Below are 57671 nucleotides of genomic sequence, written 5' to 3'. Positions count from 1 at the left end.
AGACGCCCGCCGTATTGGAGACCGGGAACGCGCGCGCGCGGACTTCGCGCACCGCGCCATCGCCCCGCACCAGCCGGAACTCGGCATCCATACGGCCGTCCGCCATCATCGCGCCGAAGGCCACTTCCATGCGCTCGCGGTCCTCGGCCTGCACGCAGTCCAGCCAGGTGCGCGGGTTGTGCTTCAGTTCCTCCATCGGACGGCCCCACAACCGCGCGAACGACGGGCTCATGTACAGGAACTGGCTCTCCGCCGGATCGAGGATCCACAGCGCATCGGAAAGGTTCTCGGCCAGCTGGCGGAACAATTCCTCGTTCTCGCGCAAGGCTTGCGAGGACTGCCGGAAAGCTTCCTCGGCCTTGCGCATGCGCAGCAGGGCCTTGATGCTCGACACCAATTCCTCCGCTTCCACCGGCTCGATCAGGTAACTGTCGGCGCCGCCATCGAGCGCCTGCACGCGGTGGCGCGACTCGGTTAGCGCGGCGGAGGTCTGCAGCACCAGCGTACTGGCGGTTTCGGGATCGTTCTTGATCAGCCTGCACACTTCCAGCCCGTTGATGTCCGGCAGATTCACATCCAGCAGCACCAGGTCCGGGGCGTGCTGGCGGATCAGCGACAGCGCGGCCTGCCCGCTCGCAGCCTCCAGCACGGAGAAGCCCGCGCGTTGCAGGATGCGGCCCTTGACGTAGCGAGGCCCGTCGCTGTCGTCGACATTGAGGATCAGGGGCCGCCTGGCGGCTTCTGGAGAGGGCAGAATATTCATGGCAAGCAAGCTCAGCGATATTGGGTATCGAACGAGGCGGCCGGACGCGTGCGCGCGGGGTCATGGGCGGGGATCATCGGCGCATCCACGGGCGACGCGCCGGTGATATTGATGATGGCAGGTTCGCCTGCAACAGCTTGTAAGAACTACAAGGAAGTCCGGGCTCTCATCGGTAGATTCTGCATGCAGTGTTCGCGCCACGATTTTCCCCTTGCTGAGCGCAATGCCTGTCGTTCCTTTGCTGGCCAATGTTGGCGGGCGAGCCGCGCAACCAAGCCAGTCCGCTACGGCTCATGTGGCGGGCGGGATTGCAAAAATCGAGCAAAAGCCGTGCCCGCGTGTAGACACCAGGACACCAGGGGGACGCCCGCAAGGCGGCGGCAAGGGACGGCGTCACCGGATGCCGTGCCACCCGTGAGGCCGGCGCCGCGCAGCCATAAGCGGCCGGATTGCCAAGTGCAGCAGGCGCGACCATACTGGCCGTTCCGCAGTGTCAGAGCCAGAACGAGCCCAACGCCGATGCGCCAGGATCCTCCCCACCCGCCGAACTCCCCGCAGGAAAGACCGACCGCTGCGCATGACCATGACCATAAACACGGCGGCAGCACGCTGTCCGAGATGGACTTGCGCGTGCGCGCGCTGGAATCGCTGCTGGTGGAGAAGGGTTACGTCGACCCCGCCGCGCTGGACATCTTGATCGAGACCTACGAGCAGCAGATTGGCCCGCGCAATGGCGCGCGGGTGGTAGCCAAGGCCTGGAGCGACCCGGCCTACAAGGCCTGGCTGCTGGCGGACGCCACCGCGGCGATCGCCTCGCTGGGCTTCAGCGGGCGCCAGGGCGAGCACATGATCGTGCTGGAGAACACGCCGGCGACCCACAATATGGTGGTGTGCACCTTGTGCTCCTGCTATCCCTGGCCCGTGCTTGGACTGCCGCCGGTCTGGTACAAGTCGGCGCCGTACCGGGCCCGGGCGGTGATCGATCCGCGCGGCGTGCTGCGCGATTTCGGCTTCACGCTGCCGGATGCGGTGCAGCTGCAGGTGTGGGACTCCACAGCCGAACTGCGCTACCTGGTGCTGCCCATGCGTCCGGCGGGCACGGATGGCTGGAGCGAGGAAGCGCTGGCCGCGCTGGTCACGCGCGATTCGATGATTGGCACCGGGCTGCTACCCGACATGGTGGCGCCGGCAACGGCAAAGGAACCGGCATGAACGGCGCGCAAGACCTTGGCGGCATGCAGGGCTTCGGCCCGGTCCGCCCCGAACCCGGCGAACCGCCGTTCCACGCCGAATGGGAGCGCCGGGTACTGGCGCTGACACTGGCCATGGGCGCGGTCGGCAAGTGGAACATCGATACCTCGCGCGCGGCCCGCGAAAGCCTCCCGCCGGCGCAGTACCTGGGCAGCAGCTACTTCGAGATCTGGTTTGAAGGGCTCAAGGCCTTGCTGCTCAAGACGGGCCTGGCCGACGCCGGGGAGATCGCCAGCGGGCATTCCAGCGCGGCGCCGGTCCCCCTGGCGCGCATCCTGGAAGCGGAGCAGGTAGCGCCCGCCCTGGCACGCGGCTCGCCCAGTGCCCGGCCGGCCACGGCGGAGGCGCGCTTCCACCTTGGAGAGCGGGTCCGTACCCGTCAGATGCATCCCGCCGGCCATACCCGGCTGCCGCGCTATTGCCGTGGCCGGCAAGGCGAGATCGTGGCGGTGCATGGCGCCCATGTCTTCCCCGATGCCAGCGCGGCCGGCGCCGGGGACCAGCCGCAATGGTTGTATACGGTGCGCTTTACCGCCAGCGAACTGTGGGGCGCCGATACCACCGCGGCTTCGGTCAGCGTGGATTGCTGGGAGCCTTACCTGGATCCGGCGGAGGCTGCCCATGGCTGAGCCCATTGCCGCCCCGCCGGCGCCGCCGGCCACCTTGCAAGCCATGCGCGCCGCGTTGCCGGCCTTGCCGTGCGACAGCACCGGCCCGGTCTTCCGCGAGCCATGGGAAGCCCAGGCCTTCGCCATGACGCTGGCGCTGCATGAACGCGGCGCCTTCACCTGGACCGAATGGGCAGCCAGCCTCTCCCAGGTCATCCGTGATGCCCAGGCCAACGGGGACCCGGACACCGGCGAGCATTACTACCTGTTCTGGCTGACCGCGCTGGAACAGATCAGCGCCGCCAAGGGCCTGGTCGACCAGGCCGCGCTGCTGGACCGGCGCGACGCCTGGATCGCCGCAGCCCGGCGCACCCCGCACGGGCAGCCAATCGAGCTTGGCTGAGGCCGCTCGCGGCAGCCTGGCCTCGGCAGCGTTATGCTTGTTTCCTGCCCGGCGCGCAACGTGGAGCCGGCTTGCCGGCCGGGAGGTTCAAGGCGGACTTCCAGGCGGACAGGCATGGCTGCTTCGAGCACCGGATCAAGTGCCGAATCACGCGCCGCCTGCGGTCCGGCCCCGCTCGTGCTACCGTAGCGGGCTAGACGCTGCAAAGCGCCCCGATGCCGTGCCACCAAGGCCGGCGCCAAACTCCGACTGACATGACTGACACAGAGATCCAGCTGATCGGCTCCGCCCGCCTGCCGACCCGCTTTGGCGAATTTACCGCCCACGCCTTCAAGGGTGCCGTTTCGGGCACCGAACACCTGGCGCTGAGCGTCGGCGATATCACCGGCGAAGCCGTGTTGACCCGCCTGCATTCCGAATGCCTGACCGGCGACGTGTTCGGCTCGTGCCGCTGCGACTGCGGCGAGCAACTCGACCTGGCGATGAAGAAAATCGCCGAAGAAGGGCGCGGCATCCTGCTCTACCTGCGCGGACAGGAAGGGCGCGGGATCGGCCTGGGCCACAAGATCCGCGCCTATGCGCTGCAGGACGGCGGGCTCGACACGGTCGACGCCAATCTGGCGCTGGGCCAGGAAATCGATAGCCGCAACTACGCCTTCGCCGCCGACCTGCTGCATCAGTGGGGCGTCAAGTCGATCCGGCTGATGAGCAACAATCCCAAGAAGAAGCAGGCCCTGGAAGCCGCCGGCATCACGGTGGTGGAACAGATGCGCCACATCGTGCCGTCCAACGCCGAGAACCAAAAATACCTGGAGACCAAGCGCGAGCGCATGGGGCACCTGCTGGACTGATCGCGGCAGGCTGAGGCTGGACCAGCCCCGGTGCCAGGCCGACTGCGAAGAAGGGCCTGAGCAACTAAAAGCGCACAAAATCGGCAAGCTAACCGATTTATCCGGCTACACTTTCGTCTCAGCGCCACCATCCACAGCCATTAGCCGGTTCTCAACATGCTTGCCCAGATTCAACGCAGTTGCGGTGAAAGCGCGATGCGCCTGCGCCGGGTGCTTGCCAGGGAAGTTCATCTAGACATCCGCCAGCCGGCGCAGGTCAAGCGCATCCGTCTGCTGGGCTGGCTCGCCTTCATCGGGTTTCCGACCTTCTACGTGGTCTGGAAATTCGTCTTCCCCCAGCCGTATGAAAGCCTGACCCTGCGGCTGGTGGCGATGGTGATGTGCCTGCCACTGATCGTAAGCCGCGACTTGAGGGATAAGAAGTGGCTACCAGTACATTTTTGGCTGACGTTGACGTACGCGTTGTCGTTCTTCTTCGTCTACATGTATTTGATGAATCACGGCAACCTGGTCTGGTCCCAGTCGCTCGTGATTGCCGTCATCATCCTGTTCAACTTCAGCGGCTGGCTGGGCGGCGCCACCTCGCTGGTGCTGGGTACGGCGGCGGCCTGGCTGGTCTATAACTACGTCACCCCTCCCCCCGCGGCGCTGCTGGCGGTGAACTGGCCGATGGAACTGCCGATCATCGGCTTCACCATCTGCACCATCGCCGTGCTCAAGATAGACCAGCGCATCCTGATCCAGGAAAAACTCGACGGCATGGCGATTGCGCTAGGCACCGTTGCCCACGAACTGCGCACGCCAATCCGCAGCATCGGCTCGACCGCGCTAGGCATGGGCCGTTACCTGCCAGGCCTGATCCGCTTTTACGAGGAAAATGAGACGCCGGAGAACTCGCTGAACCTGCCGCGTGCGCATTTCGGCTTGCTCAAGGATGCCTTGCCACGCATCCAGATGGAAGTCGACCGCATGAACCACGGCATCGACGTGCTGCTGGTCAACGCGCGGGTCAAGGCGCAACAAGGGCCCAGCGAGCATTTCCCGCTGGGCCAGGCGATCGAAGAGGCGCTGGCGCGCTATCCCTTCGAACCTGGCCAGCGCGACCTTGTGCATGCCGACCTGACGACGGATTTCCCTATCCACGCCGACCAGAAGCTGATGGTGATGGTGCTGTTCAACCTGCTCAAGAATGCCCTGCATGCATTGGCGCGGGCAGGGCACGGCGAGATCCGGCTGAGCCTGGAGCTAGGCACCCGGCGCAACCGCCTGATCTTCCGCGACACCGGCACAGGCGTGCCGGAGCGCGAACTGTCGTCCATCTTCAAGCGCTTCCATACCTATCCACGCAACGAGGGCACGGGCATCGGCCTGGCGTTCTGCAGGGAGACGCTTGAAGCCTGGGATGGCCGTATCCACTGCAGCTCGGTCGAGCACGAATATACGGAGTTCGTCCTCGAATTCCCGCCAGCCACGCCGCGCCGCGAAGGCGAAGGCGCGGCTGGCTGAAGGCCGCGGCCTCTCGCCGGCGCTCAGGCCGTGCCGTGCAGCGCTTCCAGCGTCTCGTGCAGCACGGACTGCCTGGCCATCGGCGGCCGTGCCACGGCCGCGCGCGGCTTGCGCTGGGAGGAACGCCAGCCCGCCAGGTTCACCTCATCGCGGATTTCCGCGCACACCTGGATCAGCCGCTCGATTTCCACGGCGGTCAGGCAGGCGTGCATGGTCAGACGCATCAGGGCGCGGTCGCGCGCCGTGGCCGGCGCGCAGAACACGGCGCCAAAGATGCCGCGCGATTGCAGGGCATTGCGCAGCACCAGGGTTTGCTCCTCGGTGCCGGATTCCAGCGCAATGATCTGCTCGGAACCTGCCGAGACGTTGTAGCCCAGCCCGGACAAGGCATTGCGCACCTGCGTCGAGACCACGTGCAACTGTGTGCGGCGTTCATCCGCCTCGGCAATGAAATCCGCGGCGGCGTCGAACCAGGCCAGTTCATGTTGCAGCAGGCCCGAGCTGAAAATGGCCGGGCGCGATTCCGCGGCGAAATAACCCTTGAACGACGACGGGCATGTGACCAGCCCGGCACGGCCGCCGAAGGCCTTGGCCAGGCTGGCGGTCTGGAAGTGAACCCGGCGCGAGAGGCCGAGCTGCGCTACCAGCCCGGCGCCGGCCGGGCCATGGGTGCCCAGCGAGTGCGATTCGTCGACCACGATCACGCTGCCCGTGCGCTCGGCCACCTCCACGAAATCTGCCAGCGGGCAAAGGCTGCCATTGGTGCTGTAAACCGAATCCACCACGATGATGCCCGGGCCATCCTTGCGGATCTGGCGCTCGGCGTGCTCGGCATCGTTGTGCATGAACGGCACGGCACGCGCACGTGCCGCGTGGGCGCCTTCCCATAGCGACATATGGGCCAGCATGTCGAGATAGACCGGCGTGCGTTCATTGGCGATGCTTTGCAGCAGCCCTACATTGGCCGCCCAGCCTGACTGGCACAGGATGCTGTCCTCCGCGCCGCTGAATGCCGCCAGCTTGCGCTCGAGCCGGCTGGTGGGATTGTCGCCGTACTGGAAGACCGCCGACATCAGCAGTTCGCTCTCCGGCCCGCGCATCGCGGCCGTCTGGGCCCTGACCAGCTTCTCTTCGCCAAGCAGGCAAAGGTAGTCATTGCTGGAAAAATGGACGGCATCCGGTCCGGGTTGCCGGCCGTGCAGCAAATGGCTGCCGCCCCAGCGCTTTTGTACCCGCTCGACCTCGTGGCCCGCGACCCGCTGGGTGACGAATTCAGGCCAGGCGGCCACCGAGGCAGCGTGGGAGGTACGGTTAGTTTGCAGGCAACCCGAGTCCATATTGATCATTACATTCCCCTAGGAGGTACTCCGACAAAAAAGTCGGCCGGATGGCCGAAGACTGGTCGTGGCAACGCAGGCGCTGCCCGCGCCCTTTGTTTGCAATGTATGTTCCGGGGCGGGCAAGGTGCCTGTTACGTCTTTCGAAATTCGAGTTTCGTGCTGCGCCGACAAGCTATTCTGCCGTGTGTCGGGGAGTTCGCCTCGTTCACTCGCGCACGACTGGCGTGGCAAAACCACGCTTGCGGTCACGCGAGGGCCGAGGCGGCTGTATCCGCGGGGTGGGAGGGACAAAGATTCAGCGGAAGATATTTCTCCAGGGCGGGTCCCGGCGCCCGGCGGAACAGCGCCGGGAAGCCAGTCGTGCTGCCGTGGCTGGCGCCACTCAGTAGATAAAGCGCTTAATAAGCCACTTCACTGCAGGGCTTGGCGGGGACCGATGCATGGCCAAGGTACAGCGTGGCCGATCGCAACGACCTTGCCATCTTGGAGGAAACCGGCAAGGGTGAGGATGTGGCCAGGAGAAAGCACGCGGGTGCGCTGCAGGAACAGGAACAGAGCTTCGATATCCGCGCACCGGTGGAGCGCCAGTACCAAGGCGTACCGCGCAACCGCGACCTGATCAGCGACGTGCGCAACCGTTATCGCACGACCTGAGGCCTGGCGCCCGGCCAGGTCGGCCGGCACGGTGCTCACCCTGGATTGGCATCCCCCCCGAAAGCCTTCTAAGATCAAAGTCCACCCCATCCAGGACCAGACGATGAGCAAGCCCGCCGCCCCGGCTCCGCCGGCATCACCAGCGCCCAAAGTTGCACCTGAGCCCGCCAGCAAGGACGACCATGTGGAAGACGAGTTGGACGAAGCGCTCAGGGAAACCTTTCCCGCGAGCGACCCGATTTCGGTGGACCATGGGAGCCCGGCCCGGCCTCGCAAATAACCGGCGCGCCGCGCCGCCCGGGCCGGGTGTGCCTAGACCAGTTGCCGCAACTGCGCGACGACCTTCATCAGTTGCCCGTGCGCGACGATCACGCCGGACTCGTCCTGCAGGGCTTGCTGGTAGCGATCGCGAAACGCCGGGTCGCTGTTGGGGCCGAACAGCTTCTCGGTGGCCGCGGCGACCGCGCGGCAGGTTTCATCGTGGTGCTCGGGCGCATCCAGCTCTTCGTCGATCTCGATAATCAGGCGTGACAGCGGATCGAGCCAGCGAAAATAGGTCTCCTCGGTCACAACCTGCACGAACAGTCCAGCCGGGATCGGGCCATGCAAGCGCTCGTACTCCGTGCGATTCAGTGCGATCACTTCCTTGTGCACTTTCAACAGAGCGGCACGCAACGCACGCAGTCCACTGCGGCGATCTTCCTGCTTGGCGAGGAACTGTTCGTGTGGCATATCCCTTCTCCTATTCCCATTTCTATTCGCGTTCCTGTTCTTCACGGCCTGGAGCGCGGGGGCCGCCTTGCGGCCCGCTAGTCAGTATAGGCAGGTGTGCAAGGCTGGCGGCAGCCCTGCACACTCGGGGGCATCCCTGATGGATTGTTTGCGAAATCACTGAAACCGGGCGGCTTCCGCCATGGGTTGCGGGTGATGGCCTGCCTTCCGGAAAGCCTTGTTTTCGTACATGGAGGCATCGGCCTCGGCAAGCAGCGCGGCGATGCCATCGTGGCGTGCCGGCTCGAACTGGATGGCCCCCACGCTGAACTCGATGGCATAGCCACGGGCGGCGTGCCGGTTGAACGCCGCCATCTCAGCCTCCAGGCGTGCCAGCGTGGCGCCGCACACGATGGCATCGGCGCCGGTGAGCAATGCCACGAACTCATCGCCGCCCAGCCGGCCAACCACGTCCGAGTCGCGCAGGGCGTGGCGCAGTTGCGCCGCGAATGCGGACAGGGCACGGTCGCCCTCCGCGTGACCGAAGCGGTCATTGATGGCCTTGAATCCATCCAGGTCGAAGAACAGCAGCGTGGCAGCCTTTTCCAGCCGCCTGCAAACGCTGAGCGCGTGTTGCGCCAGCGCGCAGAATCCACGGCGGTTGGACAGCAGCGTGAGTTCGTCCATATTGGCAAGCTGGAGCGCGGCAAGCTCCTGTTCGGCCATCCGTGCCAGGTCGCGCAGCAAGGCGCGGTCCTCTTCGCCGAACTCTCGCGGCTGCACGTCGATCAGGCACAGTGTGCCCAGCTTGCTGCCGTTGGCGACCGACAGCGGGCAACCCGCATAGAAGCGAATGCCCGGTTGGCCGGTCACCATCGGGTTATCGTGAAAACGTTCGTCCAGCAGCGCGTCCGGCACCATCAGGATGCCGTCGTCGAGGATCGCGTGCCCGCAAAAGGAGATTTCCCGCGGCGATTCGGTCTCGGACAAGCCGGCACACGATTTGAACCACTGCCGGTTGGCGTCGACCAGGCTGACCAGCGCAATGGGAACGCCGAAGAGGCGCCGGGCCAGGCGAGTCAGGCGGTCGAAGCGCTCCTCCGGGGCCGTGTCGAGGATACTCAGGCAGCGGAGCGTTTCCAGGCGAAGCGGTTCGTCGGCAGGTATGGCGGGATACTTCATAAGGGTTCAGCGTCTGGCAAGGGAAAAGGTGCGACAGCGTGAGTCCTTCCGCCGGTGACGGCAATCCGAACGGTGCCCTGGGCCCCGATGCAAGGGACAAGAGGCGTACCGGAGGTTGGAAGCCGCATTCCGGCACGCACGCCGCTTGGATGGATAACGGCATGCTCGGCGCGGATTGTAATGAATCGCCGGGTTCGTCCGGATCCGCATCCAAATTCAGGCGGGCATCAGACGGGCATCAGCACCGCAACCGAGCCTGCTGGTCGCGCAGCGCGCGATAGCGCCTGCGGTAATCCTCCTGCTCGGGCAGACGCGCGTTGCGCCGGACGCTGTAGTCGTAGTCCAGCTGGCGAATCTGGTTGCCCAGCCAATGGCATTGGTTGAGCTCGGTCCGCACCGACTCAGCCTGCTCGCGTGCGATGCGTGCCTGATATTCGTTTTCCTCCGCCTGGCGCTTTTGCAGGAACTGCTGGTTGGCTGCTTCCGTAGCCGGCTCTGGGCTGATGCGTGAGAGGTTGCCGCCCAGCACGGTGCCTTGCCAGCCCGGCGGGCAGGCTATATCGGTATAAAGCGTCTTGTTGCCGCTTACGCATTTGCCGGCATGGGCGGTACCCATGAAAAGGCCCAACGCTAGCAGGACAAACCATTGCCGCATGGCATTCCCCCGTAGATGCCGCTGTAAACCGCGGCCGTCTTGAACGCATCGAAAGGCCGGCGGGTGATCAAACGCGCTTGGTCCGCCGAGGACATTCAGGGATCTGGCGATGTGCGCGATCCGGCCCATATTCTTATGCGGCTGGCCCGGCTTGTCCAGCAGCGGCATTGCCTCCGCATGGAGCGGGCCGGCGGCAATTCAGCGCGGCGCGTCCTTGTCGCCTTCATCCTGGGTTTGGCCCGCTTCCTGGCCGGGTTCCGGCACGCCGATCAGGTCCGCCGCCATCGAGCGCCGCGCGTCGGCCGCCCGGAAATACCGCACCAGCGTAGCCACGCTGGTATGCCCGGTCATGGCCATGGTCTCTGCCAGCGGCACCTGGCGTGCAGCCGCCTCGGTGACAAAGCCTGAGCGTAGCGAGTGCGCCGAGAAGTCGCCCTTCAGGCCTGCCGCCTCGCAACGCTGCCTGACGATTTTGCGCACGGCGGCGTCCGATAGTGCCTCGCCAACATGGCCCCCCCGGCGAACACGCCGGAAGATGGCGCCCTCGCCAAGCGCCGCCGCCTGCAGCCACGCCTCCAGCGCCGCGCCCGCGGCGCCAATGACCGGCTTGTCGTTGTCCGGCAGATCCGCGCCGGTCTGGTTGGTCTTCGACCAGCCCAGTTGATAGACGAACTCCCCGGGTGCGATGCGTGTGAGGTTGGCCAGCGTAGCGCCCGCCACCTCCGAACGCCGCCGGCCGCCGCTTGACCAGGCAAACAGCAGCAGGGCACGGTCGCGCAGGCCGATCAGCGAATCGTCGCAGGTTGCCAGCAGGCGGGACAGGGGTTCGCGCGTGAGCGCCGCCTTGCGCGCCGGGCGTTCGCCACGCTTCGCGTAAGCGCGCCGCGTGCGCGACATCAGTTCACGCACGGCAGGGTCCGCGCAAGGGTTATCCGCATTCTCCAGCCGGTGCGCCTTGGCGATGACCGCCAGCCGGTGCATCAGCGTAGCCAGCGCGGGCGGGCCGGTGCGCGCCTTGAGCCCGCGCGCCACCAGCGCGGCATCGATCGCCGGCGGCAACGCACTCGCCGGCCCCTGCGGCGTGGACCGGGTGGCGTGGTCTACCACGAACTGGATAACGACCGCCGGCAGCAAGGGAAGGGCGATCGGCTGGCCGTAGCGCAGAGCGAACCAGCCCGCCCAATACCGTAGGGCGGAACGATAACTGGCCACGGTGTTGGCGGATTCTCCCTCGCGGTACAGCGCCTCGGCGGCCTGGCGGCCAAGCGGATCGAGTTCGGACGGGTGAAGCGGCGCAGGAAAATCGGCATGAACGGGCGTCAGGCTGGAGGATTCGGGGCGTTTGGGCTGGCTTTCGGCGGGACTGCCCGGAAGCGGCCGCGATTTGCGAGTAATCATAATAAATATGATGTATGCTGTATTAAATTATACACAAAGAACGGATAAGGCGCGATAACTATTCCTTATCGAGCCTTATCCAAGTGGCGCGACCAAGAGGCGCCGAAAAACTTGCCCAACCATGCAAATTGCCAACATGCCCGCCGCAACGCGCTCCCGCTCCATCACCCAGCAAGACGTCTGGCAGGCCGCCGATGCCTTGCTGCTGGCTGGCCAGCGGCCCACCATCGAACGCATCCGGCTGCATCTGGGACGAGGGTCGCCCAATACCGTCAGTCCACACCTGGATGCATGGTTCGCCGGGCTAGGCGCGCGATTGCAGGATCCGCAAGCCTTTGCAGCCCCGGCCGGCCTGCCGGAACCGGTCAACCAGGCCGCCCGCTATCTGTGGGACGCCGCGCAGGCGGAGGCCAGGGCGGCAGTGGCGGCAAGCTACGCATCGCGGGAAGCCGCCCTGGCGCAAGCACGGGAAGCACTCGAAGCGGAGCAGGCAGCGTTGGCCCAGGAACGCGCCATCCTGCAAGCCAGGCTGGAAGCCGCGGACAACGCGCTGGCGGAACTCGGCCGCGCGCGCGACGAGGCCAGCGAACGCGCTGCCCACGCCGAAGCAAGGCTGCTGGCGCAGCAGGCCGACAACGAGACGCTGCGGGCCACGCTGGCGCGCTTACAGGAAGAAAAGGACGCGATGCTGCGCGACACCGCAGCCCAGCGCACCGCCTGGGACAAGGAACGCGAAACCATGGCAGAGCGTTCTGGCGCCAATGAACGGCGCATGGCGCTGGAACTGGACGCGGCGCGCGTTGCGGCAAGGGAAGGGCAGCGGTTGCTGGAGAGCCAGCGGAAGGCCGCGCAACAGAAGCTGATTGAAGCCGCCGACAGCGCGGGGCGGCAAGCCGAGGAAATCACACAACTCGGCAATGCGCTGGCCATGAGGGACGAGCGGGTCAGGCAGCAGGATGGGCTGCTGGCGGAATATCGGCAGTTGCTGGAGACCCGCGCCGAGGCGGAGGCGGATGGGGTGCGGTCCGCTAGCGCGCCCGGCCGGCAGAGTCCGGCCCGGGCAAGGCCGCTCAGGCCCGTTCGGCGGCCGCGCTTCAAGGTTTAGCGGAATATGCGCCCGATCAGGCGATCCGACGTGGCTGAAGAATCGGGAAAATACTTGAGCTTACAGCCTCAAGCATTTGATTTTATTACATAAAAAATGAATCATGAGCTGGCATCTTCCACGGATCGCGGGGCGGGTTGTTGGCGGCAAGCTCCGCACGGCCATCACAAGCCGGAAGGGCCGACAGATAGAATGTAAAACATCAAGTTATCGCTATAAAAAATTGATTTTATTCAGAAAATTTACAGAACAAGGGAAGCCGCCAGAACGCAAATAGCATGACGAAGCAAATCAAGATCAATCCGGCGATCTGGTCATCTTCGCCGCGACTGACGGCATGGACTCATCTCTCGCACCGCCCCCGCAGCAGCCGCCCCGGCAACGCCCCCGTCGCCACCTTGTTCTCAAAAATCGGCACGCCCGCCACCACCGTAGCGACATAGCCATCGGCTTCCTGCACCAGCCGCCGCCCGCCGGCCGGCAGGTCGAAAGCCATACGCGGCGCATGCAGGCGCAGGCGCGCGTAGTCGATAACGTTCACATCCGCCTTCATGCCGGGCAGCAGCGTGCCGCGATCGGTCATCCCGTAAAGCCGCGCGGTGTCGGCAGACTGGCGCTTGACCATGGCTTCGAGCGCGAGCCGCGGGCCCCGGCTGCGCTCGCGGGCCCAGTGGGTCAGCATGAAGGTTGGCATGCTGACATCGCAGATATAGCCGCAATGCGCGCCACCATCGGACAGGCTGTTGACGGTGGCCGGATGCTGAAGCATCTCGTGCAGGTGGGAGAGCGTGCCGTAGGAGTAGTTGAAGCTGGGGTAGTAGAGGATGGCCTTGCCGTCGTTGGCCAGCATCAGGTCATAGATGATGGCAAGCGGCTCCTGGCCGCGGCTGGCGGCGATGGCGGCGACGCTCTTCTCGGGCGCCGGTTCGTAGTCCGGCGATTCGCCCAGCGGAAAAATGCGCGGGTAGTTGGCGAACATGGATTCGATGCCGCGGTCCATGCGTGCGCGCGGCTCGGACAGGATGCGTGCACGCACCGCAGGGTCGCGCAAGCGGGCAATGCGCGCCTCGAAGGACAGGGCGGCGAGCTCGATAAAGGCCGGGCTGGCGATAAAGGGATGCAGGCTGCTTTGCCAGGAGAACAGCAGGCCCAACGGCCGGCCGCTGATGCCCCCATACAATGGCACCCCCTCGGCATGCGCGCGGTCGAGCGTGGTCATCAGGTCGCGCCACAGGTCCGGAGCCGGATCAGTCTGCTGCAGGTTGAACAGCACCGGCAGGCCAGTGTGGCGCGCCAGCCGTTCCAGCCAGGGCAGCTCGTTATCCATCGACACGTGATTGGCCGTCATCTGGAAGACCCCGTGCCCGGCCTCGCCCAGCACGCGGCCGAGCCGGGTGATTTCTTCTCCGGTGACGAAGGTGCCGGGCGGGTACTTGCGTTCGTCGTACTTATGCAGGAAGGTCCGCGAGGTGGAGAAACCCAACGCGCCAGCGTCCATGCCCTGGCGTACCAGTTCGCACATCTGGTCGAGATCGTCGGGCGTGGCTTCGTCGTGATCAATGCCGCGATCGCCCATCACGTAGGCGCGCAGCGCGGCATGCGGAATCTGGGCGCCGATATCCAGCGCCTTGGGGCGACGGTCCAGCGCATCGAGATATTCCGGGAAGGTCTCCCAGTCCCACTGGATGCCCTCGGACAGCACCGAACCGGGAATATCCTCGACGCCCTCCATGACCTTGATCAGCCAGGCGCGGTCGGCGGACCGCACCGGCGCGAAGCCGACCCCGCAGTTGCCCATCACGGCCGTGGTGACGCCGTGGCCGGTGGACGGAGAAAGGTAGGGATCCCAGGTGGCTTGCCCGTCGTAGTGCGTGTGGATGTCAATCCAGCCGGGCGTGACGAGAGCGCCTGCTGCGTCCAGCTCGCGCCGCGCGGAGCCCGCCTTGCCGCCAACCTGGCTGATCATGCCGCCGTCGATCGCGAGGTCGCCCTGAAAGCTCTCGCGGCCGGTGCCGTCGACGATGGTGCCGCTGCGGATGACTAAGTCATGCATGGAATCTGTTCCTTCTGTCTTGATGAGAGTGCAGTAAATTGCGGCCCCGGGGACGGGCGCGGATGGCCGGCTAATCGAGCTTCAAGCCGATCCGTTTGATCACCGCGCCCCAGCGGTCGTAGTCCTGCGCAACGATCTTCCTGAAGGCGTCCGGCCCGGCGCCGCTGAGATCGTTGCCCTGCGCGCGGATCATCTCGGCGATATCCGGCGCCTGCGCCGCGGCGCGGAACGTATCGGCGATCTTCTGCGCGACCGGCGCGGGCAGGTTGCCTGGGCCGAACAGGCCTTGCCAGCCGACGATGTCGAGTCCCTCCACGCCTTGCTCCGCCATGGTGGGCAGCTCGGGCAGCACCGCCAGGCGCTTGTCGGCGGCCACGCCAAGCAGCTTGACCTTGCCGGCGCGGGCGTTCTCCACGGCGGTGGCGGTGCCGTCGAAGTAGACCTGCACGTCGCCGGCCAGCACCGCGCGGGTGGCGTCGGCCGTGCCCTTGTATGGCACGTGGACCATCTGGATGCCAGCGCGCTGCTGCAGGATCTCGCCATTCAGATGCGAGGTGGAACCGAGGCTGTACGAGGCGAAGTTCAGTTCGCCGGGATGCTGCTTCGCGTAGGCGACCAGCTCACGCACATTGCCAAACGGCGCGTTGCGGTTGGCCACCAGCACGGTAGCGGATCGCACCAGCTGGACCACGGGGGTGAAGTCCTTGAACGGGTCGTACGGGAGCTTGCTGTACAGGTGCGGATTCTGCGTATGCGTGACGACGATGGTGTAGAGCAGGGTGTGCCCGTCCGCCGGGGCCCGCGCCACATCCTGCGCGCCGATGAAGGTGCCGGCACCGGGCTTGTTGTCGATGATGATATTGGCGCCCGACTGCTCCGAGGCACGCTTGGCGATCAGTCGCAGCAGGGCGTCGCCGCCGGAGCCCGCAGTAAATGGCACGACCACGCGCACGGGCTTGCCGGGCTGCGGCCAGTCAGTCGCTGCGGCCGCCCTTGCGATCGGGCTGCCCAGCATGCCCGCGGCGATGGCGAGCGCCGGGATTGACAGGCGCGACAGGGCGCGTCGCCTGGGATTGGGGCGGTTCATTTTGTCTCCTTCTCCATGTCTGGATGGCGCAGCCGTTGTGCTCTGGATGTTGGCGCGAGTGACGCCCTGGCCGGTCTGCGTGCTGAGTATAGGTATTGCGTTGCCGCCAAATCAAATGCATATTTATCGCCGTTTCGATAAATTAAATGCATATGCTTAGCCTGCGACGCCTGGAGCACTTTGCCGTGCTGGTGGAAGAACGGAGTTTTTCGCGGGCGGCGCGCCGGCTGAACCTGACGCAGCCAGCGCTGACGCGCAGCATCCAGACGCTGGAAGAAACCCTCGGCCTGCAGCTGGTGGACCGCGCCGCCAGCGGGTTGCTGCCCACCGAATCGGGCCGCATGGTACTGGCGCGCTCACAGCGCATGCTCGGCGACCTTCGCGCCCTGCAGCGCGAGGCCGAGCGCATGCGCGGCTTTGAAAGCGGCGTCATTGAATTTGGCGTGGGCTCGTTCCCCGCGGCGGCTTTCCTGGGCCCGGTGCTGACCCGCCTGGCGCGCGAGTATCCCGGGCTTTCGGTACGGGTAGAGACGGAGAGCTGGCGCCGCTTGCTGGAAAAGCTGCAGCGCGACGAACTCGACTTCGTGGTCGCGGTAACGCACAGCCTGCCGCCGCCGGCTGATTTCCAGGTGCGCGCGTTGCGGGCTCAGCGCATGGGCTTCTTCGTCAATCCTGGCCACCCCCTGGCCGCGCTGGCGGGCGATGAGATACGGGGCAGGATGGCCGGATACGGACTGGCGACGACCAAGCTGCCGCCCCGCGCCCGTGAGGAAGTGGCGGCGCTATTCAGGCTGGATGGACCCGAAGCGCTGCCAGTGCGGCTGGAGTGCGACAACGTCGAGGTGCTGTGCGAAGTGGCGATGTCTACCGATACCGTCCTGTTCGCGACGCACGAGGCCGTCCACGCGGAGTTGGCGGCAGGCAGCCTGCTGCCGCTGGCGCTGGACTATCTGTCTCCCGCGCCACTGCCCCTGACGCTGGTCTATCCGGGAGGCCGAAGCCTGTCCGGCGCGGCGGAACTGCTGATCGGCATGATCGAAGCGGCTGTGGGCGCGGGGGCGGCGAGATAAACAGGTGGCGGGCCCGCGGCCGGCCATCTTCATTTCACCCGCAGCAAGTGTTTCTGGATCTTCCCGCTCGTGGTCTTGGGCAGCGCATCCACAAAGTAATACCGGCGCGGCCGCTTATAGGCGGCCAGCCGGTCCCCGTGCACCAGGAAACCGTCGAGCACTTCCGCGCTGGCTTGCGCCCCCGCCTTGGCCACCACGTAGGCGCAGACCAACTGCCCCCAGGTGGCGTCGGCCTCGCCGATGACGGCGACTTCCAGCACGGCCGGATGCTCGATCAGCGCATCCTCCACCTCGCGCGGATACACATTCTCGGCCCCTGAGTTGATCATGTAGTCGATACGGTCGCGCACCCACAGGTAGCCGTCTTCATCCAGGCCGCCGAGGTCGCCGGTGTGGTACCAGCCGTGAGCAAGTGCGCGCGCGTTGGCGTCCGGACGGTTCAGGTAGCCGGCCATCATGCACGGCCCGCGCACCAGGATCTCGCCGACTTCGCCGGGCGCGCAACGCTCGGCCGGATCGGTAGGCGCGCCGTCTTCGCGCAAAGCCGCTACCACCAGATCATGGTTGAGCGAGGGCAGGCCGGCCGAGCCGGCGTGGCTGAGTTGCTCGTGCGGATACAGCACCGACATGCAGGGTCCCATCTCGGTGGTGCCATAGACCTGCACCAGCCCGGCGCCGACGGTACGGTCCCACTCGCGGATCAGGTGCGGCGCCATCGATGCGCCGCCATACTCGACCAGCCGCAGCGACGACAAATCGCGCGTGTGGGCCTCCGGGTGGTTGAGCATCATGCCGACCATCGTCGGCGCGGCGAAAAAGTGCGTGACTTTTTCCGCTTCCACCAGTTGCCAGGCTTCGCCCGCATCGAAGCGCCGCTGCAGCACCTGCGTGGCGCCCAGGTGCAGGCGCGGCAGGAAGCTGGTGTGCAGCTCCGCCGTGTGGTTGAGCGGGGCGATCGACAGGCCGACGTCCTCGCGGGAGAGCGTCATCGCCTGATGCATCATCGCGTTGTGTGCGAGCTTGCTGCGGTGGGTGTGCAGAACCCCCTTGGGCCGGCCGGTGGTGCCGCTGGTGTACATCAGGATGCAGGGATCGTTCTCCCCGACGGCAATCCCCGGCGCCTCATGCGGCTGGCCTGTGGCAAGCGTGTCCAGGTGATGCGTGGCGAAGGCCGGCGCGGGTTCGGGATCGGCATAGATCCAGCGCGTCGTGCCGGGCGCCAGCCCGGCCGCTTTTTCCACCACCTCCGCACCTTCCCGCTCGAACAGCAGGGCTTTGGCCTTGCCGTCTTCCAGGATGAACGCCAGTTCCTGCGCCGCCAGCCGGTAGTTGACCGGGTTGAAGATCGCGCCCACCCGGGCCGCCGCCAGCATGCTGAAAACGAAGGCCGGCGTGTTGTAGAGGAAGGCCGCGACCACATCGCCGCGGCCGACGCCGATCGACAGCAGGGCGTGGGCGTGGCGGTTCACCTCCGCGTCCAGTTCGGCATAGGTCCAGGTGCGGCGGCTGGCGCCCATGCCGGCAACCAGCGCGGTCTTGCGCGGCAGGTAGCGCGCGGGCCAGGAAAGGGTGTCGCCCAGCGTAAGGACGTGACTCAAGGCAATGCTCCGGCAGCGAGGATGAGGAGACGCCAGCGGCCACGCCGACCGGCGAAAACCGTCGAATATAAAGTCCGCGCCGCTTTTCTGGAAATAACGATTAGCACTGTGCATATATGAATCCGGCGGGGTGAGCGCCGTGCGTTGCCCGCCAGGCAGGAGCCAATTGACGCAAGACGTGCCGGCAGCGTCTGGCTATCGTGCCGGCGAGGGTCGATGCGACATGACAGGCCGACGCATCGGCGACACGCCAATCGCTAGCGGAAGGAAGAGGAAAGCACGTCCATGAACAAGCAAAATCGGCAGGGCACGGAAACCGTAAGGATCGGCGGCGCCTCGGGCTTCTGGGGCGACAGCGGGATCGGACCGGTGCAGTTGGTGGAGAAAGGCGAGGTCGATTACCTGGTGTTCGACTACCTAGCCGAACTCACCATGTCGCTGCTGGCCGCCGCGCGGCTGAAGAACCCGGAAGCCGGCTATGCGCTGGACTTCGTCACCGGCGCCTTGCGCGCTGTACTCAAGCCTGCCCTCGCGCAGGGCATCCGTATCGTCAGCAATGCCGGCGGCGTGAACCCGCGCGCGTGCGCGGCAGCGGTGCGCAAGCTGGCCGAGGAACTGGGCGTGCCGGTGCGGGTGGCCGTGGTCGATGGCGACGACCTCCTGCCGCAGCTGGATGCGCTGCGGGAGTCCGGCGTGCGGGATATGCAGACCGGCGCCGCCATGCCCGCGCGCATCCTGACCGCCAACGCCTACCTGGGCGCCGTGCCGATCCGGGCCGCGCTGGATGCCGGCGCCGATATCGTGATCACGGGGCGCTGCGTGGACAGCGCGGTGACGCTCGGCGTGCTGATGCATGAGTTCGGCTGGGAGCCGGGGGCGTACGACCTGATGGCGGCGGGCAGCCTGGCTGGACACATCATCGAGTGCGGCTGCCAGGCCACCGGCGGCCTGCACACCGACTGGGAGCAGGTGCCGGACTGGGCCAACATCGGTTATCCGGTGGTGACCTGCCGTTCCGACGGCACCTTCCTGGTCGGCAAGCCGCCCGGCACCGGAGGGTTGGTGAATCCCGCCACGGTCGGCGAGCAGATGCTGTACGAGATCGGCGATCCGGCCGCCTACCTGTTGCCCGACGTGATCTGCGACTTCACGGGCGTCACGCTGCGCCAGGCCGGCCCGGACCTGGTGGAGGTGCAAGGCGCCAGGGGCCGCGCGCCTACCGCCAGCTACAAGGTGTCGGCCACATATGCGGACGGCTACCGCTGTTCGGCGCAACTGACCATCGTCGGCTTCGACGCCGTGCGCAAGGCGCGGCGCAGCGGCGAGGCTTTCCTGGAGCGCAGCCGCGCCTTGCTGGCCCGGGCCGGGCTGCCGGACTTCACCGAGACCCGGCTGGACGTGCTGGGCACCGCCGCGTCCTTTGGCCCGCACGTGCCGCAGCCGCCGTTGTTCGAGGCCGTGATGTGGCTGGCGGTGGCCCACCCGGACAAGCGCGCGCTGGAACTGTTCGCCCGCGAGATCGCGCCGGCTGGCACGTCGTGGTCGCCCGGCACCACCGGGGTGGGCGGGCGGCCTTCCGTCAGCCTGGCCATCAAGCAGTTTCCCTTCCTGGTGCCAAAGACGATGGTCCGGCCCGCCGTCTGGCTGGACGAACAGCCGCTGCCGTTGCCGGCGGCGTTCGTCCCCGGAGACGAAGCCCAGGCCAGCCCGGCCTCCGGAAACGGGGCTGCCACCGCATCCTCCGCGTTCGCCCCGGCGGAGCCCGGCGGAGACTGGGTCGAAGTCCCGTTGATCAGGCTGGCCTATGGCCGCAGCGGCGACAAGGGCGATTTCTCCAACATCGGCATCATCGCGCGCGATGCCGCCTATCTGCCGCTGATCGCGGGGCAACTCAGCGAGGCCGCGGTGGCCGCGTTCCTCGCCCATAACGTGAAGGGCAGGGTGACGCGCTATTTCCTGCCCGGCATCGGCGCCTTCAACTTCCTCTGCGAGCAGGCGCTCGGCGGGGGCGGCATGGCCTCGCTGCGCAACGACCCGCTGGGCAAGGGGATGGGGCAGGTCTTGCTGGCGATGCCGGTGCGGGTCCCGCCCGGGCTGGCCAGGGCACTGGGAGCATGAGCCAGTCCGCGGGCCATGCGGGCATCGGGATAAACCCCATCGGAGCGCTGTTCGGCCGGCTTCGCTGGCATGATGCTGGAGGTGCGGGAAGCCGCGGTGCGGCTGCCGGAGCCCGCGCCTTCTTGCCGAACCAGGTGCCAGCCGTCAGTCAATCGCGGCGCCGCGAACAGTGAGACCAGATGCCGCCACTCTTGGAATGCAAGCGGGATACCCCGGCCCGGTCCTGCGACCGTCCGAGCGGAAGTTTCATGTGGATCGACCCCGACCGCGTGCTCTACGTCGGCCTGCTTGGCGCGCCGTCGGTGCGCTCCATCGGCGCCATCCTGCTGTATGTGGCGCTGGACGCGCCGTTTCGCCTGAGCGTTGCGCAGGGTGGGTGGGAGACGGCCGAAATTGCATTCGTGCCGCCCTATGTGCCGCACCGCATCGCGTCGGACAGCCGCACTCTCTGCGGCTTCCTGATCGAGCCCGAGACCGTCGATATGTCAGGCTTGCCCGCGCTGCTGCGCGGCCCCGGCGGCGCGCTGGCCGCGCCCCGCCTGGCCCAGCATGCGCGCGACCTGATCGCCCAGTTGCGCGGCATGCACCGGCCGGAACTGGATCCCCGCCTGCTGGATACGCTGTTGCTGGGGGAGCCGCTGCCGCCGCGCGCACTCGACCCCCGTATCGATGCGGCGGTGCGGCAAATCAAGAGCGATCCGGGGAGCCGCAGCGCGGCCACCGATCATGCGCGCGATGCCAACCTGTCGTTCTCGCGTTTCCTGCACCTGTTCAAGGAGGAAGTCGGTACGCCGTTCCGCACCTTCCGTACCTGGAAACGCGCCCGCAGCCTGCTGCACTACGTCACGCAGGAGGCCAACCTGGCGGAAGTCGCGCTGGATACGGGCTATCCGGATTCCACCCATTTCAGCCATTCCATCCGCCGTGTCTACGGCCTCAAGCCGCGGGACATCTTTGCCGGTTCGCGCAAGCTGGCGCTGCATGGGCTGCCGCCGCTGACAGCCTGCCGCCCGCTGTAGGCCGGCGGCGACCAGTTGGCGCAAGATCGCCGGGGCGCCTTGCGTCACAATGGCGGCCAACGACAATCAGCCCGTCAAGGGCAGCGGGATACCACCCCATGAAAGAGACCTGCCAGGACCTGCTGGCCGAATACAACGAGTTGCACGCGCTTGCCGCCTCGCTCAGCCCCGCGCAATGGCGCCAGCCCAGCGCCTTCCATGACTGGAGCGCGTGGGACGAGATTGCCCACCTGTGCTATTTCGACCAGACCGCGCTGCAGTCCGCCACCGATCCGGAAGCCTTCCTGCGTGACGCGCAGGCGCTCAACACGCTGATGGCGGCGGGCGGGCATATCAGCGCTGTGGCGCGGGAAGTCTACGGCCACCTCGACGGGCCGGCACTTCTGGCGTATTGGCAGCCCGTGTACGAGCGGCTGGTGCAGACCCTTGCCGCGCTCGATCCCAAAGCGCGCCTGCCCTGGTACGGGCCGCCCATGAGCGCACGCAGCTTTGCCACTGCGCGGCTGATGGAGACCTGGGCGCATGGCCAGGATGTCTGGGACACGGCGGGCCGGGCGCGCGCGCCCACGGCCCGCCTGAAGCATATCGCGCATATCGGCGCCACCACCTATGGGTGGACCTTCGTCAATCGCGGCGAGCCGGTGCCGGGGCCGGCGCCGTACGTGGAACTCAGCGCGCCCGATGGCGGGCAATGGACCTGGAACGAACCCCAGCCGGACAATTTCGTACGCGGCAGCGCGGAGGATTTCTGCCTGCTGGTCACTCAGCGCCGCCACCTGGACGACACCCGGCTGCGGTACAGCCCGGGCCCGGCGCAACGATGGCTGGCGCAGGCACAGTGCTTCGCGGGGCCACCCGCCACCGGACCGGCCGCCGGCACGCGTGTATTGCGCACGGCGCCCGCGGAGTGAACGGGTTCGCACTACCGCAGTGCGTGGCGGCCGGCGAACCGCTCACGCTGGCACTGGCCGCCGGGATCGATTCGGCCCTGCGTGCCCTCAGCGTGGACCCGGCCGAAACCTGCCTGTCCGAACACGCCTTCGCCAACCTGTATCTGTTCCGGCAAGCCCACGCCTACCGGTACTTTGGCGGCCGCTATCCGCATATCAGCGGCCTGACCTATGACGGCGCGCGCCACGCGCTGCCGCTGTTCGATCTCGCCACGGCGCCGCGCCACGTCCTGCAGGCGCTGCTTTGCGAGCACCATTGTTTCTATCCGCTTTCCTCGGCCCAGATGGCGCGCCTCGATCCCGCCGTCTTCACCGGGAACGAAGCGCGTGCCGACGCCGACTATCTCTATCCGGCCGCCAACTTTGCGGGCTATCGCGGCACCACCCTGGCCAAGAAGCGCAACCTCATGAAGCAACTGCTGGCCGCGCATGCCGTCACCGCGCGGCCCTACCACGCCGGACTCGCCCGGAAAGCCCTCTCCGTGCACGAAGGATGGATGCACGCCAGGCACAAGGCCCAGGGCGAGGCCGATGACGCGCCGTGCGGCGAGGCCTTGCTGCACGCCGGTGCGCTGGGGCTGGAAGGCTTCTTGTACGAAGTGGCCGGGCAACCGGTGGGCTTCTTGCTGGCGCAGGAGATCCGCCCGGCGGTCTTCGCCATGCGCTTTGCCAAGGGCCTGGTGGCTTTCAAGGGCATCTACCAGTACATGTTCCACCATTTCTGCACGGCCTTCGCCCGCCCGGTGGCATGGCTGAATTTCGAGCAGGACTTGGGGTTGGAAAACTTCCGGCAGACCAAGCTTTCGTATGCGCCCGGCGCCTTGCTGCCGAAGTACCGGGTGCGGCTGCGCGCGGACTGAATGGCGGCCGCTGGCCGGTTTGCGCTGGTTCTGAAACCGCGCCCCCAAAGGCCCGAAGCAGCACAGCCAGTTCTCGCAAGACCGTACCGCCTCCCACCCCTACCATGACTTCACACCGGCGCACTGCCGCCTCGAGCAACGTGAAACCCACATGGCAAATATCGAATCCAGACTCTCCGCCGGCAGCGAAGCATTCCAGGCCAACCGCGCCGGCATGCTAGCCCTGCTGGAACGTATCCGCGCCTTCGAACAGCGTGCCGCCAATACGTCCGCCGGATCGCGCGCGCGCTTCGAGAAGCGCGGGCAGTTGCTGCCGCGCGAGCGCCTGGCGCTGCTGCTTGACCCGGGCGCACCGTTCATCGAACTGTCGTCGCTGGCCGGGCTGGGGCTGGACAACCCCGACCTGGACAAGAGCGTACCCGGCGGCGGCCTGATCGCCGGCATCGGCTTTGTATCGGGCCTGCGCTGCATGATCAGCGCCTCGGACGCCGGCATCAACGCCGGCGCCTTGCAGCCCAAGGGGCTGGACAAGCAACTGCGCGCGCAAGAACTCGCGCTCGAAAACAAGCTGCCGTACGTGCAACTGGTAGAGAGCGCCGGCGCCAACCTGATGACCTACAAGGTCGAGGATTTCGTGCGCGGCGGCAACCTGTTCCGCAACCTGGCGCGCCTGTCGGCGGCCGGCCTGCCGGTGGTGACGGTGACGCATGGCTCCTCCACCGCCGGCGGCGCCTACCAGACCGGTTTGTCGGACTACATCATCATGGTGCGGGGCCGTTCGCGCGCGTTCCTGGCCGGGCCGCCGCTGCTGATGGCGGCCACCGGCGAGGTAGCCACCGAGGAGGAACTGGGCGGCGCGGTGATGCATACCTCGGTTTCCGGCCTGGGCGACTACCTGGCCGAAGACGACCGCGATGCGCTGCGGATTGCGCGCGAGATCCTGGGCAAGATCGACTGGAACCGCGACCAGCCCGCCGCCGCGCCGCGCGCGTTCAAGCCGCCGCGCTACGACGCCGAGGAACTGCTCGGCGTGATGCCGATGGACCACAAGCGCCCCGTCGACATGAAGGAGGTGATCGCGCGCATTGCGGACGATTCCGACTTCCTTGAATTCGGCGAGAACTATGGCGGCGCCACCGTGTGCGGCCATATCAAGATCGAAGGCTGGCCGCTGTGCATCATCACCAACAACGGCCCCATCGATCCCGCCGGCGCGACCAAGGCCACCCACTTTATCCAGGCCTGCTGCCAGTCGCGCACGCCCATCCTCTACCTGAACAACACCACCGGCTTCATGGTGGGCCGCAGCTACGAGGAAGCCGGCATGATCAAGCACGGCTCCAAGATGATCCAGGCGGTGAGCAACGCCACCGTGCCGCAGATCACCATCTACTGCGGCGCCTCGTTCGGCGCGGGCAACTATGGCATGTGCGGGCGGGGCTTCCATCCGCGCTTCTGCTTCTCCTGGCCCAATGCCAAGACCGCGGTGATGGGCGGCGAACAGGCGGCCCGCACCATGGCCATCGTCACGGAGGCCGCCATGAAGCGCAAAGGCGGGGAGGCTGACTCCGACCAGCTTGAGGCGTTGCAGAAGGGCATCGTGGAGCGCTTCGACCGCCAGATGAGCGTGTTCGTCACCAGCGCCCATGTGCTGGACGATGGCGTGATCGACCCGCGCAATACGCGTGCGGTGCTGGCCAATGTGCTGGCCGTCTGCCGCGAGGGCGACGCCAGGACACCGCAACCCATGCAATTCGCCGTGGCGCGGCCCTGACCTGAAGGCCACGGCCCCATCCGGAACATAAGACAAGAACACAGAGAACAGAGAACGGAGACCCGAGACATGCAACTCACCCCCGAACACGAGGCGCTGCGCGCCACCATCAAGCGCTTTATCGCCGAGCAGATCAATCCGTACGTGGATGCCTGGGAAGAGGCCGAGATCTTCCCGGCGCATGAAGTCTTCCGCAAGATGGGCGAGCTTGGCCTGCTGGGCCTGTCCAAGCCGGAGGAGGATGGCGGCATGGGCCTCGATTACTCCTACAGCGCGGTGCTGGCTGAGACGCTGTCCGATATCAACTGCGGCGGCGTGCCGATGGCCATCGGCGTGCAGACCGACATGGCCACGCCGGCCCTGGCCCACCACGGCAGCGCGGAGTTGCGCCGCGAATTCCTGGCACCCGCGATCCGCGGCGAGTACGTGGCCTGCCTGGGCGTCTCGGAGGTGGGCAGCGGCTCCGACGTGGCCTCGATCAAGACCACGGCGCGGCGCGACGGCGACGACTACATCATCAACGGCGGCAAGATGTGGACCACCAACGGCACCCAGGCGGATTTCTGCTGCGTGCTGGCCAATACGTCGGACGGGGCCCCGCACCGCAACAAGACGCTGATCGTGGTGCCAATGAAGACCCGGGGCGTCTCGGTGGCCAAGAAGATCCGCAAGATCGGCATGGACTCGTCCGATACCGCGCAGCTTTACTTCGACGATGTGCGCGTGCCGCAGCGCTACCGCATCGGCCAGGAAGGCATGGGCTTTACCTACCAGATGGAGCAGTTCCAGGTGGAGCGGCTGTGGGGTGCCCTGAGCTCATGCAGCCGGTGCGCCAAGGCCATCGACCTCACCATCGAGTACACCCGCGAGCGCAAGGCCTTTGGCCGCTCCATCCTGGACAACCAGTGGGTGCACTACACCCTGGCCGAACTGCAGACCGAGGTGGAAGCGCTGCACGCGCTGTGCTGGCGCGCCGTGGAGATGATGGTGCGGGGCGAGGATGCCACGCGCCTGGCCACCATGGCCAAGCTCAAGGCGGGCCGGCTGTCGCGCGAGGTAGCGGATCGCTGCCTGCAGTTCTGGGGCGGCATGGGCTATGTGCTGGAAAGCCCGATCTCGCGCATTTTCCGGGACGGGCGGCTCACCTCCATCGGCGGCGGCGCCGACGAGGTCATGATGCAGATCCTGTGCAAGTTCATGGGGACGTTTCCCCAGGCGAAGTAAGCGTTCAAAGCTAAAGACCAGAACAGGCCACCATGAAGCAGCCCACGCCATTCCACAAGATCCTGATCGCCAATCGCGGCGAAATCGCCCTGCGCGTGATGCGCAGCGCCACCGCGCTGGGCTACCGCACGGTGGCGGTCTACTCCAGCGCCGACGCCGATGCGCGGCATGTCCACGAGGCCGGCCAGGCGGTGCATATCGGCGAGGCGCAGCCGGCGCAATCCTACCTGCGCATCGACGCCATCATCGAGGCCGCCAGGCGTTGCGGCGCCGATGCGGTGCATCCCGGCTACGGCTTCCTGGCCGAGAACGCCGCCTTCGCGCGGGCCTGCCGCGAGGCGGGGCTGGTGTTTATCGGCCCGTCCGCCGAGTCCATCGTGGCGATGGGCAACAAGGCCGGCGCCAAGCGCCTGATGATGGCGGCCGGCGTGCCCTGCATCCCCGGCTACCAGGGCGAAGACCAGGATGAAGCGCGCCTGTGCGCCGAAGCCGGCCGCATCGGCTTTCCGGTGATGATCAAGGCCACGGCGGGCGGAGGCGGGCGCGGCATGCGGCTGGTGCCCGATGCGCGGTCGTTCCCCGAATTGCTGCGTAGCGCGCGCTCGGAGGCGCAGGGCGCCTTCGGCGATCCGGAGGTGATTCTGGAGCGGGCCGTGATCGAACCACGCCATATCGAGATCCAGATCCTGGCCGACCGTTATGGCAACGCCATCCACCTGGGCGAGCGCGACTGCTCGGTGCAGCGGCGCCACCAGAAGCTGATCGAGGAAGCGCCATCGCCGGCGGTGAGCCCCGAGTTGCGGGCCCGCATGGGCGCCACCGCCGTGGCCGCCGTCAAGGCGATCGGCTATGAAGGCGCCGGCACGCTGGAGTTCCTGCTGGACCGCGACGGTAATTACTACTTCATGGAAATGAACACGCGGCTGCAGGTGGAGCATCCCGTGACGGAGGCGATCACCGGCCTGGACCTGGTGGCGCTGCAATTGCGGATCGCCGCCGGCGAGCCGCTGCCGCTGGCGCAGGAAGATGTAACCTTCTCCGGCCACGCCATCGAAGTGCGGCTGTGCGCCGAAGACGCCGACCGGGGCTTCATGCCGCAAAGCGGCGCCATTGCGTTGTGGCAGGCGCCGGCCGCCTTGCGGGTGGAGCATGCGCTGGGCAGTGGCGCGGCGATTCCGCCTTACTACGACTCCATGATCGCCAAGCTGGTCAGCCACGGCGGCACGCGCGACGAAGCCTGCCGCAAGCTGTCCCGCGGACTGGAAGACCTGGTGGCGCTCGGCGTGACCACCAACCAGGTATTCCTGGGCCGCTGCCTGGCGCATCCGGCCTTTGCCGCGGGCGAAGCCACCACGGCCTTCATCGGCCAGCACCAGGATGCGCTGTTGCGGCCCGACGCGCCGCTGCGCCGGCGTGCGGCCGCGCTGGCCGCGCTGCTGCTGTACGAGACTTCCCCCGAGCGTCAGCCCGGAGCGCCCGCCGCCAGCCTGGCGCCGACGCTGCCGATCGGCCTGCGCTACCGGCTCGACGGGGCGGAGCATCAGGCCACGCTGGCGTTCGGCGGCGGCAATCGCTTTGAAGTCGCCATGGGCGAAACACGTTTCGCCTTCGAGACCCTTGCGCTGGGCGAGCATGCCGTGCGGTTCCGCTGCGACGGCGTGGTCGAGAGCGCGGACTTCCATCGCGACGGCAACACGCTGCTGCTGCAATACCAGGGCGCGCCGCTGCGCGTCGAGGACCATACGCGGGCGGCGGCCGCGCGGGCCGGCGAAGCCGCCGGCGATGGCAAGCTGCGCGCCTCGATGAACGGCCGGGTGGTCAATGTCATGGTTGCCACCGGCGACCAGGTCGAAGCCGGCCAGCCCATGGTGACGCTGGAAGCCATGAAGATGGAGCATATCCACGTGGCGCCCGCTGCCGGGCGGGTCGGCGCCGTGCATGTGCAGATCGGCGACCAGGCCGCGGCCATGCGCGTGATCGCGGAGATCGAGTTCGCGGCGACGCCGGCTGAGCCGGTGAAGGCAGCCGCTTGAACCGCCTCTGCCTCTTCCTTCTCCTTTTCCCGAACACAGACACAGCCTATCCGGCGGAGCACCATGAGCGAATCGGAAACCCCAGCCGTCCTGCATGAAAAACGCGGCGCCGCGTTCTGGATCACCATCAACCGGCCCGACAAGCGCAACGCCATCAACAAGGAAGTGGTGGACGGCATCCGCGCCGGCTACCGGGCGGCTCACGCCGATCCGGCCATCCGCGCCATCGTACTCACCGGCGCCGGCGACAAGGCCTTTTGCGCCGGTGGCGACCTGCAACCGGGCAAGGGCTTTGCCTTCGACCTGTCGCGGCCTAATGTGGACTACGCCGACATGCTGCGCGAGGCGCAGCAGGCCACGCTGCCCAGCATCGCGCGGATCAACGGCACCTGCATGGCAGGCGGCATGGGACTGCTGTGCATGACGGACATGGCGGTGGCCGCCGACAACGTGCTGTTTGGCCTGCCCGAAGTCAAGGTAGGGGTGTTCCCGATGCAGGTGCTGAGCCTGCTGCAGACGCTGGCGCCACCCCGGCTGGTGCGCGAATGGTGCATCAGCGGCGAGCCGTTTTCCGCCGCCGAGGCCAAGGCCGCCGGGCTGGTCAACCACCTGGCCGCGCCGGGCGAGCTGGACGCCCGGACCGAATGGCTGATCGCCCGCGTGGCCGACAAGTCGCCCACTGCGATACGGCGCGGCAAGTACGCCATGCAGGCGATGGCGTCGATGAGCTTCGCGGAGGGCATCGCCTATACCGAAAGCCAGATCGCGCTGCTGGCCATGACCGAAGATGCCCGCGAAGGGCTGGCCGCCTTCAACGAGAAGCGCAAGCCGGTCTGGACGGGGAAGTAGACCGCGAAGCAGATCGGGCAAATCGACGGGTAATCCGGGCGCCGGGCAGGGAAGGGCGCGCCGGTTGCCAGGTATTTGAGGAACGGGAGCCGAATATGAACGCAGCATCGTCCTTGCATCCGGCCCTTGCCGGCGCAATCCATGACAACAGCGACAGCGCGGCCATGCTGGCGCCCGGCATGGCGGAATGGCTGCGCCGCCGCGCCGCGCGCAGTCCGGACCGCCCGGCGCTGACCTGCGCGGGACGGACCTGGACTTACGCCGGACTGGTGGCGGACGTGGAACGGATGGCTGCCGTGCTGGCGGCCGGCGGCATAGGCCGTGGCCAGCGCGTGGGCTACCTCGGCCTGAACGATCCGCTGTTCCTGGTGACGCAGTTCGCCTGCGGCTGGCTGGGCGCCATCTTCGTGCCGCTCAATTTCCGGCTGACCGGCCCGGAACTGGCGTATATCCTCAACGATGCCGGCGTGCATACGCTGTTTGCCGACGAAGACCATGCCGGCCTGATCGACGAGGTGCGCGCGGGCCTGGAATGCCGGCGCTACCTGCGGCGCACCATGGCGCCGGGCTGGGAGGCACTGGTGCCGCTGATGACGCAGGCCAACGCCGCACCGCCGCCGGCTTCCACCCACCCCGATGAAGTGGCCGCGGTGATGTACACCTCGGGCACCACCGGCCATCCCAAGGGCGCCATGCTGACGCACGGCAACTTCTGGGCCAATAACCTGAACGTGATGATGATGAGCGACCTCGCCAGCAGCGATGTCGCGCTCAACTTCGCTCCGCTGTTTCACGTTGGCGGCATGTGCTGCGTGAGCTTGCCCATCCTGATGGCGGGCGGCCACCTTGTGCTGCAGCGCAGCTTCGATCCGGCCGGCGTGATGCAGGCGGTGGCCGAGCATCGCGTGACGGTGAGCTTCGCCGTGCCCGCCATGCTGCTGTTTGTCAGCCAGCACCCGGATTTCGAACGGGCCGATCTGTCCAGCCTGCGGGGCATCTCGGTGGGCGGCGCGCCCATGCCCGAGCCGTTGTTGCGGCTGTTCGTTGCGCGCGGCATCCCCGTCAACCAGGGCTACGGGCTGACCGAGACCGCCGCCGCGACCACCTTCCTGGACCCCGGGCGCGCGCAGGACAAGCTCGGCTCCTGTGGCACGCCGGCCATGCTGACTGAAGTCAGCATCCGCGATTTCGAGGGCAGGCTGTTGACCGAACCCCACGCGCGCGGCGAGATCTGCGCGCGTGGCGGCAATATCATGAAGGGCTACTGGAACCGCCCGGACGCCAGCGCCGCAGCGTTCTACGAAGGCGGCTGGTTCCGTACCGGCGACGTTGGCTATGCCGACGAAGAAGGCTTCTACTATGTCTGCGACCGCCTCAAGGACATGGTCATCACCGGCGGCGAGAACGTCTACCCGGCTGAGGTGGAGAGCGTGCTGTACGAGCATCCCGCCATTGCGGAAGTCGCCGTGATCGGTGCGCCCGATCCGCGCTGGGGCGAGCACGTGGTCGCCGTGGCGGCGCTCAAGCCGGGGGCCAGCCTGACGCTGGATGAACTGCAGGCCTTCGCGGAGCCGCGGCTGGCGCGCTACAAGCTGCCGCGTGCGTTGAGGGTGGTGGCGGCGTTGCCGCGTAATCCAACGGGGAAGGTGTTGAAGGTGCGGTTGAGGGAGATGGGATTGGAGTAGGGGGGGTGGCCCATGGTGGGGGGGGGTCTGCTGCTTCTTTCGCTGATTCTTTGTGCGGCGTTGGTTTTTGGACCCAAGTGCGTACGACATCCCCCTGCGGGGGACGCCGGTCACTCTTCTTTGCTTCGGCAAAGAAGACTAACGAGAAGAAAGCCGACCCTGCCGGGAGCAGAGCAATCAGGCTCTCGAATATCAATGATTTCGTCGTACGGCCCGGAGTGCCGGCGGGCTTCTGCCGGTACCGGCTTGACTGGCCACGATCCTGCCAGCTTCCGGGATTCGTGGTGCGGCCCCCGGTAGCAGACATCACTTGCTTCAAGCCGTCTGTCGCTCGCGTAGTGGCCGGCCACGAAGTTGCAGGCGCACCGGTTCCGTCGTGGGCGCGGTGGCACCGGATTGATATGCCCAAGACCGTGACCACCGCGCCCGCCCCACCACGAAACCATTGACGGGCGATGTGTCGTGATGGCGCGCACCGGTAACGGCAGATGGTCGAACGCTCACCGCACACGAGGTCAGGGGCTGTACCACGTAACCCATGGGTCATGCAGAAGCGACGTCCTTTGGGCCGGTGGGATCCGCCAGCCAGCACCTTGGGCCTGACGACGAAACCACCGACGCCCAATAGCCTGATTGCTCTGCCCCCGGCAGGGTCGGCTTTCTTCTCGTTAGTCTTCTTTGCCGAAGCAAAGAAGAGTGACCGGCGTCCCCCGCAGGGGGATGTCGTACGCACTTGGGTCCAAAAACCAACGCCGCTCAAAGAATCAACGACCAACCCGCAAAGCACAAGGCGCATTCGCCCCACCAGACCAGAACCATCTGAACTCGGCTAGGAAATTTCGCAAGAAGAAGATCTCGCAAAAGGAAGAGGAACACCCAATGGCAGGACCAACCATCGACTTCTGGCAAGCCCGCTTCGAATCCGGGCAAACCCCTTGGGAACGCGAAGCCGCCAGCCCGCAACTGGCGCACAGCGCCAGCCGCGTTATCCATGGGTAATCCCCAATCCATATACAGCCAGTCAACACAAGAGCCACACCGGTAGTTTTGTTACGGTGGCACCAGTCGCATCAGTCGCAACACGGCGAAGCGCAAGACGGCACGTGCCGCACCCGATGCCATCGGGCGCGCGTGACCCACCCAATTCCGAGATCGACCCCGGCCACCCGCACACCGCGCGCGGCAAGGGGCGGCCGGCACAGGAGACAAGATTGGAGATCCTGCAATTGACGATCTCGGGCATCGCGCTGGGCTGCATCTACGCGCTGATCGCCCTGGGCTTTGTGCTGATCTACAAGGCCACCGAGACCGTGAACTTTGCCCAGGGCGAGTTCATGATGCTCGGCGCCTTCGCCGGCGTGGTGCTGACCATGCTCGGCCTGCCCCTGCTGCTGGCGGTGCCGCTGACGGTGGCGGGCATGGCCGGCTTCGGCATGCTGGTGGAACGCCTGGCGATTCGCCCCATCCTCGGCCAGCCGCAGTTCACGGTAGTGATGCTCACCATCGGCATGGGCTACGTGATGCGCGGCCTGATCACCATGGTGCCGGGCATCGGCGCCGGCACGCATACCCTGCCGGTGCCTTACCAGGGCATGGTATGGCGCACCGGCGGGCTGGTGCTCAGCGTGGAGCAGGTGGCGGTCATCGGCGTCACCGCCGCGCTCTGCGTGGTGCTGTACCTGGTGTTCCGCTACAGCCGCATCGGCGTGGCCATGCAGGCCAGCTCGCAGAACCAGCTGGCCGCCTATTACATGGGCATTCCGGTACGGCGGCTGAATGGGCTGGTGTGGGGGCTGTCGGCTTCGGTGGCGGCCATCGCCGGCCTGCTGCTGGCGCCCATCACCTTTGTCCACGCCAGCATGGGCATGCTCGGCCTCAAGGCATTCCCCGCCGCGGTGGTTGGTGGCTTCGGCAGCCTGCCGGGCGCGATCGTGGGTGGGCTGGTGATTGGGGTGGTGGAGTCGCTGGCGGGCTTCTACCTGCCGGAAGGCTTCAAGGATGTGGCGGCCTATGTGGTGGTGCTGGTCATGCTGGTGATCAAGCCCAACGGCCTGTTCGGCGAGAACCTGCGTAAAAAGGTGTAGAAACGCGATGCGATTCCTGTTCAAGACCGACTATCGCCAGGACCTCAGCCTGGCAAGGCACTCCGGCCACGTGTTCTGGTATGGCTTGCTGCTGGTTTGCCTGCTGATCGCGCCGGGCTGGGCCAGCAGCTACTGGATCGCGCAGCTTGGCTTCGTGCTGATCTACGCCATTGCGGGGCTGGGCCTGATGGTACTGTCCGGGTACACCGGGCTGCTGTCGATCGGGCATGCGGCATTCCTGGGCGTTGGCGCATATGCGCAGGCCTGGCTGACCAGCCACGGCGTGCCCTTCGTGCCGGCCTTGCTGGCGGCGGGGGCGCTGTCGGCGCTGGCGGGCGTGGTGGTGGGGCTGCCGGCGCTGCGGGTCAAGGGCATCTACCTGGCCATCGCGACGCTGGCCTTCGGGCTGATCGTCGAGGAAGTCCTGGCGCGCTGGGACAGCGTGACCGGCGGCAATGCGGGGCTGCCGGTGGCCGCGCCGCAACTGTTCAGCTACGTGCTGGAGGGGCCGGTGGCGTTCTACTACCTGGCGCTGGCGGTTTGCCTGCTGGCTACGCTGGCGGTGCTCAACCTGCTGCGCAGCGCCACCGGGCGGGCGTTCATCGCCATCCGCGATTCCGAGATCTCCGCGCAGAGCATGGGTATTCACCTGGCGCGCTACAAGACATTGTCATTTGCGCTGTCCGCCGCGCTGGTCGGCATCGCGGGAGCGCTCTACGCACACAAGCTGCGCTATATCTCGCCCGAGCAGTTCGGCATCGCCCAGTCGATCGACCTGTTGCTGCTGGTGGTGGTGGGCGGCCTGGGCTCGGTGCACGGCGCCTTCCTCGGTGCGATCTTCCTGATCGTCATGCCGCAGACGATCGTGCTGGCCAAGGATTTCCTGCCGCCGGCCATCGCGCAGGCCAGCGGGCTGCAGGCGCTGGTGTACGGGACGGTGCTGATGGCATTTGTCCTGTTCGAGCCGCTAGGGCTGTATGGGCGCTGGTGCAAGATCCGTACTTACCTGGAACTGTTCCCCTTCTATCGCCAGGGCATGTTCCGGCGCCAGAAGGCGTTCCAGCGCTCCGAGCGCCTGAAATAAGGAGGCCGGCACCATGACAGACACTCTTCTCAGCGTGCGCGACCTGTCGGTCCGCTTTGGCGGCGTGCTGGCGCTCAACGGCGTGAGCTTCGATGTCCGGCGCGGTGAGGTCTTTACACTAATCGGCCCCAACGGGGCCGGCAAGACCACGGTGTTCAACCTGATCAGCCGCATCTATCCGCCCACCAGCGGCGAGATCCTGTGGCAAGGCGAGGTGCTGACACAGTTGCCGCCGCACGCGATCGCCGCGCAGGGCATCGCGCGCACTTTCCAGAATATCGAGCTGTTCGAGCACGCCACGGTGCTGCAGAACCTGCTGATCGGCCATCACACGCATCGCGCCGCCGGGTTCTGGGCCGACCTGCTGTTCACGCCCGCAGCGCGCCGTTCGGAACTGGCCGCGCGCCACAAGGCTGAAGAAATGATCGAGCTGCTGGACCTGCAGGCACACCGCGATGCGCTGGTGGCGGGCCTGCCTTACGGCGTGCGCAAGGTGGTGGAACTGGCGCGCGCCCTGTGCAGCGGCCCGCGCCTGTTGCTGCTCGACGAGCCGTCCTCCGGACTGAATGTGGAAGAGACCGAGGACATGGCCTGGTGGATCCGCGACATCCAGAGCGAACTGGGCATCACCGTGCTGATGGTGGAGCACGACATGAGCCTGGTATCACGCGTGTCGGACCGGGTGCTGGCGATGAACCAGGGCCAGGTGCTGGCGCAGGGCACGCCGGCCGAGGTGCAGGCGCAGCCCGGCGTGATCGAGGCTTACCTGGGCACGGTGGACGACGTGGCCTCACTGCGGAGGGCGGCATGAACCTGATGGAAGGCACGGACAAGATGCGCGAGATCCAGGATGCCCCCGTGCTGGCGCTGGCCAACGTGGAAAGCGCATACGGGCCGGTCAAGGCGATCCGCGGCGTAAGCCTGGCGGTGCAGCGCGGCAGCATCGCCACCGTGCTGGGCGCCAATGGCGCCGGCAAGACCACCATCCTCAAGACCATTTCCGGCGTGCTCGACCCGACCCGCGGCAGCATCGCCTTCAAGGGCGAGAGCATTGCCGCGATGGACCCGGCGCAGATCGTGCGGCGCGGTCTGAGCCATGTGCCCGAGGGACGCGAGGTATTCCCGCTGCTGTCGGTACGGGACAACCTGCTGATGGGCGCCTATACGCGGCGCGACCGCGACGGCGTGGCGCGCGACATGGAGGCGGTCTACGGCTACTTCCCGGTGCTGCGCGAGCGCGCCGGCCAGGACGCAGGCCTGCTGTCGGGCGGCCAGCAGCAGATGCTGGCGATCTCGCGAGCGCTGATGGCGGCGCCCGAATTGATCCTGCTCGACGAGCCGAGCCTTGGCCTGTCGCCCAAGCTGACCAAGGACATCTTCGACATCGTGGTGCGCATCAACCGCGAGCGCGGCACCACCATCCTGCTGGTGGAGCAGAACGCCAACATGGCGCTCAACGCGGCGGACTACGGCTACGTGCTGGAGAACGGCCGTATCGTGGCCGAGGACACCTGCGCCGTGCTGCGCGAGAAGGACGATATCAAGGAGTTCTACCTCGGCATGAAGGACAGCGGCGTGCGCGGCGAGCGCCGCTGGAAGAAGCGCAAGACCTGGCGCTAGCACGCGGCAAGGGCCTCTGCAACCGAAACCGATCACCCGTTTTTCCGAGAGCAACCAATGGCAATGGCGAGAGCGCACACCATGAAGCCCCTTTCCGAAGCGGCATTCGACACCCTGCCGAAAATGTTCTGGCATGGCGTGGCCGAGCGCGGCGACGCGGTCATGATGCGGCAGAAGGATCTGGGCGTCTGGCGCAGCTACCGCTGGCGCGAAGTGGGCGAGATCGTGGCCGATGTTGCCGCCGGCCTGGCCGAGCTGGGCCTGCAGCCGGGCGAGGTGGTGTCGGTGCTGTCCAACACCAACCGGGAATGGGTGTGGAGCGACCTGGGCGCCTTGACGGCCGGCGCCGTGGTAAGCGGCATCTACCCCACCGATTCGCCTGCGCAGGTGGAATACCTGTGCCACGACTCCGGCAGCGTGATGCTCTTCGTGGAAAACGAGGAGCAGCTCGACAAATACCTGGAAGTGCGCGAGCGGTTGCCACGGCTGCGCAAGGTGGTGGTCTACGACATGGAAGGGCTGGCCGGCTTCGACGACCCGGACGTGCTCAGCTTCGACGCGCTGCTGGCACTCGGCAGGCAGGTGCGGGCGCGAGAGCCGGATCTGGTAGCGCAACGGCTGGCCGCCGGCAGCGCCGATGCGCTGGCGGTGCTCGTGTACACGTCGGGCACCACGGGACGGCCCAAGGGCGCGATGCTGTCGCACCGCAATGCGCTGCGCAGCTGCCTGACGCTGCGCGAGTTCCTGCCCGCCACCACCATCGGCGAGCGCATGGCCTTCCTGCCTCTGTGCCACGTCTCGGAGCGAATCTTCGGCGAGTATTACTCGATCCTGTCCGGCGCCGTCATCAACTTCGTCGAGAACCCGGACACCATCTTCGACAATATCCGCGAGATCCAGCCCGATGCTTTCCTGGCGGTGCCGCGCGTGTGGGAGAAACTCTATTCCAGCGTCACCATCGCGGTACGCGAGGCCACCCGCCTGCAGCGCTGGGCCTATGACTGGGCCATTGCCACCGGACGGGCCCGCGTGCACGAAGACGGCCAGGCAAAGCCGCTGCCACCCGGCGCGCGCCTGAAGCTCTGGCTCGCCGATACGCTGGTACTGGGTAACGTGCGCCGCATGATGGGGCTGAACCGCGTGCAACTGGCCGTGACCGGCGCGGCGCCGATCTCGCCGGACCTGATCCGCTGGTATATGGCGCTGGGCATCGTGCTGCACGAGCTATGGGGCATGACCGAGATCACCGGCGCGGCCACCTGCAACCCGCCGGGACGGACGCGGCCGGGCAGCATCGGCATCGCCTTGCCGCATACCGAGGTGAAGATCTCCCACGAGGGCGAGTTGCTGGTGCGCGGGCCGCAGGTGTTCATGGGCTACCTGAACCTGCCCGGCAAGACCGCCGAAACGATGGTGGACGGCTGGCTGCGCACGGGCGACGTGGGCCGGGTGGACGGGCAGGGCTATTTCTATATCACCGACCGCATGAAGGACCTGATCATCACCGCCGGCGGCAAGAACGTCACGCCGTCCGAGTGGGAGAACCAGCTCAAGTTCAGCCCTTACGTAACCGACGCCGTCGTCATCGGCGATCGCCGGCCCTACCTGAGCTGCCTGGTGATGATCGACCAGGACAACGTGGAACAGTGGGCGCAGGAGCACGACGTGCACTTCTCCGACTACGGCTCGCTGTGCCGCAGCAAGGAAGTGATCGCGCTGGTGGGGCAGGAAATCGACAAGGTCAACAAGCAGTTTGCGCGGGTCGAGCAGATCAAGGCGTTCCGGCTCATCGAGACCCGCCTCGGCGCCGAGGACGAGGAACTGACCCCGACCATGAAGCTCAAGCGCAAGCTGGTCAACGACAAGTACAGCGCGCTGATCGAGTCGATGTACCTGGCCAAGGTGGCCTGAACGCAAGCGGCCCCAACAGGAGGCGCCATGAGCGATGCAGACAAAGCGGTTCCCGTCAGCCTGGTGCGGCACGGCCGCATCGGCCTGCTGTGCATCGACCATCCGCCGGTGAATGCGCTCTCGGTGGCCACGGTAGCGGCGCTGGATGCCAGGGTGGCCGCCTTCGAGGCCGATCCCTCCCTCGATGGCTTGCTGATCTGGTGCGCGGGCCGGACCTTCGTGGCCGGTGGCGACATTGCCCAGTTCGACGCGCCGGATTTCTCCGCCGCGCCTTACAACCGCATCCTGGCGCGGATTGAAGCCAGCGAACGGCTGGTGGTGGCGGCCCTGCACGGCACCGCGCTCGGCGGCGGGCTGGAACTGGCGCTGGCCTGCCATTACCGGGTGGCCTTGCCCGGCACGCGGGTCGGGCTGCCGGAGATCAAGCTGGGGCTGCTGCCGGGCTCGCTCGGTACCCAGCGGCTGCCGCGCGCCTGCGGGGCAGCGCTGGCGCTGGACCTGATGCTGAGCGGGCGCATGCTCGACGCCGAGGCGGCGCTGGCCGCCGGCATCGTCGACGCGCTGGTGCAGGGCGAGCCGCTGGCCGCGGGCCTCAACTTCCTGGAAGACCTGCTTGAGCGTCTGGCGCCGCCGCGACGCCTGTCCACACTATCCGTACCCGTGGCTGGCCTGCCCAAGGACTTCTTCCCGCAAGCCATGCAACATGCCAAGCAGCAGCGCGCGCACTATCCCGCCGCCGCGGCCATCGTGCAAGCGGTGGAAGTGGCAGCGACGCTGCCATTCGCGCAGGGCGAGGCGATGGAGGCAGCCTTGCTCACCGCCTGCGTGGCCTCGCCCGAATCGCGGGCGCTGCGGCACCTGTTCTTTGCCGAACGGCAGGCGGCCCGCGTGCCCGGCATGCCCGCGGGAGCGGCGCCGCGCGCGCTGCACACGGCAGGCGTGGTCGGCGCCGGCACCATGGGCAGCCGCATCGCCATGAGCCTGGCGGATGCCGGCTTGCCGGTGACGCTGGTGGAAGCCAGCGGCACCGCGCTGGCGAGGGGCCTGGCCTCGGTCCGCGCCCAGTACGAAGCCAGCGCGGCGGCGGGGCGCATACAGCCGGAGCAGGTCGCCAGGCGCATGGGCCTGATCGCGGGAACCCTGGACTATGCAGCGCTGGCCGGCTGCGAGCTGGTGATCGAGGCGGTGGACGAGGACATGGCGCTCAAGCAGCATGTGTGCGCCCGGCTCGGGCGCATCTGCAAGCCCGGCGCGATCATCGCCACCAACACCTCGACGCTGGATGTGGAAGTGCTGGCCGAGTCCAGCGGCCGGCCCGCCGATTTCGCCGGCGTGCATTTCCGCAATCCGGCCAATGGCGGGCGGCTGATCGAGGTGGTGCGCGGCAGCGCCACCGCGCCGGATGTGCTGGTGACGGCCATGCAGCTGGCCCGGCGGCTCGGCAAGGTGGCGGTGGTGTCGGGCGTGTGCTTCGGCTTTATCGGCAACCGCATGGCCGAAGCCTACCTGCGCGAGAGCGAGTTCCTGCTGATGGAAGGGGTAAGCCCGGCGCGGCTCGACGCCGTGATGCAAGCCTACGGCATGGCGATGGGCCCATGCCGCATGCTGGACCTGGCCGGGATCGACGTGGGCGCCAAGATCGTGCTGGAGTACGGCAAGGCCGGCGGGCTGCCGCCCGATCCCGCCTACCGCGCGGTGGTGCGCACGCTGTTCATGCTGGGGCGGCTCGGCTGCAAGAGCGGCGCGGGCTATTACCGGTATCTGGATGGGCAACCGGTGCCCGACCCCGAAGCGGAACGCATCTGCGCCGCGCTGGGGCGCGCGCACGGCATCGCCCGCCGCATGGATATCGCCGATGCCGAGATCGTCGAGCGCCTGCTCTATCCCCTGATCAACGAGGCCGCCAAGCTGCTGGAAGAGGGCGTAGCGTGCCGGCCCGGCGACATCGACATGGTGTGGACCGCCGGCTATGGCTTTCCGGATTACCTCGGCGGCCCGGTCTGGCAGGCCGACAGCATTGGCCTGCCGCGCATCGTGGCGGGACTGGAGCGCTATGCGCGGCTGCGCGGCAATCCTTACGACTACTGGGACATCTCGCCGTTGCTGGCGGCACTGGCGCGGGGCGGGCAGCACTTGTCCGGCTGGTCGGCACCGCCGGCCGCGGCCGATACGCCTGCAACGGCGGAGCAGGGCCGTCCCGCCATGCCCATCTCGTTATCGCCGGATCCGCTGGCCGGGCAAAGCCGGATCCAGTCTGGACCCAAGCCGCCGCAGAGCGTGCATTGACCAAGGCAGTCCGTCAGTTCCTATATCCATAGCGCCATAAAACAAGGAGACAACCATGATCCTGAAGACCACCATCGCCGCACTTGCCCTGGCGCTAAGCGCCGGGGCGGGCGCGCAGACCCGCGGCGTCACCGACAAGGAAATCGTGCTCGGCCTGATCACCGATATGTCCGGCCCGATCGTCAACTACGGCAAGGAATCCCGCAACGGCATGACCATGGCCGTGGAAGAAATCAACGCCCGCGGCGGCGTGCAGGGCCGCAAGCTGCGGGTGGTGGTGGAAGACAACGGCTACGAACCCAAGCGTGCCGTGCTGGCGGCGCAGAAGCTGGTCACGCAGGACGGCGTGTTCGCCATCATCGGCCACCTGGGCACCGCGCCCAATATGGCCACGCTGCCGTTCCTGGTGCAAAGCAAGGTCTTCAACTTCATGCCGCAGAGCGCCGCGCGCGACATGTATGAGCCCGCCAGCCCGTACAAGATCGCGCTGGGGCCGTCCAATTTCCTGATGTCCACCACCATCATGGATTACTTCTTCAAGCAGAAGCCCTACCAGCGGGTGGGCGCGCTGTACCAGGACGACGACTACGGGCGGGAGTCGGTGGAAGGCGTGCAGGCCTATCTCAAGGCCAGGAACATGACCCTGGTGGAGAAGGTGTCGTACAAGCGCGGCGCCACCGATTTTTCCTCGCAGATGGCGCGGCTCAAGGCGGCCAACTGCGACCTGGTGTTCAACGCCTCCACGATGCGCGAGTACATCGCCTCGGTCCAGGAAGCGCGCAAGATCGGCTTCAACCCGGTTTTCGCCGGCACCTCGGCCAATTACGCGCACCAGGTGCCATTGCTGGGCGGCAAGGCCATGGAAGGCCTGCATGCGGCGGCCTTCATCATGCTGCCCTATGCGGATGATGCAAACCCGGCGGTGCGGCAATGGGCTGCCGCCTACAAGAAGCGCTTCAATGAAGACCCGGGCGTGTACTCGATGTTCAGCTACTACGCCTACACCACCTTCGCCACCATCGCCGACAAGGCCGGGCGCAACCTGACCGCCGAGTCCTTCAACGCCGCCATGGAGTCGACCAAGCTGCCGCAAGACACGCTGGGCAACCCGGGCTTCAATGTCTCCGCCAGCAACCGCCTGAGCAACGACCGCATCCGCATCATGAAGGTGGCTGGCGACAAGTGGATTCCCGCCAGCGATCTGCTGCCGCCGCCCAAGATGAACTGAGCGCGGCGAGCCACAACGGGATGGCGATCCCCGCCGCCATGACAGGCGGCGGGTCTGGAGCAACGGACAATCGGAGACAGACATGAGCACAGCAACGGAACAGGCGCGCGAGCGCATCGGCCGCATCGCCCTGGGCGATGTGGTCCACCGCTCCGCCCGGCGCTTCGGCGCCCGGACGGCGCTGATCGAGGGCGACCATAGCCTGAGCTATGCGGCGTTGAACGCCGCCACCAACCAGTTCGCCCATTACCTGCTGGCACAGGGAATGCGCAGCGCCGAGCGTGTCGGCATGCTGTGCAACAACTCCATCGGCATGATCGTGGCGCTGCTGGGAATCCAGAAGGCGGGCATGGTGTGGGTGCCGATCAATACGGCCCTGGCGCCGGACGCGATCCAATACATCCTGGAACACGCCGAGGTCACGCGGCTGGTGGCGGACGCGTCAGTGCTGGCGCGGCCCGGCATCGCGGAACTGGTGGCGGCGCTGGGCATTCCCGTTGTGCTCCTGGAGCCCGCAGGCGAGGTGGCAGGCGACCTGGCGGGCTTGGCCGCGACGAAGTACTCCGACGCGCTGGCCGGCCAGCCGGAGGCGCTGCCCGACGTGGATATCGCCAGCGGCCAGCTGGCGCAGATCATGTACACCAGCGGCACCACCGGCCCGCAGAAGGGCGTGATGCATTCCCACGCCTCGGTGCACTCGGTGCTGTCCGCCAACCTGGTCGATACGGGCTGCGGCACGGCGCGGGAGGTCTTTACCTGCCTGCTGCCGATGTTCCACTGTGCCCAGCACGGCAATACCATGAGTGCGCTGCTAGGCGGGCACACCGTGGTGGTGGGTCGCGGCTTCGATCCCGCCCGCGTGCTGGCCGACCTGGCCCGGCACCGCGTCAGCGTCGTGGTGGCGCTGCCGATGATGTACCGGGCCATGCTGGAGCACCCGCAGTTCGCCAACACCGATCTTTCCAGCGTGCGGCTGTGCATCTACGGCATGGCGCCGTTGCCCAAGAACCTGCTGCTGCGCCTGCTGGATGCGTTCTGCCCCAACTTCGTCCTGTGCTCGGGCCAGACCGAGATGTACCCGGCGGCCACCATCTTCGAGGCGGAGGAACAGCGCAAGCGCTTCGGCGCGTACTGGGGCGTCGGCACGGTGGTCAACGAGGTGGCGGTGATGGCCGACGACGGCAGGCTGCTCGGCCCCGGCGAGCCGGGTGAGATCGTGTTTCGCGGGCCCAACGTGATGCTGGGCTATTACAAGGACCAGGAGGCGACCGCCCGCGTGCAGCGCTTTGGCTGGCATCACTCCGGCGACCTGGGCGTGCTGGACGAGGACGGGCAACTGCTGTTCCTCGACCGCATCAAGGACATGATCAAGACCGGTGGGGAAAACGTACCTTCGATCAAGGTCGAAGAAGTGCTGCTGCGCCATGCCGCCGTAGCCAACGCGGCGGTGGTAGGCCTGCCGCATGCACGCTGGGGCGAGGCGGTGACGGCGTTCGTCACGCTCAAGCCAGGCGCGGCGGTGGAGCAGGAAGAGCTGGGCGCCCACTGCAAGGCGCATCTCGGCGGCTTCGAGGTGCCCAAGGACGTGGTGCTGCTGGCCGCGCTGCCGGCGACTTCCACGGGAAAGATCCAGAAGTTCGAGTTGCGCCAGCGTTATCGGGAGCACTACGATGTGGCGGGAGCGCCGGGCTGACCAGCGCACGGTCCGGCCCCTGGCGCCACCGGGCCGGAACGCCTGGTCATAGCCACCTGACGCAAGACGCAGCCGGCTGCTCCGGCTACGCTGCTTTTTGCGCCGCGGCACGGCAGCACCGCCCGGCCAGCGTCGTCCGAAGCACCCAGACCGCACAACCAGCAGGCCTGACGACGCACCAACCGGCGCGCGGACAGCGCCCGGCAGGAGACAAAGGACATGCAGATGCAAGCACAAGGCATTGCGTGCCCGCCAGCCATGACCTTGGCGCCCGGCGCCAGGGCAGGGACCGGCAGGGTAATGTGGCTCACGCCGGAGCGGCTCTTCTACGCCGGCCTGCTGGGCTCGCCCTCGGTCCGCACCATGGGCGGCTTGCTGATTTATGTGGCTTTGCGCGCACCCATTCGCATCCGTTTCGACGGCGGGCCCTGGGCGTCCACGGAACTGGCGGTGGTGCCAGCCTATATGCCGCACTCGGTGGCCTGCGATGACCGCATGATCTGCGACCTCGGGCTAGAGGCCGAGAGCATCGACCTCGCCCGCCTGCCGTCTGTGATCCGCGGCCGGGTGGGGCCGGTGGACGATGCGGCATTCGTGCGCCACGTGCGCCAGGCCCACGCCTACCTGAGCGAGCGCGGACGGGAACTGGACCTGCAGGCGGACAGCTTCGACCAGATCTTCTTCGGCCATGCGCTGGCGCCACGCCGGCTGGACCCACGCATCGAAGCCGTGGTGCAGCGCATCCGCAACGCGCCCTCGGCCACCGCCACGGCCGAGTCCTGCGCCGCATCGGCCCATCTTTCGTTTTCGCGCTTCCTGCATTTGTTCAAGGAAGAGGTCGGCACGCCGTTCCGCAGCTTTCGTACCTGGAAACGCGCCCGCAGCCTGCTGCACTATGTCACCCAGGACTCCAATCTGGCGCATGTGGCGCTGGATACCGGCTATCCCGACTCCACGCACTTCAGCCACTCCATCCGCCAGGTCTACGGGCTCAAGCCCAGCGACATCTTTGCCGGCTCGCGCAAGCTCGCGCTGATCGGCGAGCGGGTGGCGGTGGGCGGGGGTATGCCTGGCTAGGCTGCTCCCGCAACAAGCTCGGATTTCCTGCTCCGTAACACCTGGCAACCGGGCTTTGGCACGGCTTGACAGCGGTCGATCTCGCCCCTTCCTACCCACTAAATTGGTAAAATGCAAATACCCATTAAATTGGTATTTGCAGAATACCCACACTACTCATAAAATGATTTTACGCACATAACGGGTACGCCCGGACCACCAAGATGAAACAACTGCTCTCCACCGCCGGCCAGCTAGGGCAAGTGCTGCAATCCGCACGGCGTGCGGCGAAGCTGTCCCAGACGGACCTCGCCTCGCGCCTGGGCATCAGCCAAAGCCGCGTCTCCCATATGGAGCTGAACCCCGGCAGCATCAGCGCGGATCAGTTGCTGGCGCTGGTCGGCAGCCTGGGCCTTGAGCTGGTCGTCCAGGACAAGCGCCCGGCCGGCGCCGATTCCCCGACGGTGGAGTGGTAGGCATGGGCCGCAAATCGCATGCGCGGGCGCTTTCGGTGTGGGCCAATGGCGAGCGGGTAGGGACGTGGCGCATCCCCACGCGGGGCGATATGGAATTGCAGTACGACCCCGGCTGGATCGCCTCGCCCGCCGGCCGGCCCTTGTCCCTGTCGCTCCCCTTCGGCGTCGATGCTTCCCCGCTGAAGGGCGACAGGGTGCGCAACTACTTCGATAACCTGCTGCCCGACAGCGACGCCATCCGCAAGCGCCTCGCCACTCGCTTCAAGACAGCGACCACGGAGGCCTTCGATCTGCTGGAAGCCATCGGCCGCGACTGCGTCGGCGCGGTGCAGTTGCTCGGCGAAAGCGAGCAGCCGGTGGGCCATGACCGCATCGACGGCACGCCGCAGTCTGATGCCGATATCGAAAGACTGCTGCGGCAAATGGTCGGCTCGGCCGCCCTGGGCGCACAGGGCGATGGCGACGACTTCCGCATCTCCCTGGCCGGCGCGCAGGAGAAGACTGCGCTGCTGTGGCACGGCAACCAGTGGATGAAGCCCCACGGCGCCACGCCCACCACCCACATCCTCAAGCTGCCGCTCGGGCTGGTGGGCAACAAGCGGGCCGACCTCAGCACCTCGGTCGAGAACGAGTGGCTCTGCCTGACCATCCTCGCCGCCTATGGCCTGCCGGTCGCGCACAGTGAAATCAAGACCTTCGCCAGCCAGAAGGTCCTGAGCGTGCAACGCTTCGACCGGCAACCGCACTCGTCGGGCAACTGGATCCTGCGGCTGCCGCAGGAGGACTTCTGCCAGGCGCTGGGTGTCGCTCCTCACCTGAAATACGAAGCGGACGGCGGCCCGGGCATGCGCGATATCGCGCAGATCCTGCGGCAATCGACCCACGCCGACGAAGACCTCGAGTCCTTCCTCGCCACGCAGATCCTGTTCTGGATGCTGGCGGCACCCGACGGGCATGCCAAGAATTTCAGCATCCGGTTGCTGCCCGGCGGGCGTTACCGGATGACACCGCTCTATGACGTGATGTCGATCTGGCCGGTGGTCGGCAACGGGGCGAACCAGTGGTCGTGGCACAAGGCCAAGCTGGCCATGGCGGTGGCCGGCAAGAACCGGCACTACCTGTTCAAGGACGTGCAGCGCCGGCATTTCAACGCGATGGCGCCCAAGTGTTTCCACGGCCCGGATGCCGAGGGCATGATCCAGCGGCTCATCGCGCAAACGCCGGCGGTCATCGGAAAGGTCGGCGCGGCCTTGCCGGCTGGTTTCCCGCAGAAGGTGGCGGACAGCATCCTCCAGGGGCTGGAAGCTTCCGCCAGACAGCTCGAGGCAATGCCACCTGGATAGCGGCGGGGCCGGGCACCGGCGCGCCGACCACTTTGCGCAAGACGAAGTGCGCGGCGCAGCCTATGGTCGAGGCATGCCGGCAGTGCCGCATGGAATCGCCTGCCGGTTTGTGGCCGGTTCCCATGCCACATGCCCCCGACCCCAAACGGCAGCCACGCCGGCTGCCTGCCCACTGACAGGACCCACGATGAGCCTCCTGACCCTGCCGCCGCTCGCACACTATTTCACGGCCGAGCACGAACAGTTTCGCAGCACCCTGCGCGAATTCGTCGCCCGCGAGATCTCGCCGTTTGTGAACGAATGGGATGAAGCCGGGACCTTTCCCCGCTCGCTGTACCGGCGCGCTGCCGAGATCGGCTTGCTCGGGCTGGGGTACCCGGAGCGCTTCGGCGGCACGCCCGGCGACATCTTCTACCACCTGATCCAGGCCGAGGAATTCGCCCGCAGCGGCTCGGGCGGCGTCAATGCGTCGCTCCACTCCCACTCCATCGGTGTGCCGCCGATCGTCGCGGCAGGCAGCGAGGCGCTGCAGCAGCGCGTGCTGCCCGCGGTCATCGCCGGCGACAAGATCGCCGCGCTGGCCATCACGGAACCGGGCGGCGGCTCCGATGTGGCGAGCCTCAGGACCACGGCCGTGCGCGACGGCGACCACTACGTCGTCAACGGCGAGAAGACCTTCATCACCTCCGGCATGCGCGCCGATTTCATCACCACGGCGGTGCGCACCGACCCTGCCAACAAGGGCGCGGGCGGCATCTCCCTGCTGCTGATCGAAGGCAACCCGCCCGGCCTGACCCGCACCGGACTGAAGAAGATGGGTTGGCTCGCCTCCGACACCGCCCACCTGCATTTCGACAACTGCCACATCCCCGCCGCCAACCTGATCGGCGAGGAAAACCGCGGATTCCAGATCATCATGCGCAACTTCAATTCCGAGCGGCTGGGGATGAGCGCAAGCGCCTATGGCTATGCCGAGGCCTGCCTGCAGGAAGCGCTGGACTGGGCGCGCCAGCGCAACACATTCGGCCAGCCGCTGGTGAAGCGGCAGGTGATCCGCCACAAGCTGGTCGACATGGCGCTGCGCATCGAGGCAGCGCGCAATCTCGTCTATGACCTGGCTTACCGCGTCCAGCACCAGGCGGGAGACCCCGCGCAACTGGTGGCGCGCACCTGCATGGCCAAGATCCAGGCCACGCAGGCGATGCAGTTCTGCGCCGACCAGGCCGTGCAGATCCTGGGCGGGATGGGTTTCATGCGCGGCACGCTGAGCGAACGTGTATACCGGGAGGTCAAGGTCATGATGATCGGTGGTGGATCCGAGGAAATCATGAAAGACCTGGCCGCGCGGCAGCTGGGCTTTTGAGGGGAGGGGCCCGGGTGGCATCGGCTTCCATGCCGCCCGCAGACCCGCCTTATAATCCGTCCGGAAAATCAGCCGCCGGGCCCCGCCGGCGGGCGAGCGCGTCCTGGAACCGGCCGAATGCCTTCGTACCCCCTCATCCTTTGTCTCACCTTTGCCGTCGTTGGCAGCCTCACGGTTGCCGTGGCCGCGTGGACCAGGCGGGACGACCCCACCGTCAAGGCCTTCCTGATGCTGGCCTTCGGCTGCGTGATATGGAGCGGCGGCCGCCTGCTGGAACTGAGTTCCTTCGACCTGGAAACCCGCGTGATGTGGGCCAGGCTGCAGTACTTCGGCATCGTCGCGGTACCGATCGCCTGGCTCTGCGCCATGATCCAGCTCAGCCGGCCCAGGTTCGTCATTCCCTGGTCATTGCTCTCTATGCCCATCGTGATCAATATCGTGACGCTGGGCCTCGTCTTCACCAACGAACGGCACCACCTGATCTGGGATTCGATCGCGATGGTACCTGGTGGCCGGCCACCCGGCGCGGTCTTCACCCATGGTCCGGCGTACGCGGTGGTGGCTGCCTATTCCTACCTGCTGTTACTGATCAGCCTTTACTTCCTGCTGACGGCCCGCGTGCCCAGCAGCAGCCTGACGCGGGGCGGGCGCGCCGTGCTGGCGGGCGGACTGGCGCTGCCGCTGGTGGCCAATATCGCATACCTGCGTGGATGGACAGGGCCGCTCGGGGGCGACCTGACCCCGGCCACCCTCTCCGTGATGACGGTGCTGGTGTGGATATGCGCGCTGCGCGGGCACCTGGATGACGTCGGGCACTATGCCAGGCTGCGGGTGTTCGATGCCTTGCAAGAGGGTTGCGTAATCGTGAATGCGGACGACATCATTGTCGATTTCAATCCCGCCGCCCGCCGGCTGCTGGAAGCCGTGGAACGCGGCAGCCCATACCCGGCAGCCTGGAATGACGCAATCGCCGCCAGCCGCTCGGGGATGCCCGGTAGCGGCGCATCCCACCTGATTTCGGAGGAGCGGGTCGACTACGAGCTCACCGTGGACCCGGTACGCAACCTCAACCGGCAGCCGGTAGGGCGCATTGTGTTCCTCCGCGACGTCACCCGTTTCCGCTCGCGCGAACAGGCACTGACTTCGGAAAACTCCACGCTGGCGGTGCGGCTGGGCGAAACCGAGGAAAAGCTCTCGCGCATCGAGGCCGACCTGTACCGCGACGCGCTGACCGGGGTGTTCAACCGGCGGTTCTTCCAGCGCGAGGCCGCCGCCGCGCTGGCCAATGCGTTCGAGCAGGGCATCCCCGTCGGCCTGCTGATCATCGACGTCGATTACTTCAAGCAGTACAACGATCTCCACGGCCACGTGCACGGCGACGAATGCCTGCGCCAGGTCGCCGGCGCCCTCGGGGAAACCATGCGCAACGGCCCCGGCGACTTCTGCGCCCGCGTTGGCGGCGAAGAGTTCGCCATCGTGCTCCCGCACATCTCGCCGCGCGAAGCCGGGGAGGCCGGATTGCGGCTGCTCCAGGCCGTGCGCTCGCTGGCGCTGCCGCACGGTGGCTGGCCCCAACACCCGTATGTCACCATCAGCGTCGGCGCGGTTTGCGAAATCCCGGCATCACCGTTCCTGGAGCCAATGCTGGAGAAGGCCGACGCCGCCATGTACGAAGCCAAGCGCAATGGCCGCGACCGCTTCGTGATACGCGACGCGCTGGCATTGCCCGCGTATCCTGCTTAGCCATTGCCGCGGGCGGATTGCATCCGCGTGACTGCGCATATGCGAGCGCTCTGCGCGATGGCGCGCCCTCCATGCTGCGGTATTCCGTGCCAGCCCATTCCCGCTGAGGCGTGAGCCCGTCCGGCCATGGAAGCGGCCGCTTTCAATTCCGTCTGCCGGAAATGCGGGGCTGTATCGGACGGCATTAACGCTTACTCTGGACTCATCAAAAACGGGCGGGGATAGGCGCGAAAGTGGCGCCGGGTCCCGCACTGAAACCAGACCGGAGACGCAAGTGCCGAATTCAATCCCTCTCTTTGGCCGCATGCTGGCCAAACTGGCCATTCCCTTCGCCGCCATGGCCGCGCTGGCGCCATTGGCCGCCACGGCGGCCTACCCGGAAAAGCCGATCCGCCTCGTGGTGCCTTTCGCCCCCGGCGGCGGGACCGACCTGATCGCCAGGACCATGGGGGTCACGATGTCCCAGGACCTGGGCCAGCCCGTGATCGTCGACAACAAGCCGGGCGCTGGCACCATCATCGGCTCCGACGTGGTGGCCAAGAGCGCGCCGGACGGTTACACGCTGGTGATGGCGACGCTGGCCCACGCGGTCAACCCGAGCATCCACGCCAAGCTGCCCTATGCGACCGACAAGGCATTCGCCCCCGTGATGCTGGTAGGCCGGTCGCCCAACGTGCTCGTGGTGCGCCCGGACAGTCCTTACAAAACAGTCCAGGACCTGATCGCGGCCGCCAGGGCCAAACCGGGAAAGATCTCGTTTGCCTCCCAAGGCCCGGGCACCTCGGCGCACCTTGCCGGCGAGTTGTTCAAGTCGCTGGCCAAGGTCGATCTCAATCACATTCCTTACCGTGGCGCCGGCCCCGCGATTACCGACCTGCTGGGCGGGCAGGTCGACGTCATGTTCGCCACCGCCTCGGCGGTCGGACCGCAGCTGGAAAGCGGCAAGCTGCGCGCCATCGCGGTGACCACCGCGCAACGCTCCGCAAGCCCGGTGCTGGCCAAGGTTCCCACCATCGCGGAGAGCGGCGTGCCCGGCTATGTGGCCGAAAGCTGGTACGGACTGTTCGTGCCGGCCGGCACGCCCGCCCCGGTGATCGCCCGCCTCAATGCGGCAGCCAGGAAGGCCGTACAGACCGACGCGTTCCGCAAGCGTGCCGAAACCGAGGGCCTTCAGGTCAGTGCGGGCACGCCAGAGGAATTCGGGCGCTACGTGCGCGGCGAAGAGGCCCGCTGGAGCCGCGTGGTCAAGGAAGCCAAGATCACCGTCGAGTAATCCCGCCGCATCGGCAACACATGATGCGCAAGGCCAATCGCATGGCCACCAGACAAAGAGAGACCAACCAATGACCACCACCTCGCTGATCACGCTCGACATCGATGCCGGGATCGCCACCTTGTCGCTGAACCGCCCGGAAAAACGCAATGCCATGACCGATGACATGCGCACCGAGCTGATCGCCGCCCTCGAACACGTCACGCAGGACAAGTGCATTCGCGCGCTGGTCCTCACCGGCAACGGCAAGGGCTTTTGCGCGGGCGGCGACGTAGCCGGCATGCAGCGGCGCATGGACGCGCCGCCGGGCGAAGTTGCCTTCAATGGCTGGGCGCGCCAGCAACGGGTGCACCATACGGTCGCGCTACTGCACAACATGCCCAAGCCGACCATCGCCGCGGTCAATGGCGCCGCGGCCGGGCTTGGCGCGGACATGGCGATGAGCTGCGATTTCGTGATGGCGTCGGAAAGCGCCAGCTTTGCGTGGTCCTACATTCATCGCGGCCTGATCCCGGACGGCGGAGGCATGTATTTCCTGCCGCGCCGCACCGGCCTGGCCAAAGCCAAGGAACTGATCTTCAGCGGCCGCAAGGTCGATGCCGCCGAGGCGCTTCAGCTTGGCATCGCCGATCGCCTGAGCGAGCCGGAAACGCTGCTGGCCAATGCGCGCGCCTGGGCCGCCGAGCTGAGCCAGGGGTCGGCCACCGCCCTGGCGCTGGGCAAGTCCATCCTGAACCAGACCTTCGAACTGCCCGCCGGCCAGGTGTTCGCGCAGGGCAGCCAGGCACAGGGCATCTGCTACACCAGCACCGAGCACCGCGAGTCCGTGCTGGCATTCCTCGACAAGATGGCGGCAAAGGGAAAGGCCTGACACCATGGACACAGCAAACACACTCTCCGTCATCGGCCGCCTGGTCAAACCGCGCAGCGTTGCCATCATCGGTGCTTCCGCCGATGCGGCCAAGACCGCCGGACGCCCGGTTGCCTACCTGAAGAAGCACGGGTTCGCCGGCGCCATCTACCCCGTCAACCCAAAGGTGAGCGAGATCGACGGCCTGCGCTGCTATCCGGATGTCCGTTCGCTGCCCGAGGTGCCGGATGTGGGCATCGTCCTGCTTGGCGCGGAACGCGCCCATCTGGCAGTTCGCGACCTGGCCGCCCGCGGCACCGGCGCCGCCATCGTGCTGGCCAGCGGCTATACCGAAACCGGCGCCGAAGGTGCGCGGCGCCAGGCCGAGCTGATCGAGGCAGCGGGCGCCATGCGCTTGCTGGGCCCCAATACCATCGGCCTGGTCAACCTGACCGACAACATCCCGCTGTCGGCCAGCGGCGCGCTTGAGATGGCCCATTTTCCCGCCGGCAACATCGGGGTGGTCTCGCAAAGCGGAGGCATTCTTGGCGCCTTGCTGTCACGCGCCGCCGCGCGTGGCATCGGGCTGTCCAAGCTGGTTTCCACCAGCAATGAAGTGGATCTGGATCTGGCGGATTTCATTGACTACCTGGCCGATGACGAAGCCACCAGGGTGATTGCCCTGTACGTCGAAAGCGTACGGAACCCGGAAAAATTCCGCGCCGCCGCGCTGAAAGCCGCCAGGGCCGGAAAGCCGGTGGTGGCCTTCAAGATCGGGCGCTCCGAGGCCGGAGCCCGGGCGGCGGTATCGCACACGGGCGCGCTCGCCGGCGCGGACCGGATGTACGATGCGCTGTTCAGGCAGGTTGGGGTGATCCGCGCGGAAACCTTCGCGGACCTGCTGGATATCCCCGCCGCGCTAGCCACCGGCAGGGTGCTGCGCGGCAACCGGATCGCCATCCTGACCTCGACAGGCGGCGCCGGCACCCTGGTATCGGACAGCCTCGGGATGTCCGGCTTCGAGACGCCCCCGCCCGATGAAGCCACCGCGCAACGGCTGCGGGCGCTGCAAAAGGGCGATCACGCGGCGCTGGATCGCAATCCCATCGACGTCACCCTGGCAGGCCTGCAGCCAGACCTGTTGCGCGGTGCGATCAGGGCACTGCTGGATAGCCCGAGCTACGATGCCGTCGCCGTGATCGTCGGATCGTCGGGACTGGCGATGCCGGATCTGATGGCAAGCGCGATCCAGCAATGCCTGCCCACCAGCGACAAGCCGATCCTGGCATATGTCAGCCCACATGCGCCGCAGGCTGCCAGCTTGTTGAACGAGCGCGGCGTGCCCGCGTTCAGCGCGCCGGAAAGCTGTACCGTGGCATTTGACGCAATGCTGCGCGCCGCGCAATGGCGCGAGACGCCGGCAGAGCAGGCTACGACGCCCGGCTTGCCCGCTGCACATGCCAACGCCGTCCGCGCCGCAGCGGACTACCCATGCGGCGCGCTCGACGAAGCGGCCGCAAAGCAACTGTTCGCGCGCTTCGGCATCCCCGCCGTGCGTGAAACCATCGTCGCGAACGGAGAAGAGGCAGCCGCGGCCGCCTGCGGCCTGGGCGCACGCGTGGTGCTGAAGATCCTCTCGGCCGAGATCACGCACAAGAGCGATGTCGGCGGCGTAGCCGTCAACCTGTCGCCAGAAGACGTGGCGGGCCGCCTTTCGGGCATGTGCGCCGACGTGCACGCGCATACCGGCGTGGTGCCGCGGCGCTTCCTCGTCCAGGAGATGGTCAGCGGCGGTGTCGAGATGATCCTCGGCATGCACCGCGATGCCCTCGGCACCGCGATCCTGCTCGGCATGGGCGGCGTCGCGGCGGAGCTGTTCAAGGACACCACCCTGCGCATGCTCCCGCCGGCGGGGGGGCTGTCGCGCGCCGAAGCGCTGGGCATGATTCGCGAACTCAAGACCTGGCCGCTGCTGGATGGCTTCCGGGGGCGGCCCAAGGCTGACGTCGACGCCCTCGCGGACGCCATTGTGGCTTTCTCCGCCATGACCGCAGCCTTGGGCGAGCGGCTGGTGGAGGCGGAGATCAACCCGGTCTTTGTGCTGCCGGCCTTCCAAGGAGTGAAGGCGGCGGATGGCGTTGTCGTGCTGGCGGACTAAAGAGGGCAGGAGACGGGCGTAAGAGCGCGCGCAGAGTCGCAATGTGCCCGGTTCCGCGAGCGCTGGCTATGTCAAACTCCGCTCCGATACGCTTGATTCCGGCTACCGGAAATCGGCCCCATCAGGAGCAACGCCTTGAACCCCGAACAAGCACTGACGAGAGCGCGAGGAAGAGCAACCAGCACGTCGGCAAACCGCTGCCTCGAACGCGGCATGGAGATACTCCGGGCCTTTCGTCCGGGCTCGGAGGTACTGGGCAACGGCGAGCTGGCCGAGCGTACCGGCCTGCCGCGCTCCACCGTCAGCCGGCTCACGCAAAGCCTGGTGGACGCCGGCTTCCTCCAATACGACCCAACGCTGCGCGCCTACCGGCTCGGCGCACCGGTCCTCAGCCTGGCCCACGCCATGCGCAGCGGCTCGGTGGTCCTGCAAGCGGCCGCACCGTTGATGCGCGAACTGGCGCAAAGCCAGCACATCAATGTCGGGCTGGCCATGGCCGATCGCGACGAGATGGTCTACCTGGAGTCCATCCGCTATAGCCGCAAGGTCTCGCTTCGCACCGTGGTGACCGGCCAGCGCGTGCCGATGGAGCATACGTCCCTGGGCCGCGCCTACCTGGCCGCAGCCCCGGCGCGGGAGACCAAGGCCTTGCTGGAAGGCTTCGGCAAGCGCCTGCGCGCCAACTGGCCGGCGCTGGAGCAACAGATCGCGCAGGGCATCGAGCAGGTACGGAAGCACGGCTGGTGCATGGCCAGCTGGCAGCCGGAAGTGGTCGCGCTTTCCACACCGCTGGTGTTCAAGAGCTACGCAATCCACATCCTGAACGTCAGCACGGCCACGCAGGCAACGCCGGCCAGCGCCGCGCGCCTTCTCAAGCCGCACCTGATGCAGCTGGCGGCGCAGATCCGGAGCGCGGTGGGGGATGAGGCGCCGTGATCGGGTTAAATGAGGTCCCAGATCTCGTCGAGTGCTTCGCGCGGGAAATCATTGCGCCAGGCGCCACCGTTTTTCTCGCGAGCGAGCGGGAATTCACCACGCCACGTCTGAGTTGCTGACGACTCATAGGATTTCCTGATGTTCTGGATCTCCTTCTGGCACTCCTGCGCACTGCACTTGCTCCCGGCAAGCCGCTGAACCGCGGCGGGCCAGCGCTCCGGCACTTTGACCACCTGACACTCGAACTTCACGAGGCTCGTCTGCATCCCACCGTTCGACTTGGCCTGCCTGGAGGTCAAGGACTTGCATTCGGTCCGATTCTTGGCGTTCAGTACGCTCTTCATCAACTCCATCACGGAAGGCTTCAGCGCTGGCTGCAATTGGGCAGGGAACAGTTCCAGAATATCCTTGGCCATGTCATCTGGATATTCCTTGTCAGCCTTGACCAGATCAGCAAACGACGCGAAATCCCCCGTCTGTCCCGCGATTTTTCGGGCGGGCCTCAGATAATTGTTCAGCGAGTTTACGCTGCTTTCGTCATGATTGATGATGGTCTTTATGTACAGATCAGCCACATTAACTGGCGTCATCTCTTCCGCGAAAACCGGGCTCGCGACCGAGACGGTGGATGCAGCCAGCACCAATGCGGTAGTGAACAAACCATTCAGTTTCTTTTTCAACTTTATTCTTCTCAGGTTACGTTAACTTTAACTTCGAACAAATCGGCCAACTTTGCATTTACATGCGTTCCATCCCGGACGGAAGAGCGAAGTAGACGTTGACCGGATCGGGACGTTCCGCATTGTACGTCGAATAAGTGCACAATGAACCTCTTTTTAGAGGTATCCCCGCACTCCACCGACTGGCGGGAGAAGGGGCAATCCTGGTCCCATCTCCGACTGCCCGGCAGCCGGATATCCCTCAGCAGTAGGTCGAACACTACTGACAGGAACCGACAGTGCGTCCATTATTTTTGGGATTCCTGCGGAAAGGGCAATTCCCTAGGCATTTATCAACACCATAGACTGACACGTGCCATTACCATTCTCATCTAGCCCTGTGTTGCAGGTCTGGAGTTCACTCTTGAGGAGAAACGGGCATGACGAAGAGCGGGTTGCAGGAAAGCAAGTCTCCTTCTCAGCTGATCGACGCGAGAATCAAGGAGCTAGACGACTGGCGGGGCAAGATGCTCAACCGGCTCCGTACTTTAGTCAAGGAAGCCGATCCTGAAGTCGTCGAGGAGTGGAAGTGGAGAGGGGTTCCGGTGTGGTCGCACGACGGATTGATCTGCACAGGCGAGACTTACAAGAATGTCGTGAAGATGACCTTCGCCAAAGGGGCGGCTCTGGTGGATCCTTCGGGCCTTTTCAACTCCAGTCTTGACGGAAACACAAGGCGTGCCATCGACTTCCGCGAGGGCGAGAAGATAGACGAGGAGGCGTTGAAAACTCTCATTCGCGCCGCCGTCACCCTGAACAAATCCAAAGCCCAAGGCTAGTCCACGGCACCAGCCGTTAGACCGTCCTTTACGACGGCCTGCCTACTAGTAGCCCGCCCCAGATCCAGCTGGATGTCGACATGGCCACCATCTTGGGCTTCTGATTGGAAAAAACGGCCATTACAACTTAGCCCTGACAGGTTTTTGTCTAGGCTAGATTCAGATGTCCGGTCTTTGGCTAGATCAGAATGTCCGGTCTAGTGCAGGATGGTGTTGGTTCTCTTGCGTCTTTTTCTTGGCTGTTTCCGTAACGCAGTCGAGCTGGCCTGAGGCGGTAACGTATCTACAGGGTGGGGCGGTTGCGCCAGTTCATCGATGGCGCGACGCAAGTCTTCCGCGTTCAGTTGCCGTTGTGGTTTCGTGCCGGGTGTCGCTGGTTCCCGCTGCTGCCGCGGTTTTTGGCCAGTCAGCGTGCGCGACGGTGCCGCCTGGATCCGACGATTGTCGCACTGGGCCTGCACGCGCTGCGCGATCTCCAGCACATGCCCTAGCCGCTTGTTCTCCACCACCGCGCCCTGATCGATCTCGGACAACCGGTCATAGAGAACGTAGGGCAGGGCAGCGCCATCGGCCCACAGCTCGATACGGCCGTCCGGATATTCGGCCACTTCGATGTAACGATGAATCAGGGGCCGATGCTCGGGTTGGTCGGTGATGAGGTACAGCTTGCGATCGTACTGCAGCGTCAGTCGGTTGGAGACTTTGCGCCATTCGCGCCAGGTAAAGATGCGCTCGAGGTCCTCGTCGGGTCGTACGAGACGGTGCGCATTGAAGTCGCTTCTTGGCACCTTGGCGAAGCGCACATTGAAGTCCGCCAGGAAGACCGGGGCAAAGGCATTAGCCTCGGCCAGCGTCGCGATGCCGCGCTGGCGCAGTTCCTTGACCAGCCGGTCCTGCAGCGTGCCATTCATGCGTTCCACGCGGCCTTTAGCCTGACTGCTATTGGCACACAGGCTCTCGATATTCAGCTCGTACAGCACGCGCCCGAACTGCGTATAGTCCCGCCCCGTGGTGACACCTTTGGCATTGACCCGAAAGATGCTGGCCTTGTCGCTGTAGAACGCCACCGGCTTGCCGTGGCGCTCGATATAGGCGCGCGTCGCGGCAAAATAGGCGAAGGTTGACTCGGTCGGCACGAACAGCAACTGCATCAGCCGGCTGGTGGCATCGTCGACATAGACCAGCAACGTGCACATGGGGGCGCGATCCTCGAACCATGCATGCTCGCTGCCATCGATCTGCACCAGCTCGCCCAGGCAGGCGCGGCGGCTTCTCGGCTGGTACATCTTGGGCGGACGCAGCTTCCTCGGGACCCAGAAGCCGGCGTCGATCATGATCCGGCGCACGGTCTCCTTGGCCAGCTCGATGCCATGGCACTCGCGCAGCTTCTCGCAGGCCAGCGTGGGACCGTAATCGGCGTAATGCTCCTGGATTAGCGCGCGTGCCTGCGCTTCGAGCATCCTCGGCAGTTGGCGATGGCCTGGCTGCCCGCGCTGGCGCGACAACAAGCCCATAGGGCCATCGGATCGCCAGCGCTGGACCAGCCGCCGGACCTGTCGCGCCGTCAAATCCAGGCGCTCCGCGGCACGCCATTGCGCCAGGAGGCCCTCGGCCGTTGCCTGAATGACCTTGAAGCGGTCAACTTCGCGCAGACTCATGGTGATCAACCCCCGATCCTTCATGGCGCGCTCCCGTCCAGCCCAGGCGCTACCAGTATAGGTCTATCCAGAGGACATTCTGATGTGGCTGGAAGCGGACATTCTGATTTGGCCTCTACACAGGTTTGCACTCATAATTATCATTATGTTAAATCGTAGCTACGAGGCTGCCGGGCAATACCTCCTGCCTTGCCTGACGCCGACAGTCAGGCGGTAAGACATCACCTAATTGGCTCTGATGCATCCACCAACAGCCGCCTAGGCCCGTAAATGTACTGCTCCCTACAACTCCATCTCTTCGTCCACGTTGGCTCTTGTCCGTGCCATGTGGATGGACAATCGATCAAGCAGTTCGGGAGTCTCTAGAATCCTGACGCACTGAGCATTCCCTTGCGCACCAGACCGTAGAGGCTTTCGCCGGCCCTTGACATGACCAAGGAGGACAGATGCCGGGCACGCGTATTTGAGCGAGTACAATCGGCGCGCTCGCGCCTGGGCGGAGTGACAACCCCGAGCATGCAACCGGATAACCTTGGCCCGCGCCAAAAAGTGAACTTTAAATCCCTCAATCTTTTCGTGGCCAGCAGCTTTGTGCTTGCTGTTGCCATTGCCGCCGTAGGGGCCGGTGCGCTCCATGAAATGCGCCAGGACGCGTATGCCCGCG

46 protein-coding genes (1 of these 46 running past the window's edge) are annotated in these 57671 nt (G+C 66.3%); 35 read left to right on the top strand and 11 right to left on the bottom strand.

All coding sequences use genetic code 11. The features are described 5' to 3' along the window. Positions 1-763, bottom strand: the start of a protein-coding gene (locus AC1DS6_RS32615; RefSeq protein ID WP_477103961.1) for a hybrid sensor histidine kinase/response regulator. The gene continues 1184 nt to the left of window position 1, outside the view; only the first 763 of its 1947 coding nucleotides appear in the window; the start codon lies at positions 761-763; the stop codon falls past the left edge of the window. Positions 764-1282: 519 nt separating this feature from the next. Here AC1DS6_RS32615 and nthA point away from each other — a divergent pair. From nthA to AC1DS6_RS32590, 5 genes are all read left to right on the top strand, one after another. Then, entirely contained in the window at positions 1283-1975 is a 693-nt protein-coding gene (nthA, locus tag AC1DS6_RS32610; protein ID WP_441629584.1) for a nitrile hydratase subunit alpha, read from the top strand. Continuing rightward, positions 1972-2643 carry a nitrile hydratase subunit beta gene (gene nthB, locus AC1DS6_RS32605; RefSeq protein WP_477103960.1) on the top strand — a complete coding sequence of 224 codons (672 nt, stop codon included), beginning with the start codon at positions 1972-1974 and terminating at the stop codon, positions 2641-2643. The genes nthA and nthB overlap by 4 nt, the downstream gene beginning before the upstream one ends. Next, complete coding sequence (locus tag AC1DS6_RS32600; RefSeq protein ID WP_477103959.1) at positions 2636-3025, top strand: nitrile hydratase accessory protein; 390 nt, start codon at positions 2636-2638, stop codon at positions 3023-3025. Before nthB ends, AC1DS6_RS32600 begins: the two co-directional genes overlap by 8 nt. Positions 3026-3279: 254 nt before the next feature. Then, positions 3280-3876 (top strand): GTP cyclohydrolase II, encoded by a 597-nt coding sequence (ribA, locus tag AC1DS6_RS32595; protein WP_477103958.1) that lies wholly within the window; start codon positions 3280-3282, stop codon positions 3874-3876. Positions 3877-4032: 156 nt separating this feature from the next. After that, on the top strand, positions 4033-5382 hold the full coding sequence (locus tag AC1DS6_RS32590) for a sensor histidine kinase (RefSeq protein WP_441629588.1): 1350 nt from the start codon (positions 4033-4035) through the stop codon (positions 5380-5382). A 23-nt stretch (positions 5383-5405) separates the two neighbouring features. On the opposite strand, the gene cqsA is transcribed toward AC1DS6_RS32590, so the two are convergent. Next, complete coding sequence (cqsA, locus tag AC1DS6_RS32585; RefSeq protein WP_477103957.1) at positions 5406-6728, bottom strand: alpha-hydroxyketone-type quorum-sensing autoinducer synthase; 1323 nt, start codon at positions 6726-6728, stop codon at positions 5406-5408. A 450-nt stretch (positions 6729-7178) separates the two neighbouring features. Between cqsA and AC1DS6_RS32580 the strand changes: the two genes are divergently transcribed. Next, a complete protein-coding gene (locus AC1DS6_RS32580) occupies positions 7179-7376 on the top strand; it encodes a ferritin family protein (protein ID WP_477103956.1) in 198 nt (65 codons plus the stop codon). 312 nt (positions 7377-7688) lie between these two features. Here AC1DS6_RS32580 and AC1DS6_RS32575 read toward each other — a convergent pair whose 3' ends face one another. From AC1DS6_RS32575 to AC1DS6_RS32560, 4 genes are all read right to left on the bottom strand, one after another. After that, positions 7689-8108: a hypothetical protein gene (locus AC1DS6_RS32575; protein WP_045238726.1), complete on the bottom strand. Its 420-nt coding sequence runs from the start codon at positions 8106-8108 to the stop codon at positions 7689-7691. A gap of 156 nt (positions 8109-8264) precedes the next feature. After that, positions 8265-9269, bottom strand: coding sequence for a GGDEF domain-containing protein (locus tag AC1DS6_RS32570; protein WP_477103955.1), 1005 nt, complete (start codon positions 9267-9269; stop codon positions 8265-8267). 238 nt (positions 9270-9507) lie between these two features. Next, entirely contained in the window at positions 9508-10092 is a 585-nt protein-coding gene (locus AC1DS6_RS32565; protein WP_441629592.1) for a hypothetical protein, read from the bottom strand. 30 nt (positions 10093-10122) lie between these two features. Next, on the bottom strand, positions 10123-11322 hold the full coding sequence (locus AC1DS6_RS32560) for a site-specific integrase (protein WP_477103954.1): 1200 nt from the start codon (positions 11320-11322) through the stop codon (positions 10123-10125). A 121-nt stretch (positions 11323-11443) separates the two neighbouring features. Here AC1DS6_RS32560 and AC1DS6_RS32555 point away from each other — a divergent pair, with 121 nt between their 5' ends. Next, the gene (locus tag AC1DS6_RS32555) at positions 11444-12427 is read left to right on the top strand and encodes a DNA-binding protein (protein WP_441629594.1); all 984 of its coding nucleotides are present in this window, start codon (positions 11444-11446) and stop codon (positions 12425-12427) included. A gap of 343 nt (positions 12428-12770) precedes the next feature. Here AC1DS6_RS32555 and AC1DS6_RS32550 read toward each other — a convergent pair whose 3' ends face one another. Both AC1DS6_RS32550 and AC1DS6_RS32545 read right to left on the bottom strand, forming a co-directional pair. Further along, entirely contained in the window at positions 12771-14480 is a 1710-nt protein-coding gene (locus tag AC1DS6_RS32550) for an N-acyl-D-amino-acid deacylase family protein (RefSeq protein ID WP_477103953.1), read from the bottom strand. Positions 14481-14550: 70 nt separating this feature from the next. Continuing rightward, complete coding sequence (locus AC1DS6_RS32545) at positions 14551-15567, bottom strand: Bug family tripartite tricarboxylate transporter substrate binding protein (RefSeq protein WP_276285945.1); 1017 nt, start codon at positions 15565-15567, stop codon at positions 14551-14553. 146 nt (positions 15568-15713) lie between these two features. Here AC1DS6_RS32545 and AC1DS6_RS32540 point away from each other — a divergent pair, with 146 nt between their 5' ends. Further along, on the top strand, positions 15714-16637 hold the full coding sequence (locus AC1DS6_RS32540; RefSeq protein ID WP_477103952.1) for a LysR family transcriptional regulator: 924 nt from the start codon (positions 15714-15716) through the stop codon (positions 16635-16637). Positions 16638-16666: 29 nt separating this feature from the next. Here the strand turns inward: AC1DS6_RS32540 and AC1DS6_RS32535 are convergent, their stop codons facing one another. Continuing rightward, positions 16667-18235 carry a fatty acid--CoA ligase gene (locus tag AC1DS6_RS32535; protein WP_477103951.1) on the bottom strand — a complete coding sequence of 523 codons (1569 nt, stop codon included), beginning with the start codon at positions 18233-18235 and terminating at the stop codon, positions 16667-16669. Positions 18236-18520: 285 nt separating this feature from the next. Here AC1DS6_RS32535 and AC1DS6_RS32530 point away from each other — a divergent pair, with 285 nt between their 5' ends. From AC1DS6_RS32530 to AC1DS6_RS32405, 26 genes are all read left to right on the top strand, one after another. Then, complete coding sequence (locus AC1DS6_RS32530; protein WP_477103950.1) at positions 18521-20353, top strand: acyclic terpene utilization AtuA family protein; 1833 nt, start codon at positions 18521-18523, stop codon at positions 20351-20353. Between the two features lie 248 nt (positions 20354-20601). Further along, positions 20602-21372, top strand: a complete 771-nt coding sequence (locus AC1DS6_RS32525) for an AraC family transcriptional regulator (protein ID WP_441629599.1) — start codon at positions 20602-20604, stop codon at positions 21370-21372. A gap of 98 nt (positions 21373-21470) precedes the next feature. Next, positions 21471-22283: a TIGR03084 family metal-binding protein gene (locus tag AC1DS6_RS32520; RefSeq protein ID WP_441629600.1), complete on the top strand. Its 813-nt coding sequence runs from the start codon at positions 21471-21473 to the stop codon at positions 22281-22283. Then, positions 22280-23182 carry a phosphatidylglycerol lysyltransferase domain-containing protein gene (locus tag AC1DS6_RS32515; RefSeq protein WP_441629601.1) on the top strand — a complete coding sequence of 301 codons (903 nt, stop codon included), beginning with the start codon at positions 22280-22282 and terminating at the stop codon, positions 23180-23182. The genes AC1DS6_RS32520 and AC1DS6_RS32515 overlap by 4 nt, the downstream gene beginning before the upstream one ends. Positions 23183-23333: 151 nt before the next feature. Then, on the top strand, positions 23334-24956 hold the full coding sequence (locus tag AC1DS6_RS32510) for an acyl-CoA carboxylase subunit beta (RefSeq protein ID WP_477103949.1): 1623 nt from the start codon (positions 23334-23336) through the stop codon (positions 24954-24956). A 69-nt stretch (positions 24957-25025) separates the two neighbouring features. After that, complete coding sequence (locus AC1DS6_RS32505) at positions 25026-26180, top strand: acyl-CoA dehydrogenase family protein (protein ID WP_276285953.1); 1155 nt, start codon at positions 25026-25028, stop codon at positions 26178-26180. Positions 26181-26212: 32 nt separating this feature from the next. Continuing rightward, complete coding sequence (locus tag AC1DS6_RS32500) at positions 26213-28213, top strand: acetyl/propionyl/methylcrotonyl-CoA carboxylase subunit alpha (protein WP_477103948.1); 2001 nt, start codon at positions 26213-26215, stop codon at positions 28211-28213. A gap of 63 nt (positions 28214-28276) precedes the next feature. After that, positions 28277-29062, top strand: coding sequence for an enoyl-CoA hydratase/isomerase family protein (locus tag AC1DS6_RS32495; protein WP_441629603.1), 786 nt, complete (start codon positions 28277-28279; stop codon positions 29060-29062). 95 nt (positions 29063-29157) lie between these two features. Beyond that, complete coding sequence (locus AC1DS6_RS32490) at positions 29158-30747, top strand: acyl-CoA synthetase (RefSeq protein WP_441629604.1); 1590 nt, start codon at positions 29158-29160, stop codon at positions 30745-30747. A 1211-nt stretch (positions 30748-31958) separates the two neighbouring features. After that, a complete protein-coding gene (locus tag AC1DS6_RS32485; RefSeq protein WP_428180351.1) occupies positions 31959-32831 on the top strand; it encodes a branched-chain amino acid ABC transporter permease in 873 nt (290 codons plus the stop codon). Positions 32832-32838: 7 nt separating this feature from the next. Continuing rightward, entirely contained in the window at positions 32839-33915 is a 1077-nt protein-coding gene (locus AC1DS6_RS32480) for a branched-chain amino acid ABC transporter permease (RefSeq protein ID WP_441629605.1), read from the top strand. 13 nt (positions 33916-33928) lie between these two features. After that, positions 33929-34726, top strand: a complete 798-nt coding sequence (locus tag AC1DS6_RS32475) for an ABC transporter ATP-binding protein (RefSeq protein WP_477103947.1) — start codon at positions 33929-33931, stop codon at positions 34724-34726. After that, positions 34723-35535 carry an ABC transporter ATP-binding protein gene (locus AC1DS6_RS32470; RefSeq protein ID WP_477103946.1) on the top strand — a complete coding sequence of 271 codons (813 nt, stop codon included), beginning with the start codon at positions 34723-34725 and terminating at the stop codon, positions 35533-35535. The genes AC1DS6_RS32475 and AC1DS6_RS32470 overlap by 4 nt, the downstream gene beginning before the upstream one ends. A gap of 81 nt (positions 35536-35616) precedes the next feature. Continuing rightward, positions 35617-37446, top strand: coding sequence for an AMP-dependent synthetase/ligase (locus AC1DS6_RS32465; protein ID WP_477103945.1), 1830 nt, complete (start codon positions 35617-35619; stop codon positions 37444-37446). Positions 37447-37473: 27 nt separating this feature from the next. Beyond that, complete coding sequence (locus AC1DS6_RS32460; RefSeq protein WP_477103944.1) at positions 37474-39732, top strand: 3-hydroxyacyl-CoA dehydrogenase NAD-binding domain-containing protein; 2259 nt, start codon at positions 37474-37476, stop codon at positions 39730-39732. Between the two features lie 55 nt (positions 39733-39787). Next, on the top strand, positions 39788-40960 hold the full coding sequence (locus tag AC1DS6_RS32455) for an ABC transporter substrate-binding protein (protein WP_276285822.1): 1173 nt from the start codon (positions 39788-39790) through the stop codon (positions 40958-40960). A gap of 82 nt (positions 40961-41042) precedes the next feature. Continuing rightward, positions 41043-42653 carry a class I adenylate-forming enzyme family protein gene (locus AC1DS6_RS32450; protein ID WP_441629610.1) on the top strand — a complete coding sequence of 537 codons (1611 nt, stop codon included), beginning with the start codon at positions 41043-41045 and terminating at the stop codon, positions 42651-42653. Positions 42654-42872: 219 nt separating this feature from the next. Beyond that, a complete protein-coding gene (locus tag AC1DS6_RS32445; protein ID WP_477103943.1) occupies positions 42873-43730 on the top strand; it encodes an AraC family transcriptional regulator in 858 nt (285 codons plus the stop codon). 203 nt (positions 43731-43933) lie between these two features. Continuing rightward, a complete protein-coding gene (locus tag AC1DS6_RS32440) occupies positions 43934-44185 on the top strand; it encodes a helix-turn-helix domain-containing protein (protein WP_441629612.1) in 252 nt (83 codons plus the stop codon). A 2-nt stretch (positions 44186-44187) separates the two neighbouring features. Then, positions 44188-45528 (top strand): type II toxin-antitoxin system HipA family toxin, encoded by a 1341-nt coding sequence (locus tag AC1DS6_RS32435; protein WP_477103942.1) that lies wholly within the window; start codon positions 44188-44190, stop codon positions 45526-45528. Positions 45529-45715: 187 nt separating this feature from the next. Next, on the top strand, positions 45716-46891 hold the full coding sequence (locus tag AC1DS6_RS32430) for an acyl-CoA dehydrogenase family protein (protein ID WP_477103941.1): 1176 nt from the start codon (positions 45716-45718) through the stop codon (positions 46889-46891). 117 nt (positions 46892-47008) lie between these two features. Continuing rightward, on the top strand, positions 47009-48634 hold the full coding sequence (locus AC1DS6_RS32425) for a histidine kinase N-terminal 7TM domain-containing protein (protein WP_441629615.1): 1626 nt from the start codon (positions 47009-47011) through the stop codon (positions 48632-48634). Between the two features lie 304 nt (positions 48635-48938). Next, the gene (locus tag AC1DS6_RS32420; protein WP_441629625.1) at positions 48939-49907 is read left to right on the top strand and encodes a tripartite tricarboxylate transporter substrate binding protein; all 969 of its coding nucleotides are present in this window, start codon (positions 48939-48941) and stop codon (positions 49905-49907) included. Between the two features lie 70 nt (positions 49908-49977). Further along, entirely contained in the window at positions 49978-50778 is an 801-nt protein-coding gene (locus tag AC1DS6_RS32415) for an enoyl-CoA hydratase/isomerase family protein (protein ID WP_441629616.1), read from the top strand. Positions 50779-50782: 4 nt separating this feature from the next. Next, positions 50783-52915, top strand: coding sequence for an acetate--CoA ligase family protein (locus tag AC1DS6_RS32410; protein WP_477103940.1), 2133 nt, complete (start codon positions 50783-50785; stop codon positions 52913-52915). A gap of 213 nt (positions 52916-53128) precedes the next feature. After that, positions 53129-53851 (top strand): IclR family transcriptional regulator, encoded by a 723-nt coding sequence (locus AC1DS6_RS32405; RefSeq protein ID WP_477103939.1) that lies wholly within the window; start codon positions 53129-53131, stop codon positions 53849-53851. A gap of 5 nt (positions 53852-53856) precedes the next feature. Here AC1DS6_RS32405 and AC1DS6_RS32400 read toward each other — a convergent pair whose 3' ends face one another. Then, on the bottom strand, positions 53857-54531 hold the full coding sequence (locus tag AC1DS6_RS32400; RefSeq protein ID WP_441629619.1) for a hypothetical protein: 675 nt from the start codon (positions 54529-54531) through the stop codon (positions 53857-53859). Positions 54532-54950: 419 nt separating this feature from the next. Between AC1DS6_RS32400 and AC1DS6_RS32395 the strand changes: the two genes are divergently transcribed. Beyond that, the gene (locus AC1DS6_RS32395; RefSeq protein WP_441629620.1) at positions 54951-55349 is read left to right on the top strand and encodes a DUF1801 domain-containing protein; all 399 of its coding nucleotides are present in this window, start codon (positions 54951-54953) and stop codon (positions 55347-55349) included. A gap of 197 nt (positions 55350-55546) precedes the next feature. Here the strand turns inward: AC1DS6_RS32395 and AC1DS6_RS32390 are convergent, their stop codons facing one another. Next, entirely contained in the window at positions 55547-57007 is a 1461-nt protein-coding gene (locus tag AC1DS6_RS32390; protein ID WP_477103966.1) for an ISNCY family transposase, read from the bottom strand. Between the last annotated feature and the right edge of the window lie 664 nt (positions 57008-57671).

The organism is Cupriavidus sp. 05L310 (assembly GCF_056398185.1).
Note: the sequence above shows the minus strand (reverse complement) of the source record. Positions and strands in the feature narration are given on the sequence as shown.

What these genes read in the sequence shown, in the direction of transcription:
- nthA (WP_441629584.1), top strand. Translation starts at nt 1,283, where the DNA reads ATGCGCCAGGATCCTCCCCACCCGCCGAACTCCCCGCAGGAAAGACCG.
- nthB (WP_477103960.1), top strand. Translation starts at nt 1,972, where the DNA reads ATGAACGGCGCGCAAGACCTTGGCGGCATGCAGGGCTTCGGCCCGGTC.
- AC1DS6_RS32600 (WP_477103959.1), top strand. Translation starts at nt 2,636, where the DNA reads ATGGCTGAGCCCATTGCCGCCCCGCCGGCGCCGCCGGCCACCTTGCAA.
- ribA (WP_477103958.1), top strand. Translation starts at nt 3,280, where the DNA reads ATGACTGACACAGAGATCCAGCTGATCGGCTCCGCCCGCCTGCCGACC.
- AC1DS6_RS32590 (WP_441629588.1), top strand. Translation starts at nt 4,033, where the DNA reads ATGCTTGCCCAGATTCAACGCAGTTGCGGTGAAAGCGCGATGCGCCTG.
- cqsA (WP_477103957.1), bottom strand. Translation starts at nt 6,728, where the DNA reads ATGATCAATATGGACTCGGGTTGCCTGCAAACTAACCGTACCTCCCAC.
- AC1DS6_RS32575 (WP_045238726.1), bottom strand. Translation starts at nt 8,108, where the DNA reads ATGCCACACGAACAGTTCCTCGCCAAGCAGGAAGATCGCCGCAGTGGA.
- AC1DS6_RS32570 (WP_477103955.1), bottom strand. Translation starts at nt 9,269, where the DNA reads ATGAAGTATCCCGCCATACCTGCCGACGAACCGCTTCGCCTGGAAACG.
- AC1DS6_RS32565 (WP_441629592.1), bottom strand. Translation starts at nt 10,092, where the DNA reads ATGCCGCTGCTGGACAAGCCGGGCCAGCCGCATAAGAATATGGGCCGG.
- AC1DS6_RS32560 (WP_477103954.1), bottom strand. Translation starts at nt 11,322, where the DNA reads ATGATTACTCGCAAATCGCGGCCGCTTCCGGGCAGTCCCGCCGAAAGC.
- AC1DS6_RS32555 (WP_441629594.1), top strand. Translation starts at nt 11,444, where the DNA reads ATGCAAATTGCCAACATGCCCGCCGCAACGCGCTCCCGCTCCATCACC.
- AC1DS6_RS32550 (WP_477103953.1), bottom strand. Translation starts at nt 14,480, where the DNA reads ATGCATGACTTAGTCATCCGCAGCGGCACCATCGTCGACGGCACCGGC.
- AC1DS6_RS32545 (WP_276285945.1), bottom strand. Translation starts at nt 15,567, where the DNA reads ATGAACCGCCCCAATCCCAGGCGACGCGCCCTGTCGCGCCTGTCAATC.
- AC1DS6_RS32540 (WP_477103952.1), top strand. Translation starts at nt 15,714, where the DNA reads ATGCATATGCTTAGCCTGCGACGCCTGGAGCACTTTGCCGTGCTGGTG.
- AC1DS6_RS32530 (WP_477103950.1), top strand. Translation starts at nt 18,521, where the DNA reads ATGAACAAGCAAAATCGGCAGGGCACGGAAACCGTAAGGATCGGCGGC.
- AC1DS6_RS32525 (WP_441629599.1), top strand. Translation starts at nt 20,602, where the DNA reads ATGTGGATCGACCCCGACCGCGTGCTCTACGTCGGCCTGCTTGGCGCG.
- AC1DS6_RS32520 (WP_441629600.1), top strand. Translation starts at nt 21,471, where the DNA reads ATGAAAGAGACCTGCCAGGACCTGCTGGCCGAATACAACGAGTTGCAC.
- AC1DS6_RS32510 (WP_477103949.1), top strand. Translation starts at nt 23,334, where the DNA reads ATGGCAAATATCGAATCCAGACTCTCCGCCGGCAGCGAAGCATTCCAG.
- AC1DS6_RS32505 (WP_276285953.1), top strand. Translation starts at nt 25,026, where the DNA reads ATGCAACTCACCCCCGAACACGAGGCGCTGCGCGCCACCATCAAGCGC.
- AC1DS6_RS32500 (WP_477103948.1), top strand. Translation starts at nt 26,213, where the DNA reads ATGAAGCAGCCCACGCCATTCCACAAGATCCTGATCGCCAATCGCGGC.
- AC1DS6_RS32495 (WP_441629603.1), top strand. Translation starts at nt 28,277, where the DNA reads ATGAGCGAATCGGAAACCCCAGCCGTCCTGCATGAAAAACGCGGCGCC.
- AC1DS6_RS32490 (WP_441629604.1), top strand. Translation starts at nt 29,158, where the DNA reads ATGAACGCAGCATCGTCCTTGCATCCGGCCCTTGCCGGCGCAATCCAT.
- AC1DS6_RS32480 (WP_441629605.1), top strand. Translation starts at nt 32,839, where the DNA reads ATGCGATTCCTGTTCAAGACCGACTATCGCCAGGACCTCAGCCTGGCA.
- AC1DS6_RS32475 (WP_477103947.1), top strand. Translation starts at nt 33,929, where the DNA reads ATGACAGACACTCTTCTCAGCGTGCGCGACCTGTCGGTCCGCTTTGGC.
- AC1DS6_RS32470 (WP_477103946.1), top strand. Translation starts at nt 34,723, where the DNA reads ATGAACCTGATGGAAGGCACGGACAAGATGCGCGAGATCCAGGATGCC.
- AC1DS6_RS32465 (WP_477103945.1), top strand. Translation starts at nt 35,617, where the DNA reads ATGAAGCCCCTTTCCGAAGCGGCATTCGACACCCTGCCGAAAATGTTC.
- AC1DS6_RS32460 (WP_477103944.1), top strand. Translation starts at nt 37,474, where the DNA reads ATGAGCGATGCAGACAAAGCGGTTCCCGTCAGCCTGGTGCGGCACGGC.
- AC1DS6_RS32455 (WP_276285822.1), top strand. Translation starts at nt 39,788, where the DNA reads ATGATCCTGAAGACCACCATCGCCGCACTTGCCCTGGCGCTAAGCGCC.
- AC1DS6_RS32450 (WP_441629610.1), top strand. Translation starts at nt 41,043, where the DNA reads ATGAGCACAGCAACGGAACAGGCGCGCGAGCGCATCGGCCGCATCGCC.
- AC1DS6_RS32445 (WP_477103943.1), top strand. Translation starts at nt 42,873, where the DNA reads ATGCAGATGCAAGCACAAGGCATTGCGTGCCCGCCAGCCATGACCTTG.
- AC1DS6_RS32440 (WP_441629612.1), top strand. Translation starts at nt 43,934, where the DNA reads ATGAAACAACTGCTCTCCACCGCCGGCCAGCTAGGGCAAGTGCTGCAA.
- AC1DS6_RS32435 (WP_477103942.1), top strand. Translation starts at nt 44,188, where the DNA reads ATGGGCCGCAAATCGCATGCGCGGGCGCTTTCGGTGTGGGCCAATGGC.
- AC1DS6_RS32430 (WP_477103941.1), top strand. Translation starts at nt 45,716, where the DNA reads ATGAGCCTCCTGACCCTGCCGCCGCTCGCACACTATTTCACGGCCGAG.
- AC1DS6_RS32425 (WP_441629615.1), top strand. Translation starts at nt 47,009, where the DNA reads ATGCCTTCGTACCCCCTCATCCTTTGTCTCACCTTTGCCGTCGTTGGC.
- AC1DS6_RS32420 (WP_441629625.1), top strand. Translation starts at nt 48,939, where the DNA reads ATGCTGGCCAAACTGGCCATTCCCTTCGCCGCCATGGCCGCGCTGGCG.
- AC1DS6_RS32415 (WP_441629616.1), top strand. Translation starts at nt 49,978, where the DNA reads ATGACCACCACCTCGCTGATCACGCTCGACATCGATGCCGGGATCGCC.
- AC1DS6_RS32410 (WP_477103940.1), top strand. Translation starts at nt 50,783, where the DNA reads ATGGACACAGCAAACACACTCTCCGTCATCGGCCGCCTGGTCAAACCG.
- AC1DS6_RS32405 (WP_477103939.1), top strand. Translation starts at nt 53,129, where the DNA reads ATGGAGATACTCCGGGCCTTTCGTCCGGGCTCGGAGGTACTGGGCAAC.
- AC1DS6_RS32395 (WP_441629620.1), top strand. Translation starts at nt 54,951, where the DNA reads ATGACGAAGAGCGGGTTGCAGGAAAGCAAGTCTCCTTCTCAGCTGATC.
- AC1DS6_RS32390 (WP_477103966.1), bottom strand. Translation starts at nt 57,007, where the DNA reads ATGAGTCTGCGCGAAGTTGACCGCTTCAAGGTCATTCAGGCAACGGCC.